Origin of the sequence: Streptomyces sp. CMB-StM0423 (genome assembly GCF_002847285.1) — a bacterium.
In the GTDB taxonomy this organism is placed as follows: domain Bacteria; phylum Actinomycetota; class Actinomycetes; order Streptomycetales; family Streptomycetaceae; genus Streptomyces.
Genome location: NZ_CP025407.1, coordinates 3,234,859 through 3,291,383, shown reverse-complemented (window position 1 = coordinate 3,291,383; position 56,525 = coordinate 3,234,859). Strand labels below are relative to the sequence as shown.

The window sequence follows — 56,525 nt, the reverse complement described above, 5'->3', positions numbered from 1 at the left end:
CCTCGTGGTACCAGCCGTTGCGCAGGAAGGCGTACGGCACGCCGGAGTCGAGGACGAGCTGTTCGGTCGCCTTGTGCTCGTCCGCCAGCAGGAAGTCCGCCTTCGGCCCGCCCAGGATGCCGGTGTACGCGAGCAGCCCCACCCGCGCCGCCGCGGCGGCGTCGACCACGGCCCGGTGCTGCGGCACCCGCCGCCCGACCGCGTTGCCCGAGACGAACAGCACCCGCTCGCCCGCGCGGAAGGCGTCCGCCAGCGTGGCCGGCTCGTCGTAGTCGGCGACCCGCACCTCCACCCCGCGCGCGGCGAGGTCCGCGGCCTTCTCCCTGCTGCGTACGACGGCGGCCACCCGCTCCGCGGGCACCTGCTCCAGCAGTGCGGCGATGACGTGGCGGCCGAGGTGCCCGGTGGCTCCGGTGACGGTGATCTTCATGTCAGCCACCGTAGGCGGCATACTTACGAAGATAAAGTACCCACTTTCACGTAAGGTACTGCTGTGGAGGTAAGCATGCAGGCAGAGGGAGAGGCAGCGCCCCGGCTGCGGGATTTTCCGGACATGATCACGGCCGACTGCCCCGCCCGGAACATCATGGAGCACGTCGTCAGCCGCTGGGGCGTGCTGGTGCTGCTCGCGCTGCTGGAGGGCACGATGCGGTTCAGCGCGCTGCGGCGGCGGATCGGCGGGGTGAGCGAGAAGATGCTCGCCCAGACCCTGCAGACGCTGGAGCGCGACGGCCTCGTGCTGCGCGAGGCGAAGCCCGTCATCCCGCCGCACGTGGAGTACTCGCTGACCCCGCTCGGCGAGCAGGCGGCCCTGCGGGTACGGCCGCTGGCGATCTGGGCGAACGACAGCGTGCCCGCGGTGACCGCGGCGCGGGAGGGGTACGACGAAGCCCGGGCCTGATCTGCTCAGGCCCGGGCCCGGGTCGTATCTGCGCGGGACCGGCGGTCGTTGGACCGTCAGCCCGCGGCCGGCAGCCGGCTCAGCCGAGCACCGTCCACGTGTCGCCGCCCGCGAGCAGCCCGGCGAGGTCGCCCTTGCCCTTCTGCTGCACCGCCTCGTCGAGCTGCTCCGCCATCTCCGTGTCGTACACCTGCCGGTTCACGTCCCGGAGGATGCCGATCGGCGTGTGGTGCAGCGTGTTCGGGTCGGCCAGCCGGGAGAGCGCGAACGCCGTCGTCGGGGTGGCGGCGTGGGCGTCGTGGACGAGGATGTCCGCCTCGTTCTCCGGCGTCACCTCCACGATCTCCAGGTCGCCCGTGGCCGGGTTCCGCACGACGCCCTTGTGGTCGTCGGCGCCGAAGCGGATCGGCTGCCCGTGCTGCAGCCGGATCACCGCCTCCTGCGCCTGCTGGCGGTCCTTCAGCACCTCGAAGGCGTTGTCGTTGAAGATGTTGCAGTTCTGGTAGATCTCGATCAGCGCCGTGCCCGGGTGGGCGGCCGCCGCGCGCAGCGTCTCGGTGAGGTGCTTGCGGTCCGAGTCGACCGTGCGGGCGACGAACGACGCCTCCGCGCCGAGCGCCAGCGAGACCGGGTTGAACGGCGCGTCCAGCGAGCCCATCGGGGTGGACTTGGTGACCTTGCCGACCTCGGAGGTCGGCGAGTACTGCCCCTTGGTCAGCCCGTAGATCCGGTTGTTGAAGAGCAGGATCTTGAGGTTGACGTTGCGGCGGAGCGCGTGGATCAGGTGGTTGCCGCCGATGGACAGCGCGTCGCCGTCGCCGGTGACGACCCAGACGGACAGGTCGCGCCGGGTGCTGGACAGGCCGGTGGCGATGGCCGGGGCGCGGCCGTGGATGGAGTGCATCCCGTACGTGTTCATGTAGTACGGGAAGCGGGACGAGCAGCCGATGCCGGAGACGAAGACGATGTTCTCCTTGGCCAGCCCCAGCTCCGGCATGAACCCCTGGACGGCGGCGAGCACGGCGTAGTCGCCGCAGCCGGGGCACCAGCGCACTTCCTGGTCCGTCTTGAAGTCCTTCATGGACTGCTTGGCTTCGGCCTTGGGGATCAGCGAAAGGGTGTCGATCGCCGGTCCCTCGGCGGTCGTCTCAGCCATTGTCGATGGCCTCCTTGAGAGCGGTGGCGAGCTGCTCGGCCTTGAACGGCATGCCGTTGACCTGGTTGTAGGAGAAGGCGTCCACGAGGTACTTGGCGCGGACCAGGGTCGCGAGCTGGCCGAGGTTCATCTCGGGGACGACGACCTTGTCGTACGCGGCCAGCACCTCGCCGAGGTTGCCCGGGAACGGGTTGAGGTAGCGCAGATGGGCCTGCGCGATGTGGTCGCCGGCGCGGCGCACGCGGCGTACGGCCGCGGTGATGGGCCCGTACGTCGAGCCCCAGCCCAGCACCAGCGTGCGCGCTCGTTCTCCCGAGGGTCCTTCCGGGTCGTCGACCTCGATGTCGGGCACCTCGATGCCGTCGACCTTCGCCTGGCGGGTGCGCACCATCAGGTCGTGGTTGGACGGCGAGTACGAGATGTTGCCCGAGCCGTCCTCCTTCTCGATGCCGCCGATGCGGTGCTCCAGGCCCGGCGTGCCGGGGATCGCCCACGGGCGGGCGAGGGTCTGCGGGTCGCGCTTGTACGGCCAGAAGACCTCGGTGCCGTCGGCCATGGTGTGGTTCGTCTTGCTGGCGAACTGCACCCGCAGGTCCGGCAGGTCGTCGACCTCCGGGATCCGCCAGGGCTCGGAGCCGTTGGCGAGGTAGCCGTCGGAGAGCAGCATCACCGGCGTGCGGTACGTCAGCGCGATACGGGCCGCGTCCAGGGCCGCCGTGAAGCAGTCCGACGGCGTGGCCGGCGCGACGATCGGCACCGGCGCCTCGCCGTTGCGCCCGTACATCGCCTGGAGCAGGTCCGCCTGCTCGGTCTTGGTGGGCAGCCCGGTCGAGGGGCCGCCGCGCTGGATGTCCAGGATCAGCAGCGGCAGCTCAAGCGACACGGCCAGGCCCACGGTCTCGGCCTTCAGCGCGACGCCGGGGCCCGAGGTGGTCGTCACGCCCAGCGCGCCGCCGAAGGCCGCGCCGAGCGCGGCGCCGATGCCGGCGATCTCGTCCTCGGCCTGGAAGGTGCGCACGCCGAAGTTCTTGTGCCGGCTCAGCTCGTGCAGGATGTCGGAGGCCGGCGTGATCGGGTACGAGCCGAGGAAGAGCGGCAGGTCCGCCTGCTGCCCCGCCGCGATCAGCCCGTACGCGAGCGCCAGGTTCCCCGAGATGGAGCGGTACGTGCCGGCCGGGAACGCGGACTGGGCCGGGGCGACCTCGTACGAGACGGCGAAGTCCTCGGTCGTCTCGCCGAAGTTCCACCCCGCCCGGAAGGCGGCGATGTTGGCCTCGGCGATGTCCGGCTTCTTGGCGAACTTGGCCCGCAGGAACCCGATCGTGCCCTCGGTGGGCCGGTGGTACATCCAGCTCAGCAGGCCGAGGGCGAACATGTTCTTGGAGCGGCCCGCGTCCTTGCGGGACAGCCCGAACTCCTTCAGCGCCTCGACCGTGAGCGTGGTCAGCGGCACCTCGTGCACGCTGTACCCGTCGAGGGAGCCGTCCTCCAGGGGGCTCGCCTCGTAGCCCACCTTGGCCATCGCGCGCTTGTTGAACTCGTCGGTGTTGACGATCACCTCGGCGCCGCGCGGGACGTCCCCGATGTTCGCCTTCAGGGCGGCGGGGTTCATCGCCACCAGCACGTTGGGCGCGTCACCCGGGGTGAGGATGTCGTGGTCGGCGAAGTGCACCTGGAAGCTGGAAACCCCCGGCAGCGTGCCTGCGGGGGCGCGGATCTCGGCGGGGAAGTTCGGGAGCGTCGACAGGTCGTTGCCGAACGACGCGGTCTCCGAGGTGAAGCGGTCGCCGGTCAGTTGCATCCCGTCTCCGGAGTCACCCGCGAACCGGATGATCACCCGGTCCAGGCGCTTGACCTCTTTGCTGTTGACCTCGCTGGTCACCTTCGTGGACCTCCCTCGCGGCGGCCGCTCGGGAACGGGATTCCGACCGCCTGACCCAGTGAACATCGTACGCGGGTTAGGCATGCCTTCCTGAGCCCGTCCGTAAACTGGACGGTGGCGAGACGTCAGGTTATATCCCTTTTTGTCACAATCTAATGCCCCTCTTGACCCCATCCGCCGGTGTGACAATCCCTTGTCACCGGAGCGGGGCCCGGGGCGCGGCGCCGGGGCGGGGCGCGGTCAGGAGTTGAGATACGTGAGGACCGCGAGCACCCGGCGGTGATCTCCCTCACTCGGCGCCAGGCCGAGCTTCATGAAGATGTTGCTGACGTGCTTCTCCACCGCGCCGTCGCTCACCACGAGCTGCCCGGCGATCGCCGAGTTCGTCCGGCCCTCGGCCATCAGGCCCAGCACCTCGCGCTCCCGCGGGGTCAGCCCGGCCAGCACGTCCTGCTTGCGGCTGCGGCCGAGCAACTGGGCGACGACCTCGGGGTCGAGCGCCGTGCCGCCCTCGGCGACGCGCACGACGGCGTCGACGAACTCGCGCACCTCCGCGACCCGGTCCTTCAGCAGGTACCCGACGCCGCGGCTGGAGCCGGCGATCAGCTCGGTGGCGTACTGCTCCTCGACGTACTGCGAGAGCACCAGCACGCCGACGTCCGGATGCTCGCGCCGCAGTTGGACGGCCGCGCGGACCCCCTCGTCGGTGTGGGTCGGGGGCATCCGCACGTCGGCGACGACGACGTCCGGCGCGCTGCCTTCGGCGGCCAGGTCCCCGACCGTCTTGACCAGCGCCACGCCGTCGCCGACACCGGCGACGACCTCGTGGCCCCGGTCGGTGAGCAGCCGGGTGAGCCCCTCCCGGAGCAGCACCGAATCCTCGGCGATGACCACCCGCACGCTGTCCTCCACCGTTGCCTGCCCCCCATACGAAGATGTGTAGACCTCCAGCATCCCAGGATTCCGCGGCGGGGGAGGTGCCGGAGGGGGATAACGGCAGGTAAAGGGCGGAAAACGGCGGTGGTGCGGGGTGCGCGGGAGGCCCCGGCGGCGGGCCGGGCGCGGGCGCGCGGGGGTGCGTGGGACCGCGCGGGACTTCCGGGGCCGGGGGTGCGGGGCGGCAGCAGGCGTACGGGGACGGGGCCGGCCCGCGGGCCCGCCCCGTCCCCGTACGACCGCTCAGGCCGCGTGCCCGTAGAACCGCTCACGCCCGCCAGGGCAGCTCCGCCGTGACCACCGTCGGGCCGCCGGGCGGCGAGTCGACGACCAGCAGCCCGTCCACCGAGCCCAGCCGCTCCGTCAGCCCCGAGAGCCCCGAGCCCGCGTCCAGCCGCGCGCCGCCGTTGCCGTCGTCCGTCACCTGGATCATCAGCCGGCCTTCCGCGCGCCACAGGTCGACCATGGCCCGGCTGGCGCCGCTGTGCTTGCTGATGTTCTGCAGCAGCTCGGAGGTCGTGTAGTACGCGATGCCCTCGATCGACTGCGCCGGCCGCTCCAGCAGGTCCACCGTCACCGAGACGGGCACCGTGCAACGGGCGGCGACCGCCGACAGCGCCGGGCCGAGGCCCCGGTCGGTGAGGATCGCCGGGTGGATGCCGCGGGCCAGGTCCCGCAGCTCCTGGAGCGCGAGCTTCACCTCGCCGTGCGCCTCGTCGACCATCTCGGCGGCGGCCTCGGGGTCCTCCAGCAGCTTCTCCTTCGCCAGGCCGAGGTCCATCGCCAGGGCCACCAGCCGGGCCTGTGCGCCGTCGTGCAGGTCGCGCTCGATGCGTCGCAGGTCCGCCGCCGCCGTGTCCACCACGACCCCGCGGTCCGTCTCCAGCTCATGCACGCGGGTCGCCAGCTTCGACGGGCCCAGCAGCCCGACGACCATCGCCCGGTCCACGTACGACAGGCTGCGCACCACCCACGGCGAGGCCAGCAGGAACACCGCGCCGACGCCGACCGCGAAGAGCTGCTCCAGCGGCGAGTCCAGGTACCAGCCGTCGCCGTCGGCGTTCCCGTACACCTGGAGCCCGTCCTGGCCCCAGTGCGCCGGGAAGACCCACTGCCACAGCGGGTACGTGACCATGGACCAGCTCCAGAACATCACGGCCACCGAGATGCTGAAGGAGCACACCGCCCAGCACATGTGCAGCAGCCCGTAGAGCATCGTCCGCCACGACTCGCCGCTGCGGAACAGCGACCCGACCCAGCCCATGAACCCGGTGGCCCGCCGGCGCAGCGGCTCCGGGTCCTCGACGTCCAGGCCCAGCAGCATCCGGGCGCGGGTCCGCTCGAAGTAGCCCATGCCGCGGCAGCCGGCCAGCATCGCGGCGAGCACCGGGATGCCCAGGAACGTGATCAGCAGGCCGAGGCCGAGGGTCAGCATCGTGATCGTGTAGACGAAGAACACGATCGACACCGGCAGGCTGAGCAGGTGGTAGAGGAACTCGCGCCAGGTGCGTGCCTCGAAGGGGGCGCGCAGGGCGAGGGGAAGCCGCGGGCGGCGGGCCTCGGGTGCGTACGCGGTGCTGTCCATCGTCGGAAGTCCTTCTGCCGGAGCGCTGGTGACGGGTCTGTCGAGCTTGTGCCTCCAGCCTCCCCGGCGGGGGCGGCGCGGGCCATGGAGCAGGTCGGTCTGTCGGTACGGGGGAAAACCCCACCCCCGGCGGGGGGCTACGCGCGCGCCTGCGCCTCGGACTCGCGGTTGCGCCAGGGGAGTTCGGCGGTGACGACCGTGGGACCGCCCTGCGGCGACTCCACGGCCAGCAGCCCGTCCACCGAGCCCAGCCGATCCGTCAGCCCGGACAGCCCCGTGCCGCCGTCCAGCCGGGCGCCGCCCTTCCCGTCGTCGGTGACCTGCACCATGATGCGCCCCTCCGCCCGCCACACGTCGGCGCTCGCGGTCTTCGCGCCGCTGTGCTTGCTGATGTTCTGGAGCAGCTCGGAGACCGTGTAGTACGCGATGCCCTCGATGGCCTGCGCGGGGCGGTCCTTGAGGTCGACGGTCACCGAGACGGGCACCGTGCAGCGGGCGGCGACGGCCGACAGCGCCGGGCCGAGGCCCCGGTCGGTGAGGATCGCCGGGTGGATGCCGCGGGCCAGATCCCGCAGCTCCTCCAGGGCGAGCTTCACCTCGCCGTGCGCCTCGCCGACCATCTCGGCGGCGGCCTCGGGGTCCTCCAGCAGCTTCTCTTTCGCCAGGCCAAGACCCATGGCCAGGGCCACCAGCCGGGCCTGTGCGCCGTCGTGCAGGTCGCGCTCGATGCGCCGCAGGTCCGCGGCGGCCGTGTCGACCACGACGCCGCGGTTCTCCTCCAGCTCCCTGATGCGCCGCTCCAGCGGGTCGGAAGGACCGAGCAGCCCGCGCACCATCGCCCGGTCGACCTCGGTCAGACCGCGCGACAGCCAGGGCAGCAGCGGCCACAGCACGAACAGGGAGACGCACATGAGGGCGAAGGTGAAGATCCCCCACGGCAGCCGCATCATGCTGTACAGCGTCGTCCGCCAGCCCACCGGGTCCTTCAGCGTCGCCCACAGCCACGGCAGGAAGCCGCCGTACGTGCTGCGCCGGATCGGCGTCGGCTCCTCGACGTACACGCCGAGCAGCGCCCGCGCCCGCGCGCGCTCCCAGGAGCCGAGCATGCGGGCGCCGGCGAGGCCGGCGGCCAGCATCGGCAGCCCGATGACGGTGATCGACAGCGCGGCGCCGGGCAGCAGCCAGAAGGAGACGTAGACGAAGCCGAAGAGCGCCATCGGGAGGTTCACGAGCAGGTGCACGACCTCCAGCCAGGTCGTGCCGCTGAGCGGCGGGCGCGGTGGGGGCAGCGGCTTGTCGCCGCTCGGCTTGGCCGGCGGCTCCGCACCCGGGCGGCTGTGACTCATCCTCCCAGGGTGCCGCGCCGGGGCGCGGGGGCGCCATGGGGGGTGTACCGCGGAACGTACGGGGGTTAACCCCACCCTTTACGGAGGAGTCTCCGCTTCGCCCTCTACATCGGCCTGTGGCGGGCGCGGGCGCGGTCCGTACCGTCGGCGGCTCGCAGGAACTGGCGCACACGATGGCCACAGCGCCCGGGGCAGGGCCTACACTCCTTGCCCGTAAAGGTCGATGTCCTGACCGAATGCGCACGGTCAGCCAGCCACAGCAGTCAGGAGCGGAGCGGACGTGCCGGACATGCTCGCCGCCGACGCCCTCGCCGCCGGGTACTTCGACGGCTACGGGGTGGTCGGCCTCGTCGCCGTGCTGGGCCTGCTCTTCGTCGGCGTCGCCTTCGGCGGCGCCCGGCTGCTGCGGCCCGCGGTGCCGACGCCGGAGAAGCTGCTGACGTACGAGTGCGGGGTGGACCCGGTCGGGGAGGGCTGGGCGCACACGCAGGTCCGCTACTACGTGTACGCCTTCCTGTACGTGATCTTCGCGGTCGACGTCATCTTCCTCTTCCCCTGGGCGACGGTCTTCGCGGCGCCGGGGTACGGGGCGGTGACGCTCGTGGAGATGTTCATCTTCCTCGGCTTCCTCGCCGTGGGCCTGCTGTACGCCTGGAAGAAGGGCGTCCTGGAATGGACGTGAACCCCGCCGCCACCCCACCCCCTGCCGCTGCCCCCGCCGCGCCCGCCCCCGTGCAGAGTGTGGGCGTGCTCCAGCGGCTGGCGCCCCAGCCGATGAAGGTCGTGCTCAACTGGGGCCGCCGCTACAGCCTGTGGGTCTTCAACTTCGGCCTCGCCTGCTGCGCGATCGAGTTCATCGCCGCGTCGATGGCCCGGCACGACTTCATCCGCCTCGGCGTCATCCCGTTCGCCCCCGGCCCGCGGCAGGCGGACCTGATGGTGGTGTCCGGCACGGTGACGGACAAGATGGCGCCGTCGGTGAAGCGGCTGTACGAGCAGATGCCGGAGCCGAAGTACGTGATCTCCTTCGGCGCGTGCTCCAACTGCGGCGGGCCGTACTGGGACTCGTACGCGGTGACGAAGGGCGTGGACCAGATCATCCCGGTGGACGTGTACGTGCCCGGCTGCCCGCCGCGGCCGGAGGCGCTGCTGCAGGGGATCCTGAAGCTCCAGGAGAAGATCGCGCGGGAGTCGCTGGCGGAGCGGTACGGGAAATCGTCGTCCGGGGCGCCGGTGGGGGCGCTGACGAGCGGGCTGGTGAAGCCGCCGGAGGACGCCGGATGACGGAGCAGGGGGAGGGCTGGCTCCCACGGCCGGCTACGGAACTGTTCGGCCCGGAGGCGGTGGCGAAGGAGGCGTACGGCCTCCTGACGGTGGACGTACCGGCGGCCGCCTGGACCGTGGCGCTGCGGACGGCGCGCGACGAGCTGGGCTGCACGTTCTTCGACTGGCTCACCGCCGTCGACGAACCGGCCGAGGGCTTCCGCGTCGCCGCCCACGTCGTCGCGGTCGGCACCCCGCCGCGCCGGCTGCTGCTCCGCACGACGGTGCCGCACGAGGCCCCGGCGCTGGCGACGGCGACGGGCGTGTACGCGGGGGCGGCGTGGCACGAGCGGGAGACGCACGAGATGTTCGGCGTCGACTTCCCCGGCCACCCGCACCTGGTGCGGCTGCTGCTGCCGGAGGAGTTCGAGGGCCACCCGCTGCGGAAGGACTTCGTCCTGGCGGCGCGGGTGGCGAAGGCGTGGCCGGGCGCGAAGGAGCCGGGCGAGTCCCACGCGGGCGGCCCGAAGCGGCGCCAGATGCAGCCCCCGGGCGTCCCGGACCCCAACGACTGGGGCCCCCAGAAAGGCACCCTGCCCCCACCCCCCACCCGCCCCACCCGCCGCGCCCGCGCAACGTCCGCCGAAGCCGGTAGCGACCGCCCGGCCCGCGACGCCCGGCGGACGCGCTCGGTGAGCGGAGGTTCTGCCTCGCAGCGGGCGGCCGAGGAGGCTCCGGGCGAAACGCACGACGGCGAGGACGCTGTCGGTAGCCCGCCTGCCGAAGACACGACGGGCGACGCCGCGGGCGACGAGTCCGGGGAGACCTCGGCGGCCGCGGGCGCGGCGCCCGGCGAAGCCGGTGGCGCCCGCCCGCCACGCGGCGCGCGGCGCACACGCTCGGCGGGCGGGGGCTCGGCGTCGCAGCGGGCGGCTGACGAGGATTCCGCGTCCCGGCCGGGTGGGACGGACGACGGCGAGGACGCCGGGGGACCGGCGCCTGCCGACGGCACGACGACCGGTCCCGCGGGGGCGGCACCCGGCGAAGCCGGTGCCGGGCACCCGCCGCGCGGTGCGCGGCGCGCGCGTTCCGCGAGTGAGGGGTCGGCCTCGCAGCGGCCCGCCGGCGGCGGGCCCGCCGCAGCGGGCCGGGAGCCGCGCTCCCGTACCCGTACGCCCGATGCCCCCTGGCAACGCCCCCAACCCGACGACGAGTCCACCCCGCCCCCCAAGCCCGCCGCAGGCGAAGGCACTCCATCCGCCGGGCCCACCGCAGGTGCACCGGCCCCGGGCACGCCGCCCGCCTCCGGCGGGTCCGGCTCACCCGAGTCCGCCGCCGGCGGCACCCCCTCCGCCGGGCTGACCGCAGGCGACCCCGACCCGTCGCCCGACCCCGCCGCCGGCCGGCCCGAGGCGCCCGAGTCCGCCGCAGCCGAAGACACCCCGCCCGCCAGGCCCGCCGCAGGCGAAGCCTCCTCCGCCCCCGAGGGCGGCGAAGGTGGTGACCGCCCGTGAACGACGTGGTCGCGACCCTGCTCACACTCCTCGGCGTGCTCCTCGTCTTTCTGCTCTTTCCGCTCGTCGTCGGGCAGACCGAGCACAAAGTCATGGCCCACATGCAAGGCCGCGTAGGCCCCATGTACGCCGGCGGTTTCCACGGCTGGGCGCAACTCGTCGCCGACGGGCTCAAGTTCGTACAGAAAGAAGACGTCGTCCCCGCCGGTGCCGACCGCCGCGTCTTCCAGCTCGCCCCCGCCGTCGCCCTCCTGCCCTACCTCGTCGTCCTCGTCGCCATCCCCTTCCACCCCGACGGCGGCGTGGGCGAGGCACTGGACGCCGGCATCTTCTTCGTGCTGGCCGTCATGGGCGTCGGTGTCCTCGGGTCCCTCATGGGCGGCTGGGCGTCCGCCAACAAGTACTCCCTCCTCGGCGGCCTGCGCACCGCCGCGCAGCTTCTCGCCTACGAGCTGCCCATGCTGCTCGCCGCCGCCTCCGTCGCCATGGCCGCCGGGACGGTCTCGCTCGTCGGGATCGTCGACGGGTTCGAGTGGTGGTGGCTGCCGTGGCAGCTCGTCGGCGGCTTCGTGTTCTTCACCGCCGGGCTCGCCGAGCTGCAACGCCCGCCGTTCGACGCCCCCGTCGCCGACTCGGAGATCATCTTCGGCGCGTACACCGAGTACTCCGGGCTGCGCTTCGCACTGTTCCTGCTCGCCGAGTACGCCGGCATCGTCGTCCTCAGCGCGCTGACCGCCGTGCTCTTCCTCGGCGGCTGGCACGGCCCGTACGCCGACGGGCTCGGCTGGCTCTGGACACTGCTGAAGACCGGGATCCTCGCCTTCGCCGTGATCTGGCTGCGCGTCACGTACCCGAGGCTGCGCGAGGACCAGATCCAGCGCTTCGCCTGGACGACCCTCATCCCGCTCGCCCTCGCGCAGATCGCGCTGACCGGCATCGTGAAGGTGGTGATCTGACGGTGAAGGGGCTCGCCAAGGGGCTCGCGGTCACGCTGCGTACGATGACGCGGCGCTCGCACACCGCGCACTACCCGGACACCCTGCCCGCGCTGCCGCCGCGCAGCCGCGGCGTCATCGCGCTGTTCGAGGAGAACTGCACGGTCTGCATGCTCTGCGCCCGCGAGTGCCCGGACTGGTGCATCTACATCGACTCGCACAAGGAGACCGTGCCGCCCGCCGCCCCCGGCGGGCGCGAGCGCAGCCGCAACGTGCTCGACCGTTTCGCGATCGACTTCGCGCTGTGCATGTACTGCGGGATCTGCATCGAAGTCTGCCCGTTCGACGCGCTTTTCTGGTCGCCGGAGTTCGAGTACGCGGAGACCGACATCCACGAGCTGACCCACGAGCGCGACCGGCTGCGCGACTGGATGTGGACGGTGCCGATCCCGCCCGCGCCGGACCCGGCGGGGGAGGAGCCGAAGGAACTGGGCGCGGCGCGTAAGGCGGCGGACAAAGCGGGGGCAGCAGAGGCGGCAGCAGCCGCGGAGAAGACAGCGGCCCCGCGGGTACGGGACGCGGGGGAGCCCCCGGCCGGGGAGGGCGACGACGCATGACCCTCGCCGCCGAGACCCACGGCTTCCTGTCGCCCACCGGCGTCGAGCTCGTCTTCCTCCTCACCGGCCTGGTGACCCTCGGCGCCGCCGTGATCACCGTGACCACCCGGCAGTTGGTGCACGCCGCGCTGTGGCTGGTGGTCGCGCTCGGCGGGCTGGCGGTCGAGTACCTGCTGCTGACGGCCGAGTTCGTCGCCTGGGTGCAGGTGCTGATCTACGTCGGCTCCGTGGTCGTGCTGCTGCTCTTCGGGCTGATGCTGACCCGCGCGCCCATAGGCCGCTCGCCGGACGCCGACTCGGGCAACCGGTGGGTGGCGCTGGGCGTGGCGGGGGCGGCGGCGGTGCTGCTGGTGACGCTGGTGGTGGACGCGTTCCGTACGCAGTGGATCGGCCTGGACGAGCCCGAGGGCACCACCGACCTGCTGGGGGCCAGTGTCTTCCGGCACTGGGTGCTGCCGTTCGAGGCGCTGTCGGTGCTGCTGCTGGCGGCGCTTGTGGGGGCGATCGTGCTGTCCCGCAAGGACGGCGGGTCCGCGGACGAGGACGCCGCCGAGAGCACCGAGGCAACCGAGGCAACCGAGGGCGCCGGGGCCGCCGACGACGGCGGGGAGGGCTGATGCATCTCGCGTATCCGGCGGTGCTGGCGGTGCTGCTGTTCTGCGTCGGCCTCTACGGCGTGCTGGCGCGGCGCAACGCCATCCTGGTGCTGATGTCCGTCGAGCTGATGCTCAACGCCGTCAACCTCAACCTCGTCGCCTTCGACGTCTGGCTGCGCGACACCCTGCGCGCCGGGCAGTCGTTCACGCTGTTCATCATCGCGGTGGCCGCGGCCGAGATCGGCATCGGGCTGGCCATCGTGCTGATGGTGTACCGCAACCGGGGCACCTCCGCCGTCGACCGCCTGCGCGATCTCGCCGACACGGACGCGGGCGGGGGTGGCACCGGCGACGCCACGAAGGACTCGGCGGGAGACACCGCACAAGGCGCCCCCGCCGGCGGCGAGTCCGGGGCCGCGTCGAAGAAGGCCGAGGCCACCGCGTGACCACCACCACCCTCGCCGCACTCGTCCCCCTGCTGCCCTTCCTCGGCGCCGTCGCCGGCCTGCTCCTCGGCCGCCGCTCCCCGGGCTTGGTGCAGCCGCTGGCCGTGCTGCCGACCGTGACCGCCGCCGTGCTCGCCGCCCTCGTCGCGGCGCGCCAGGGCGGCGACGAGCCGGTGACCGCCGCCACCGAGCTGACCCCGACCGGCTCCGTACCGATCGACCTGGCGCTGCACCTCGACGGCATGGCGGTGCTCGTCGCCGTGCTCGTCGGCGTCGTCGCCTCGTGCGTGCAGATCTACTCCACCGGCTATCTGCGCGACGACCCGCGCTACCCCTCGTACGCCGCCCTCGTCTCCCTCTTCACCGCCGCGATGTTCCTCGTCGTCTACTCCGGCGACCTGATGGTGCTGCTGGTCGGCTGGGAGATCATGGGCATCTGCTCGTACTTCCTCGTCGGCCACTACTGGGACACGGAGGTCGCGCGCGCCGCCTCGCTCAAGGCGTTCCTGGTCACCAAGCTGGGCGACGTCCCCTTCCTCATCGGCATCTTCGCGCTCGCGTCCGAGGCCGGTACGTTCCGGATCAGCGGCATCCTGAACGCCGCCGGCTCCGGTGACGGTCTCGCACACCCCACGCTCATCGCGCTGCTGCTGCTCGCCGGGGTCGCGGGCAAGTCCGCGCAGTTCCCGCTGCACACCTGGCTGCCCGACGCGATGGCGGGGCCCACGCCCGTCTCCGCGCTGATCCACGCGGCGACGATGGTCGCGGCCGGCGTGTACGTCGTCGCCCGGCTGCTGCCCGTCTTCGCCGCCTCGGCCGCCGCGCTGGTGGTGCTGGCGGTCATGGCCGCGGTCACGATGGTCGGCTCGGCGCTCGCCGCGCTCGCGCAGGACGACATCAAACGCGTGCTCGCGTACTCGACCGTCGGGCAACTCGGCTACATGACCGGCGCGCTGGCCGCGGGCTCCCGGGACGCCGCCGTCTTCCACCTCCTCTCGCACGGCGCCTTCAAGGCGCTGCTCTTCCTCGCCGCCGGCGTCGTCATCCACGCCGCCGGCACCAACTCGCTGGCAGCGATGGCCCGGATGGGCGGCCTGCGCCACCGCGTACCGGACGCCTACTGGACCATGACCGCCGCCCTCCTCGCCCTCGCCGCCATCCCGCCCTTCGCCGGCTTCTTCTCCAAGGAAGCCGTCCTCGGTGCCGCGGAGCACGCCGCGACGGGCGACGCGGAGGGCATCCCCGCCGCCGCTGCCTGGACCGTGCTGGTCGCCGGGCTCGCCGCCGCGCTGCTCACCGCCGCGTACGCCGCCCGGCTGTGGCTGCTCGCCTTCCACGGCCGCGGCGAAACCGCCCCCGACCACGGCCGCCAGCCGGTCGTGATGAACGCCGTGCTGTGGCTGCTGTTCCTGCCCACCCTCGCGTTCGGGCTGAGCGTCTGGACGCTGCCGGACTGGCTCGGCGACCACTCCCTCACGCCGACGCTCGCCACCGCCGTCCTCGGTACGGGGCTGGCGCTCGTCGGCATGATGGCGACGTACGCGGCGTGGAAGCAGACCGCCGGGCTCGCCGCCCGCATCCCCGCCGGCGCCGTCGCCGCCCACCCCGACGCCGAGCCGGCCCTCACCGAGGTGGAGGCGGAGGCCACGCACGAGGCGGTGTACGGCAGCCCGTCGGACGAGGGCAGCGCCGCGTCCGGCGCCGCCCCCGACGGCACCTCCACGGACCCCGGCCGCATACTGCTCGGCCCCGCCCTCTACCGGCACGCCGCCCGCGGCTTCCACGTCGACGCCCTGTACGCCGCGCTCTTCGTCCGCCCGGTACAGGCCGCGGCCCGGCTGGTCCGCTTCCTGGACCGGGAGGTCGTCGAGACGTACGTACGCGGCGCGGGCACCGCGCCCCGGCTGCTCGGCGCCGCGGTCCGCCGCGCGCAGACCGGCAACGTGCAGAGCTACCTCAGCGCGCTGCTCGGCGGCGCACTCGTCCTGGCCGTCGCGGTCGTCGTCGCCACCACGTCGGTCACGGGAGGCTGACGCCGCATGGACACCGGCACCCCCGGGCACCGGCCCGGCACCAGCCCGCCCGAGCACCGCGCCGGCACCCGTCCGGCCCCGTACCGCCCCGGCACTCGTCCCGCCGCGCGCCGCCCGGCAGCCCCGACGCCCGCCCGCGGTACGCCCGTTCGCGGCCCGGGCAGCCGCCCGGCCCGCCGTAGCCGCCCCACGCCCCGGCCGTCCTCCGAAGCCGCGGAGGTCACCCGCGTATGAGCCACACCGCGATGCAGCTAGTCCTCGCCGCCATCGTCGTCCTCCCCCTTCTCGGCGCCCTGGCCGCCCTGTTCCCCGCACCGCCCGGCCTGAAGGGCAAGAGCCCCGACCAGGCCGTGCTGCGCCACGGCGTCACCGTCACCGGCGCCGTGTTCGTCCTGTCCGTCGTCCTGGCCGCCGGCTTCGACTACGACGACGCCGGCACCATGCAGGCCGACTCCGACGTCAGTTGGATCCCCGCCCTCGGGATCCGGCTGCACCTCGGCGTCGACGGCGTCTCGCTCCCCCTCCTCGTCCTCACCGCGCTGCTCACCTTCCTCTGCGCGGTCTACGGCTACTTCGTCATGCCCGCCGGGCCGTCACCCCGGGCGTTCGTCGCGCTGCTGCTCGTCCTCGAAGGCGGCATGCTCGCCACCTTCGCCGTCCTCAACCTGCTGCTCTTCTTCCTGGCGTTCGAGATGGTGCTCATCCCGATGTACTTCCTCATCGCCCGCTGGGGCGGCGCCGGACGGACCGCCGCCGCCTGGAAGTTCATCCTCTACACGCTGCTCGGCTCGGTCGTGATGCTCCTCGGCCTCCTCCTCGTCGGGTTCCAGGGCGGCACTTTCGACATGGTGGCACTCGCCACTGACAACGGCGCCGAGCTCACCCACACCACGCAGCTCATCGCGGTCCTGGCCATCGGCGCCGGCCTGGCTGTGAAGACCCCGATGTGGCCGCTGCACAGTTGGCTCCCCGACGCCCACACCGCCGCCCCCACCGTCGGCTCCGTGCTCCTCGCCGGCGTGCTGCTGAAGATGGGCACGTACGGGTTCGTGCGCGTCCTGCTGCCCATCGCCCCCGACGGCATGGAGACGTACGCGCCCTACCTCGCCGCCTTCGGCGTCACCGGCATCCTCTACGGCTCCCTCGCCTGCCTCGCCCTCGCCAGGACCGGGGCCCGCGGCGACCTCAAGCGGCTCATCGCGTACTCCTCCGTGGGCCACATGGGCTTCGTGCTCCTCGGCATCTCCACGCTGACCCCCACCGGCGTCAACGGCGCGCTCTTCGCGAACATCGCCCACGGCCTCATCACCGGCCTCCTCTTCTTCCTCGTCGGCGCCCTCAAGGAACGCACCGGCACCACCGACCTCGACGCCCTCGCCGGCCGTACCGGCGCCGCCCTCTACGGCAGCGCCCCGCGGCTGGGCGCGCTGCTCGTCTTCGGCGCCGTCGCGTCGCTGGGGCTGCCGGGGCTCGCGGGGTTCTGGGGCGAGATGCTGGCGATGTTCGCCGCGTACGACCCGGCCGCCGGGCTCCCGCGGCCGGCGTACCTGGTCTTCATGGCCGTCGCGGGCTTCGGCACCCTGCTCACCGCCGCGTACCTCCTGGTCGTCGTCCGCCGCGTCTGCATGGGCGACAGGACGCCGGGGGAGCGGCCGGCCTTCGGGGACGTACGCCGGTACGAGATCGCCGCCTGGAGCCCGCTCGTCACGCTCACCGTCCTCGCCGGCCTCTGGCCCGCCGCCCTCCTCGGCCTGACCGACCCGGCCGTGCAGAAGCTCCTCGCGGGAGGAAGCTGATGACGTACGCACACGCCGCCGCAGGCCCGTCCGGCGCACTCCCGGCAGGCGGGACCGCGGACACGGTCCTCGCCGGGTCCGTCGTGCAGTCCGTCGACTGGCTCGCCGTCGCGCCGCCCACGATCGTCGCCGTGGCCGCCGTCGCGCTGCTGGTCGCCGACCTCTTCGTACCCGAGCGTGCCAAGCACCTCCTCGGCTGGGGCGCGGTCGCCGCGCTCGCGGTCTCCCTGCTCGCGCTCCTGCCGCTCCTCGACGGCGACCGCAGCACCTTCTGTCTCACCGACGATCCGAACGTCTGCAGCTACACCGCCGACCGCTTCGCGCTCGTCGTGCAGCTCCTGGTGCTCGCGGGCGCGCTGCTCGCCGCGCTGCTGTCCGTGCACGACGTGCGGGCGACGAAGCTGCCCGCGGGGGAGTTCTGGTTCCTGCTGCTGGCCTCGGCCGCGGGCGCGGCGCTGCTGCCCGCCGCGCGCGACCTCGCCACGCTCGTGATCGCCCTGGAGGTCGCCTCGCTGCCGGCGTTCGCGCTGGTCGGCCTGCGCCGCGGGGACCGGCTGTCGTCCGAGGCGGCGCTGAAGTTCTTCCTCTCCTCCGTCACCGCGACCGCCGTCATGCTCCTCGGCATCAGCTTCGTCTACGCCGCCGGGGGCAGCCTGCACCTGGCGCGGCTGGCCGACGGGCTCGCGACGGCGCCGGAGCGACTGGAGACGCTGGCGGCGGCGGGGGTGGTGCTGACGCTGGTCGGGTTCGCCTTCAAGACGGCGGCGGTGCCGTTCCACTTCTGGGTGCCCGACACGTACGTGGGCGCGCCGATCCCGGTCGCCGCGTATCTGTCCGTCGTCGGCAAGGCGGTGGGCTTCAGCGGGCTGATCCTCGTCACCGTGCTGGCCTTTCCGGCGTACGACGAGGTGTGGGGCCCGGCGATCGCGGTCCTGGCGGCGCTGACGATGACCGCGGGCAACGTCGCCGCCCTGCGCCAGCGCGTCGACGCCCCGCACAGCGCGGTCCGGCTGCTGGCCTGGTCGTCGGTGGCGCAGGCGGGCTATCTGCTGGTCCCGATCGCCGCCGCGGCCTATGCCGACGAGCCGGAGCGCGCGGTGGGCGCCACGCTCTCGTACGCCCTGATGTACGGGGTGGTGAACCTCGGCGCCTTCGCGGTGGTCGCCGCGGTGGCCGCGAAGGGCGGCCGGGGCGGCCGGATCACCGACTACCGGGGCCTGGCGGCGACGCGACTGCCGGTCGCGCTGGCGCTGGCATTCTTCCTGATCAACCTCGCCGGTCTGCCGCCGGGGATCATCGGCCTCTTCGCGAAGGTGACCGTCCTGGGCGCCGCGGTGGACGCGGGGCTGGGGTGGCTGGCGGTGGTCATGGCGGCGAACGTGGTCGTGGGGTTGTACTACTACCTCCAGTGGACGGCGCTGCTGTTCCGCCCGGCGCCCGCGGCTCCGGACGGCGGTACCGCCCCGGTCCGTACCACCCTGACCGCCCCGCTGCGCGGCGCCATCGGTCTGACGGCGGCGCTCGGCGTCGCGCTCTCGGGCGCACCGCAGCTCGTACTCCGCTTTGCGGGCGAAGCCCTGCTGTAACGCCGCCTCACCCGTGCGGCGCCCGGGGGAATCTGCGCTGACCAGGGAACTTACCCGGTGACCCGGGCGTTCAGTGCGTGGGAGGGGTCCACTGGAAGGAGACGGCCGACACTTGCGGCGGCAGGCTTTGGAGGGCACACCGTGCACCGGTCGAACAACGGGCTGAAGACAGCCGCGCTCCTGGGCGGCATGTCAGCGCTGATCTTGCTCATCGGCAGCATCTTCGGCCGTACGGGCTTGATCATCGCGCTCGTCGTGGCCATCGGCACCAACGCGTACGCGTACTGGAACAGCGACAAGCTGGCCCTGCGCGCGATGCGCGCCCGCCCGGTCAGCGAGATCGAGGCGCCGAACCTGTACCGCATCGTGCGCGAGCTCTCCAACGAGGCCCGCCAGCCGATGCCCCGGCTCTACATCTCGCCCACCCAGGCCCCGAACGCCTTCGCCACCGGCCGCGACCCGCGCAACGCGGCGGTCTGCGTCACCGAGGGCATCCTGCAGATCCTCGACGAGCGCGAGCTGCGGGGGGTCCTGGGGCACGAGCTGATGCACGTCTACAACCGGGACATCCTCATCTCGTCGATCGCGGGCGCGCTCGCGTCGGTGGTGATGTTCCTCGTGAACTTCGCCTGGCTGATCCCGAGCGGCGACCGCAACGGCAACGGCCCCGGCCCGTTCGGCATGCTCCTGGTGCTCTTCCTGGGTCCGGTGGCGGCGAGCATCATCAGGCTCGCCGTCAGCCGCTCCCGCGAGTACGAGGCCGACCAGACGGGCTCCCAGCTCACCGGCGACCCGCTGGCCCTGGCGAGCGCCCTGCGGAAGCTCGAAGCGGGCACGAAGCAGCTCCCGCTGCCGCCGGAGCCGCGGATCGAGACGGCGAGCCACATGATGATCGCGAACCCGTTCCGGCGGGGGTCGGGCAACATGTCGCGGCTGTTCTCGACGCACCCGCCGATGGCGGAACGTATCGCCAGGCTGGAGCGCATGGCGGGCAGGGACCTGGGCCACTGACGGGCGGCTGGGATACGGTAGGACCCATGTCAGGTGCTTCTGGAGCCGGCTGCGCCGGTGTGACGAGGACGTCCCGCTAGCGGCGGGACGTACGTCACTTTTACGCCGCATATAGACGCGTATTCGCGTCTATATGCGGGCCCCCGTGGACAAACTCGTACAGTTCCGTCGCTTCGTGATCGATCGACCGGAGCGGCCTCTTTGTGCTGCCCGGAACTCGTCTTCCGAGCAACGGAGCTTCCAGGTGTTCTCAGGCATTCTTTCCGCGCGCGCGGACTCCGCGTCCCCGGCGCGCGCATGGCTGGTGCTGTGCTGCATGGCCACGCTGCAGCTCCTCATCGCGGTCGACGTGACCGTGGTCACCATCGCCCTGCCGTCGATCGGCGCGGACTTCGCGGCCGACGACCGCCAACTGACCTGGGTGGTCGTCGGATACACGATCACCGGCGGCGGGCTGCTCATGCTCGGCGGCCGGCTGGGCGACGTCCTGGGCCGTCGCCGCGTCCTGCTGTCCGGCACCGCGCTCTTCGGCCTCGCGTCGCTGCTGGCGGGGCTGGCGCCGTCGTTCGCCTGGCTCGTGGCGGCCCGGCTGCTCCAGGGCGCGGGCGAGGCGGTCGCGCTGCCGGCGGCGATGGCGGTGGTGGTGCTGATGTTCCCGGAGGGCCCGCGGCGGTCGCGGGCGCTGAGTGTGTGGGGAGCGGTGGCGAGTTGCGGGCTGGTGCTGGGGTTCGTGCTCTCCGGGGTGATCACGGAGTTGTTCGGATGGCGGTGGATCTTCCTGGTGTCCGTACCGTTCATCGTCGTCGTCCTGGTGGCGACGCTCCTCCTCGTACCGGCAGATCCGCCGCCCGCCCGCACCCCGATGGACCTGCCCGGCTCGCTGCTGCTGACCGCGGCACCGCTGCTGTTCGCGGTCGGAGTGGTGGAGGCGGGGGAGGGCGACGGGAGGGGGTCGTGGCTGCCGCCGGTGTCCCTGGCGGGCGCGGCGCTCGCGGCGGCGGGGTTCGCCGCGGTGGAACGCCGCTCGGCGAACCCGCTGGTGCCGCTGGGGTTCTTCCGCAACGGCCCGCGGGTGAGGGCGAACCTGGCGACGGCGCTGCTGAGCGCGGGACTGTCGACGTCGTTCCTGATGTTCACGTACTACTTGCAGGAGCACCGGGGCCTCAGCCCGCTGGAGGCGGGCCTGACGATGCTGCCGCTGGCGTTCACGCTGATCTGGGCGTCGGTGCTCGTGCCCCGGCTGCTGGGCCGCTGGGGGGCGCGGATGTGCGCGCTGACGGGGATCGGGCTGACGGGGCTGGCGTTGCTGCTGCTCGCGGTCGTGACCCACGTCGAGGGGGGCCCGCTGGCGATGATCCCGGCGATGCTGCTGATCGCGGCGGGCCTGGGCTTCGGGATCATCGGCCTGCAGTACGCGGCGGTGAGCGGGGTGACGGAGTCCGACGCGGGCATCGCCTCGGGCGTCCAGCGGGCGGCGGACCAGTTGGGGGGCGCCACGGGGGTCACGCTGTATGTGGGGGTGGGGTTCGCACCGGGGGTGGGGGCCGGGAACCCGTTTGTGATGAGCAGTGTGCTGGCGATGGGAGGGCTGGCGGCGGCGGGGGCTGTGGCCTGGCGGATGGGGGCGGGGCGGTAGCCCGGGCCGTGCCGGGGCCGGGCCTACGGATCGAACGGGTGGGGGACGGGCTCAGCCCCGGGGCTAGCGGACCCGCCAACTCCGCCTAGTTCCCCAAACCTCTGCCCGGGAACCCGGGAACCCGGGAACCCGGGAACCCGGGAACCCGGGAACCCGGGAACCCGGGAACCCGGGAACCCGGGAACCCGGGAACCCGGGAACCCGGGAACCCATTTCCCCTCACACCCGCCCAAGGGTATGCGCCTGGCCTGACAACGCGGGGGGCAGTGGGGCGTTGAGCTGGTACGTCGTGTCTGTGCGGGGCGGGTGCGGGGGTACGGTGCCGGGCGGGCGGTGGTGCGTTGGGGTGCCGGTGTACGGGGGGTGTCGGCGAAGGGAGAAGGGGCGTCGCAGGGACTCCCCCCGGGCCACCCCGCTTTTGAGTGCGTGCCGATGGGCAAAAGTCGGCCCGTGGGGGTGATTTGCCCTGATTTGTAGAGGGTGTTACCGCGAGTTTGTCTCGGCGGGGTTCATCGGGTGGTGGTCGTCACCTGTGGGTGCGTCTCGGTGGGCAGAAGTCGGGTCGCCTGGGCGGTTTGGGTGGGTATTCGGGGAGGGTTACCGCGAGTCTGTCCCGGTGGCATTCGTCCGGGCGTTCTCGGTGGAGGTGGTCCCGCACGAGGCAGCCATTCGGGCGGCGCGGCCCTGGACACGGCGACCGCGCCCTGCCCGACCCGGCCCCCCGCGGCCCTGCCCGACCCGGACCCCGCCGCGGCCCTGGCGGCAGCGGCCCGCGGCGCCTTCACGGCGGGCCTGCACACGGCGGCGGTGGTGATCGCGGTACTGGCGGTGGCGACGGCGGCGGTGGTGGCGACGCTCCTGCGGCGGGTCCCGCCGATCACGGGGAAGGAGACGGGGCGGGAGGAGGAGATGGTGCTCATGGACCACGAGCCGACACCACAGTGATGAGAATGCCGAAACCCGGAGCCTGGATTGAGGAGGCTCCGGGCTTCGGCGTGCGGGAGGGAAGACGGCAACACTCAGTCGCCACCGAGGGGACCAAGCCGCACTCAACGCGCATTCAACCCGGAACAAGTCACCGTCGCCCACACGCACTTCCCAACCCCACTCCGCTCCTCCACCCCCCACCGCTCCGCCAGTTCCGCCACCAGCGCCAGCCCGTACCCACCGGACTCATCCGGCACCCGCGGCACCGGCAGTTGGTCACTGGCATCGTGCACCTCGATCCGCACCCCGTCCTCCACCACCAGAAACCGCGTACGAATCTCCCGCCCCGGCGACACCCGCGCATGCACGACGGCGTTAGCCACCAACTCCGACAACACCGCCACCGCCGCAAACTCCAACTCACCCAAACCCCATGCCGCCAACGCCTTCCGCAACTGCGCCCGAGCCAGCCCCACACACCTCCGATGCCGCCTCCACTGCCACACCACCACCTCTCCCTGACCGGACTCGGGCCCGCGGAGTGCGCGCGGTGCGCCGTCTGCCGAGAGTTCGCCCTCGGCCGTATCGGCAGACGCATGTTCCCTTTGGCGGTCGGACGGCAGTAAGCCGAATGTCCGTGTGACACGCTTGCCCATGTCGACGCTCCTTGTCAGCGTTCGCCACGCCCCGGGCCGTCACCACGGTCGCGGGGGTCTGTGCTATCGGTCTGCTGGGAACGTAGGTCGGGTACTAGCGTGAGCAGGCACGCACAATGCGTGCATCGACGCCGAAACTCCGGGGAGCCTGGATGGACGGTCGCGGAATCGGGCGGCGCATTGCCTACTGGCGCGAGCGTCGCCGCCTGACGCAGGCCGATTTCGGCGCCCTGATGGGGCAGTCCCGGCGCTGGGTGCAGGACCTGGAGTCCGGTGCCCGCCAAGCCGACCCACGGCTGTCCGTACTGGAATCCGCCGCCCACGTTCTTCAGGTACGAATGGACGTGCTGCTCGCCGATGAGCCGAACGCCGAGTGCATCGACGCGGTGGAACTGGCGACGATCCGGGTCACGTTGCAGCGCTACGACGTTCTGACCGGCAGCCCCGATCCGGGTCTGCGGCCACCGCTGGCGCCGGGCGAGCTACGCCGACGGGTCGCCCACGGCTGGGCGGCTTTCCAGGTGGGGCACTTCGCTTCGCTCGGACGAGTGGTACCCGAACTCCTCATCGAGGCGAATCGTGCCGCGGCGCAACTGGAAGGGGACGATCAGCGCGCCGCCTTCCGGGCGCTGTCCATGACCCTGCAACTTATCGAAGCTGCCGGAATCAAGTACGGGGATACCGAACTCGCGATGACTGCTGCCCACCGGGCGGTGACCGCCGCGGAACGTTCAGAGAACGCGCTCATTGTGGGGTCGGCCGCCAGACGAATGTCCGAAGCGATGACCCACCATGGTCAGGCACCAGCCGCAGCCGCATTCGCCGTTGCTGCGGCGGATCGGCTTGAGCGTACGGTGCCCCAGCGCGATGACGACGGCTTGTCCGTGCTCGGAATGCTCTATCTGAAGGCGGCCATGGCCGCAGCCGCAGCAATTGCGAACGACACACCGACGGCTGTCGCCGCCACCCCCGAACTCTTCGACCGGGCCGCCGAACACGCGGACTGTCTCGGCCGTGACGACAACCGGCTGTGGACTGCGTACGGACCCACAAACGTCGCATTGCATCGCGTAGCCGCGCACGTGCAGCTCTCCGAGGGCGCAGACGCCATCGCGGTCTCCGAGACCATCCCCGCCGCGGCCCGCGACGCCCTGCCGCGTGAACGTCGCGCGCACTTCCTCACCGATCTCGCGCTTGCCTACGGGCAGGCCGGTCGTCGTGAGAAGGCGGTCGACACGCTGCTGGCGGCGGAGCGCGAGGCAGCAGAGGAGGTGACCTGCCGGCCACGTACCAAGCAACTCGTGGAGAACCTCCGCCTGCTCGGCGTCGGGAACGCAGAGGGCCGCTTGATCTCGCTCGCGAAACGCTGTGGACTGCCCGGGTGACTCAGACGCTGTACCTCATCGCTTGCGCCGCACCCCCCGCCCGCCGGCTCCCTACCGGCATCCGCGCCGCGCAGGAGGCGGGTTGGGACGTGTGCTGCATCCTTACGCAGTCCGCACACCGCTGGAACGCGGACGTCATCGAGGACCTGCGCGATCTGACCGGCCACCCGGTGCGCCATGCGTACAAGCACCCGGACGAACCCGACGCGCTGCCCGCACCAGACGCCATCCTCGTCGCCCCGGCGACCTTCAACACCCTCAACAAGTGGGCACTCGGCATCTCCGACACCCTCGCCCTCGGCCTGATCACCGAAGCCATCGGCCTGGAACTCCCGCTGGTAGCACTCCCGTATCTCAACCGCGCCCAGGCCGCCCACCCGGCCCTGGACCGAAGCGTGGCCTTCCTACGGGACAACGGCGTCAGCGTGCTGCTGGGAGAGGAAGGCTTCATCCCACACGAACCGAAACACGGAAACCTGGACGCCTACCCCTGGCAGACAGCCATCAACGCCCTGCCGTAGAGGAAGCAGCCGCCACCCCTCATGCCGGATGGGGCGTTCCGGCTTCGCGGTGTGTAGCGGGGGTCACCACAAGCGGGCGGCCCGACGCATCCGGTTTCCTTCGCCCCGCACACACCCTCCCCGGCCTGGCCCTTCGCTGGCCGGGGAGCCCACGGCGTACGCGCGGGGAGCCCTCCCCGGCTCAGCGCGGGGCGTAGCCGAAGCGTTCGTCCGTGGAGACGATCTCGCGGCCCAGGGGCATCAGGGAGATCGGGATCAGCTTCAGGTTGGCCCAGCCGAAGGGGATGCCGATGATCGACAGGAAGAGCGGGATGCTCGTGAGCAGGTGGCCCAGCGCCAGCCACCAGCCGGCGAAGATCACCCAGATCACGTTGCCGACGACCGAGGGCGTGCCCGCGTCAGGTCGTTCCACCGTCGTGCGGCCGAATGGCCACAGTACGTAGCCGGCGATACGCAGGGACGCGACGCCGAAGGGGATCGTGATGATCAGGATGAAGCACACTACGGCCGCGACCGTGTAGGCGATCGCCATCCAGATCCCGCAGAAGATCAGCCACAGGACGTTCAAAAGGAGGTTCAAGGGCTTCATGATCGGCACCTCTCCCGGACACTCGCTTTGATGCGGTCCCTCCGTACCAATTATCGGCCCGTCCGCCGCCAGGAGGGAAACGCAGCGCGTACGGGACCGCCCCGCGCCCGGTGAGGCGCGGGGCGGTTCCCCAGGAGCGCGAGCCCGGTCAGACCCCCACCGGGGTACGGTCCTCCTTCGACGCCGCAAGCGGCGCGCCCGCCGCCCCCGGGCCCCGGTGCTTGTGGATCAGCAGCGCCAGCAGAGCCCCCAGCCCCACCCCCGCCGCGCCGACCCACAGCGCCGGGGTCAGGCCGTCGACGAAGCTCTGGCCCGTCTCGTAGCCGCCCTGGGCGGAGAAGACCGCCGCCAGCAGGGCGATGCCCAGCGCGCCGCCCAGTTCGCGCAGCGCGTTGTTCGCGCCCGACGCGATGCCCTGCTCCTCCGGGGCGACGCTGGACAGGACGACGTTCGCGGAGGGTGCGAAGTACATCGCCATGCCCACGCCGCTCACCGTCAGCGCCGGCAGTATCGACCCGTACGAGAAGCCCACCTCGACCGCCACCGCCCACAGCACCAGCCCCACCGCCTGCAGCGCCAGACCGGCCGCGATGATCGGCCGGCCGCCGATGCGGTCGGAGAGCGCGCCGGCGATCGGGGTGACGATCAGCGGCATCGCGGTCCACGGCAGCATGCGCAGGCCGGCCTCCAGCGGCGAGTAGCCGCCGACGCCCTGGAGGAACTGGCTGAGCAGGAAGATCGAGCCGAACATCCCGACGAACATCAGCACGCTCGCCGCGTTGACGGCGCTGAAGCTGCGGTTGCGGAAGAGGCGCATGGGCAGCATGGGGTTCGCGGCGCGCAGCTCGTACGCGACGAAGGCGGTCAGCAGCACCGGTGCCGCGATCAGCCCGGCGAGGACGGGGGTGGCGGTCCAGCCGTCGGCGTTGCCGCGGACCAGGGCGTAGATGAGGCCGAAGAGCGCGGTGCTGGCGAGCACGGTGCCGGGGATGTCGAGGCGGTCGTTCGGGCCGTGGCTCTCGGTCAGCTTCAGCCGCACCAGCGGGATGAGGGCGATGCCGACGGGCACGTTCAGCCAGAAGATCCAGTGCCACGAGATGTGCTCGGTCAGCGCCCCGCCGACCAGCGGCCCGGACGCGACGGCCAGGCCCTGCACCGCGCCCCAGACGCCGAGCGCCATGCCGCGGCGCGCCGCGGGTACGGCGGCGGAGAGCAGGGTCAGCGACAGCGGCATCAGCAGCGCGGCGCCGACGCCCTGCACGGCGCGGGCGGTGACCAGGCCGTCGATGCCGGTGGAGAGCGCGGCGGCGGCCGAGGAGGCGGTGAAGATGCCGATGCCGACGGCGAACATCCGGCGGCGGCCGAAGCGGTCGCCGAGCGAGGCGCCGAGCATGAGGAGGACGGCGAAGGTGAGCGTGTACGCGCTGACCGTCCATTCGAGGTCCTCCATGCCGCCGCCGAGGTCGTCGCGGATGGCGGGGAGCGCGGTCGTGACGACGAGGTTGTCGAGCGCGCCCATGAAGCTGGCGAGGCTGGTGAGGAGCAGGGCCCAGAAGGTGGGGCCGAGGCGGCGGCGGTCGCCGGTGCGGACTGGGGCGGACATGGGGTTCCCTCCGGATTAGTTATTAGTCAATAACTTTCGCGGGCATGCGTGTGCGGCGGACGGGCCGGGTGTGGTGGGGCTGGGTGCGCTAGGTGCGCGGCAGGGCGTCCGGCCAGAAGCCGTCCCACACCCGTTCCCGCGGCGCGTAGCCGAGGGCGACGAAGGTGTTGATCAGCATCCCGTACGCGAGGAATCTGGCTGCCGTGTCGGCGTCCCCGCCGAACGTCAGCAGGGCGAAGTCGTAGAGCTGGTCGGACCAGGCGGCCCGGATCGGCTCGCCGAACTCGTGGTCGCCCGCCGACTCCGCCGTGGCCACCGCGACGTACATCTGCATCTGCATCATCAGGCGGTCGCGGTCCTCGATCAGCCGCTGGTACGCCACGGCCATCGCCTTCTCCTCGGTGCCCGCCGGCGCCTCCTCGGCGGCGGCGCGGAGGACGGCCGCGGTCTCCTCGATGCAGCGCAGGGAGGCGGCGAGGAAGATGGCGCGCTTGTTGGGGAAGAGGCGGAAGAGGTACGGCTGCGAGACGCCGACCCGCTTGGCGATCGACTCGGTGGACGTGCCGTGGTAGCCGCCCCGGCCGAACTCCGTGATCGCCGCGCGGATGACGCTCTCGCGTCGCTCCTCTGCGCTCATCCTTGCCATGGGAAGTAAGTTATTGGTTACTCACTAACTTGTCAACCTCAGGGCTCACGCACTCCCGTACGGGCCCCGCCCCGGGTCCGCTACGCCAGCCTGACCACGGCCCGCGACATCCCCAGCACCTTCTGCCCGGCGCTCGTCGCCGTCAGATCCACCCGGACCGTACGCGCCTCGTCGTCCAGCTTCTGCGCGACCTTGCCCGACACCTCGATCACCGCGCCCACGCCGTCGTCCGGCACCACCACGGGCTTGGTGAACCGCACGCCGTAGTCCACCACCGCGCCCGGGTCGCCCACCCAGTCCGTGACCACCCGGATCGCCTCGGCCATCGTGAACATGCCGTGCGCGATCACGTCCGGCAGCCCGACCTCCTTGGCGAACCGCTCGTTCCAGTGGATCGGGTTGAAGTCCCCGGACGCGCCCGCGTAGCGCACCAGCGTCTCGCGGGTCACCGGGAACGACTGCGCCGGCAGCTCCGTACCGGCCTCGACGGCGTCGTACGCCACCTTCGCCACCATCGGCCCTCAGCCCTCCTCGGCGGCGCGGGCCACCAGCTTGATGATCGTCGTCACCACGTGCTCGCCCGCCTCGTCGCGGACCTCGCCGCGCACGTCCATGATGTCGTTCCCGGCCATCGACCTGATCGACTCGATCGTCGACGTCACGGAGAGCCGGTCCCCGGCCCGTACCGGACGGCTGTACGCGAACTTCTGGTCACCGTGCACCACGCGGCTGTAGTCCAGCCCCAACTGCGGGTCCTCGATCACCTGTCCCGCCGCCCGGAACGCGATCGCGAACACGAACGTCGGCGGCGCGATCACGTCGGGGTGGCCCAGGGCCTTCGCCGCGTCCGGGTCGGTGTACACGGGGTTCGCGTCGCCGACCGCCTCCGCGAACTCGCGGATCTTCTCCCGGCCCACCTCGTAGGGGGCGGTGGGCGGATAACTCCGGCCCACGAAGGACTGATCGAGCGGCATGAACCCTCCTGTCGCGCGGGCGGGGGTGGGGAGACGGGCGCCGGGTGTGGAGTGAAGCGCGGCGAACCCCTCGTCCCGGGTGGGACGAGGGGTTCGATGGCCTGCGTTCAGCGAGTCTCGCGGTGCGCCGTGTGGGCGTTGCAGCGAGGACAGTGCTTCTTCATCTCAAGACGGTCCGGGTCGTTGCGCCGGTTCTTCTTGGTGATGTAGTTCCGCTCCTTGCACTCCACGCAGGCCAGCGTGATCTTCGGGCGGACGTCTGTGGCAGCCACGTGAGTGCTCCTTGACGAACGGACAACTTCTTCAACGCAGAAAGAGTAGCCGATCGAAGGTCCGAGCCTGCAATCGGCTACTTGAGGTGAGTAGCGGTGACCGGACTTGAACCGGTGACACAGCGATTATGAGCCGCTTGCTCTACCGACTGAGCTACACCGCTGCGATGCTCTGCGCCTCCCAGGATAGCGAGGTGCGAACCGCATCAGAGCCCCAAAACGGAATCGAACCGTTGACCTTCTCCTTACCATGGAGACGCTCTGCCGACTGAGCTATTGGGGCGAGCGATGAAGACACTACACGCTGAGCGGCCGAAGGTGAAATCAGTAACCCTCCCTTGATCGCGCCCGCTCGAACGCGCCGATCACCGCCTGTGGGCGGACCCGCGCCGCGGGTGGGCGGGACCTGCGGCGCCTGTGGGCGGGAGCTGGGCCGCGGGTGGGCGGGACCTGCGGCGCACGTGCGTGGGGCCGGTCGGTTGCCACGCCGATACGACTTTTCCCTCCTCCACGGCGTGCGCGTCCGCCCCGCCTAGGCTCGTTTGCGCCGATTGCTTCAGTCTGATGGCTTCTGATCATGGCTGTGCGATTTTGCTCACACCGTGGATGTTTACCCTGACCTGCCCGCAGGAGTCACATGCCCACCAGTCATCCCCCGCAGCAGCCCCGGCACGGGTCCGCACAGGGGAGTGAGGGAACACCTGTGCTGTGCGGCGCGCGGCTCGCGGACGGCCGGACGGTGGACGTACGTCTCGGGGGCGGCCGGATCCTGGCGGTGGGGGCGGCGGGGAGCCTGGCGGGTCCGGCGGGCGGGTGCGGGGCGCGGGTGGATCTCGGGGGGTACGTGCTGCTGCCGGCGCCGGTGGAGGCGCATGCGCACTTGGACGTGGCGTTGACGGGGGTGGGGGGCGTGGGCGGTATCGGTGTGGATGCCGGTGCTGGTGCCGGTGCGGGTGCCCGGGGGGTCGGCGGGGGTACGGGGGCTGGCGGTGCCGGTGTGCAGCGGCGGGCCGTCGAGGCCGCGCTCCTCCAACTCGGGCACGGCGCCACCGCCTTGCGCACACATGTACGGATCGGCGGCGGCGCCGGGCTCGACGGCCTCCGCGCCGTGCTCGCCGCCAGGGCCGCGCTGCGGGGGCTCGCCGACGTCGCCGTGGTCGCCGCGGCCCCGGTGCTGACCGGTGTCGCGGGGGCCGGGGGGCGGGCGCTGCTCCACGACGCCGTCGCCATGGGCGCGACGGCGGTCGGCGGCTGCCCGGACCTGGACCCGGACCCGGCGGGCTATGCGGAGGTGGCGCTGCGGGTGGCCGCGGAGCACGGGTGCGCGGTCGATCTGCACTGCGACGGTACGGATCCCGCACGGCTCGACCGGGTGGCGGCGGTGGCGGGGGAGCTGCGGTGCGGGGTGGCTGTCGGGCCGTGCGGCGGGCTGGCGCGGGTGCCGTACGAGACGGCGGCGGGGGTGGCCGAGCGGCTGGCGGGTGCGGGGGTGGCGGTGGTGTGTCTGCCGCAGGGGGACTGCGGTGCGGTGCGGGGGGTGGGCGGCGGCGGTCCGGCTCGCGGCGCGCGGCCGTTTGCGTACGCCCCCGTGCGGCTGCTGCGCGCCGCCGGCGTGCGCGTCGCGGCGGGGACCGGTGCCGTACGCGACGCGGCGAACCCCGTGGGGCGCGGGGATCCGCTGCAGTCCGCGTACCTCCTCGCCTCGGCGGGCGAGGCCGATCCGGCGGCGGCGTACGCGACGGTGGCCGGGCAGGCGCGCGCGGTGCTGGGGCTGCCGGAGGTGCGGGTGGAGGCGGGCTTTCCGGCGGAGCTGCTGGCGGTACGGGGCGACTCGGTCGCGGGTGCCCTGTCGCTGGGGTACAGCCGGATCGTGATCCATCGCGGGCGGGTGGTGGCCCGTACGAGCGCGGTACGGGAGTACTGCGACTCCGGAGCCGCGGACCTGGACCTGCCCCGCCAGGGCCTGCGACGTACGGCGGGCTGAGGGGCCGGCTCTTCAGGTGAGGGGCGGGCGGCCGCGGGGACGGCTGTGGGGAGGGGACGGGCGGCCGCGGGCTGGCCGTCGCTGTCAGAGGAGGCGCATACCCTTGGGCGGGAGTGCGGGTGACGGCTGACGGGTGACGGTTGACGGGGGGTCACCGGTCCGCCGACTGCCGCACGGCGCGCGTTTCGGGCGGTCAGGCGTTACGGTCGGAGCCATGCGCATCGTCATCGCTGGAGGACACGGCCAGATCGCCCTGCGGCTTGAGCGGTTGCTCGCCGCCCGGGGCGACGAAGTCGCGGGGATCATCCGCCGCCCGGAGCACGCCGACGACCTGCGGGCCGCCGGTGCCGAACCCCTCCTCTGCGACCTGGAGTCCGCGGGTGCCGACGAGGTCGCCCGGCTCCTCGAAGGCGCCGACGCCGCGGTGTTCGCCGCCGGTGCGGGACCCGGCAGCGGTGAGGCGCGCAAGGACACCGTCGACCGCGGTGCCGCCGTGCTCTTCGCCGACGCCGCAGTGGCGGCCGGGGTGCGGCGCTTCGTCGTCGTCTCGTCCATGGGCGCCGGCAGCGAGCCTCCCGCAGGCGGGGACGCGGTGTTCTCCGCGTACCTGCGGGCGAAGACCGCCGCCGACGAGTACGTGCAGGCCCGGGACGGCCTGGACTGGACGATCCTGCGCCCCGGCATGCTGCGCAACGACGCCGGTACCGGCCTGGTCAACCTCGCCGCGAAGACGGGCCGTTCGGCGATCCCGCGCGACGACGTGGCGGCGGTGCTGGTCGCGCTGCTGGACGAGCCCCGGACGGTGGGCCTGACACTGGAACTCGTCGAGGGCGACACCTCCGTGCTGGACGCGGTCGCGGCGGTGGCGGCCAAGGAGTAGGCCCAGCCGACGGAGTCGGCGATTCCGGCGGGCCGCGTCCTGCGGGCCGTACGGGACCGCCGCGTAGGCGCCGCCGGATCGCCGCGCCCGCGCGGCCCGTTGAGCCTGCGCCGCCCTGGTGCGCACCGCCTCGCGTACGCGCAGCCGGTCCTTACGGGAACGTTGCCGTGCGTCCTCCGCGCGTACGGGATCGCCCCCGTCGCCTCACCCACGCACCCGCCCCCCGTCACCCCCCGCCCATACCGCCAGGCGCCCTTGTGCTCCCCCCAGGGCTGTAGTGCGCTGTGGCCATGGGGAACAGGAGCACCGCCACACTCGTCGCCGTCCTCGCCGCCGGAACCCTCCTCGCCGGGCCCGGCGGCCTGCCCGGCCCGTCGGCCACCGCCCAAGCCGCCGAAGCCGCCCCACCACCCAGCACCCCCGCCGCCCTCGGGGTCGACCTCGACACCGTCACCATCCCCGAGCTGCAACGCCGCATGCACCGCGGCTCCCTCACCTCCGCCGCCCTCACCCGCGCCTACCTCCGCCGCATCGACGCCGTCGACCCCAAGCTCGACTCCGTTCTCCGCACCGACCCCACCGCCCTCCGCCAGGCCGCCGCCAGCGACGCGCGGCACCGCCGCGGCCAGACCCGCGGGCCCCTCGACGGCATCCCCGTCCTGCTCAAGGACAACATCGACACCCGCGACCTGCCCACGACCGCCGGCTCCCTCGCCCTCGCAGGACCGCCGCCCGCCGATGACGCCGCGCTCGTGACCCGCCTCCGGGACGCCGGCGCCGTGATCCTCGGCAAGGCGAACCTCTCCGAGTGGGCCAACTTCCGCGCCGCGAAGCCGACCTCCGGCTGGTCGGCCGTCGGCGGGCAGACCCGCAACCCGTACGTCCTCGACCGCAACCCCTGCGGCTCCTCCTCCGGCTCCGCCGCCGCCCTGGCCGCCTCCCTCTCCCAGGTCGCCATCGGCACCGAGACCGACGGCTCCATCGTCTGCCCGGCCGGGATGACCGGCGTGGTCGGGCACAAGCCGAGCCTCGGCGTCGTCAGCCGGGACGGCGTGGTCCCCATCTCCGCCGAGCAGGACACCGCGGGGCCCATGGCCCGCAACGTCACCGACACCGCGCTCACCCTCGCGGCCCTCGCCGAGGACGAGTCGGTACGGGCCTCCCTCCCGTCGTACGCGGCCCTCACCCGCCCCGGCGCCCTGCGCGGCAAGCGCATCGGCCTGTGGCGGCTGCCCGCGCTCGGCCCCGGGGTGGACGCGCTGATGACCAGGACCGCCGGGGAGCTGCGGCGCGCGGGCGCGGAGGTCGTGGAGGTGACGCCGCCGTATCAGGACCGGCTCGGGGAGCTGGAGTTCCCGGCGCTGCTGACCGAGTTCCACCGGGACATCGGCGCCTATCTCGCCACCCGCGAGGGCCCGCCGGACCTCGCCGGGCTGATCGAGTTCAACCGTACGCACCCGGAGGAGCAGACCTGCTTCGCCGGCCAGGAGCTGTTCGAGGAGGCGCTCGCCGCGCCGCCGCCCACCGACCCGGCGTACCGGGCGATGCGCGCCGAGCTGAACGACCTCTCGAAGCGCTCCATCGACGAGACCATGGCCGCCGGCCGCCTCGACGCCATCGCCGCGCCCACCAACCCGCCCGCCTGGACCACGGACTGCGCGCGCGGCGACGACGACGTGATCCCGTCGTCCACGCCGGCCGCGGTGTCGGGGTATCCGTCGCTGTCGGTGCCGGCCGGGTTCGTCGGCGAACTGCCCGTCGGGCTGCTGCTGATGGCCGGCGACCGGCAGGACGGCGAGCTGCTGACGCTGGGTGCGGCGGTGGAGGGGCGGCTGGACGCGTGGCGGGCGCCGCGGTATCTGCCGTCGGTGGCGGCCGAGGATTGAGGAGCTGTGGCGTGAGCAGCCGGCGTGCTGCCGGCTATACCTCGGCGCCCAGATGTTTCCTGAACGCCTCGGCCCCCCGCGGCGTCACCTTCACCGCGCGCCCGGACCCGACCCGCCGCACCCACCCCTGATCCAGCGCGGTGGCGCACAGAGCCGCGCCCAGCGCTCCGGCGAGATGGGGCCGGCGCTCCGTCCAGTCCAGGCACGCCCGTACGAGCGCCCGCCGGGAGCCCGGCGGCCGCTCGTAGCCGAGGGTGTCTGCCAGCCAGGACCGGCCGTCCGCGGTGACCGCGACCCCCGAGTCGGTGGCGACCAGGCCCCGGGCGATCATGGCGTCGGCCAGGGCCACGCCCAGTTGCCCCGCCAGATGGTCGTAGCAGGTGCGGGCCCGTCCCTCGGCGCTGAGCCGCACCGACTCGCGCAGGCTCCGCGGGTGCGGGGTGTCCGGGGCGTACGGGGCGACGGCTTCGATCAGGGCGGCCGCCTCCGGGCCGGCCAGCCGGACGTAGCGGTGCCGGCCCTGGCGTTCCTCGGCCAGCAGCCCGCCCGCGATGAGCCGCGAGAGCTGCGCACTGGCGGTCGAGGGCCGCACCCCCGCGTGCCGGGCGAGTTCGCCCGCCGTCCAGGCGCGGCCGTCGAGCAGCGCCTGGCAGAAGGCGGCCCGGGTGCGGTCGGCGAGGAGTCCTGCGGTCTCGGCGAGTGGAGGCATGAGGCCATGATGGCGCAGGGATGGTTCGGGGATCGCCGAACCGTTCCGGACCTAGCGTCGGGGCCATGACGCATACGACGCATGAGTTCGACCGCTACGCCGACATTGCGGCGGCGCTCGCCGATCCGGCGCTCGTCCCCGAGCTGCCGGCCGCGGCCGGCGGTCGGGCGGGAGCCGGCATGGCGTGGTTGCGCGGCACCGTGGCGCGCTTCAGCTCCGGTGAGGCGCACCGGCGGCGGCGGGCCCTGGTGGAGGCCGAGCTGGCCCGACTGGAGCCCGCCGCGCTGCGGCGGGCGGTTCCGGCAGGGCCCGAGGGGGAGGTCCGGGTACGGGTGGTGCGTACCCTCGCCGAGGCGCTGGGGATGCCGGAGCCCGGGGCGGTCGCGGAGGCGGTGACCGTAGTGGCCGGGGCCTACTTCGGAGGCGGCGACGCGGACGCGGACGAGGCGGTGGAGTGGCTGGTGGCGCAGATGGCGCTGCCGCCGGCGGACGAAGCCGCTCTGGAGGCCGCCGCCAACCGCATCGGGCTGCTGGTGCAGGCATGCGCCGCGACGGCTGCGCTGGTGGAGGCCGCGGCCGGCGGCGACGTTCCGCTGGCCCGGCTGCTCCGGGAGGTGCCGCCGGTCGCGGCCATGCGCCGGGTCGCCGCCCGCGCCACCCGGGTCGCCGGCCGGGAGATCGCCGAGGGCGACGTGGTGCTCCTGGACCTGGCGACCGCCAACCGTGCGCACCCCGTGCCCCTCGCCTTCGGTGCGCCGCCGCGGGTCTGCCCCGGCCGGGCGCACGCCCTTGCCCTGGCCGACGGCCTGCTCCAGCGGCCGCGGACCGCCTTCGCCCGTCTCCACGATCGGGCAGCCCCGCTGCTGCTGCCCAATGCGTGGGACCACGCCTCCGCGGCCGTGCTGGCGGCGCGGGGCTTCGAGGCGATCGGCACCACGAGTCTCGGCGTGGCCGCGGCGGCGGGGCTGCCGGACGGGGCGGCGGCGACTGTCGCGGAGACCCTGGCGCTGGCCCGCCGGCTCGGACGGGGCTCCTTCCTGTTCACCGTCGACGTCGAGGGGGGTTTCAGCGACGACCCGGAGGAAGTGGCCGAGCTGGCCCGCAGCCTGTACGACGCGGGCGCCGCCGGGATCAACCTCGAAGACGGGCGTCCGGACGGCACCCTCGCCCCCGTGGAACTGCATGCCGCGAAGATCGCCGCGGTCAGGGGCGCCGTGCCCGCGCTGTTCGTGAACGCCCGCACCGACACCCACTGGCTCGGCTGCCGGACGGACGAGACCGGGACGCGTCTCGCTGTGTACGAACAGGCCGGTGCGGACGGGGTGTTCGTGCCTGGGCTGTCGGAACCGGACGGGATCGCCGCCCTGACGGCGACCCTCAACGTCCCGCTGAACATCCTGTACGCACCGACCGGACCCACCCTCGCCGAACTGGCCGCGCTGGGCGTGCGCAGGGTCAGCCTCGGCTCCCTGCTCTACCGCGATGCCCTGGCGGCGGCCGTGGCCACCGCGAGTGCCGTCCGCGACGGCCTGCCGGTGGCGCACGCGACCCTCTCCTACGCGGAGGTGCAGGCCCTGGGGGCGCGCGCCGGGACGCCGCCGAGTTCCCCGTGATGCGTACGGGGCGGGACGGCAGCACGCGCCGGTCCGCCCCCGCTCACTGCTCCCGCAGCACCTCCGCCAGCGCAGGCAGCACCTGCGAGGACCAGCCGCCGCCCATGATCCGGTGGGCCCGGCGCTGGAGGGGGTCGTCGGGGTCGAAGCCGGCGTGGACGAGGAAGAGGCGGGTCCCGCGGCCCTCGGGGGCGAGGGTCCAGGTGATCGTCCAGTCGGCGGTCCCGGTCCCGGTCCCGCTCCCGGTCCCCGCCCCGTCCTCGGCCCCGCCCCCGGCGCCCGGCTCCGCGTCCGTCCAGCGGACGCGGAGCATCCGCTCCGGTTCGTACGCGAGGACCTCCTCCGCCACCGTGCCCGAGAAGCCGGTGCCGGGGCGGGGGAGGGCCCGCATCGTGGTGCGGTGGCCGACTTCGAGGCGGAAGTCGCCGGGCATGAGCCAGCGGGCGCGCAGCCCGGGCTCGGTGAGGGCCCGCCACACCTTGCGGGGCGGGTGGGGGAGGAAGGCGTCGAGCCGGATCTCGGTGGGGTCCGCGGGCTCGGGGAAGCCGGGCACGCTCACGTCCCGGCCCCGGAGTCGTCCGCACGCTCCGTACGGTCCCCGCCCTCCGCCTCCGGCAGGTCGTCCAGCAGTTCCGCCAGGCCCGCCAGCTTCGCCCGCCAGAACCGCTCGTACGGCCCCAGCCAGTCCCGTACCTCCGTCAGCGGCTCCGCCTCCAGCCGGTAGATCCGCCGCCGTCCGGCCCGCTCCTCGCTGACCAGCCCGGCCTCCCGCAGCACCTTCAGATGCTCCGAGAGGCTGGGCCGCCGCATGTCGAAGTGCGCCGCCAACTGCTGGACGGGCTGGGGGCCCTCGTCGCGCAGCAGCCGCAGCACCTCGCGCCGTACGGGACTGGACAGCGCGCCGAAGACGCGGTCCTCGCCGCGGGTCTCCTGTGTCGCAGGCAAGTCCGCCGTCTCCTCTCTCCCCGGGCGTCAGCCCTCCGCGGAGAGCAGGAACCGGTTGCCGTCGGGGTCCTCCAGGGTCGCCTGGCGGCCCCACGGCTGGTCGTCCGGGCCCTCGACCTTAGCGCCCGCGGCGCGCAGAGCAGCGCAGTCGCCGTCGAGGTCGGCGCTGACGAGCGCCGTGCCGCGGACGCTGCCGGGGGTGAAGCCCTGCCCCGCGGCGGCGAGCACGAAGTGGGTCTGCGCACCCTCGGGCGCGACGGCGAGCCAGCGGACGGGGCCCATCTGCCGGTCGGCGACGACGTCGAAGCCGAGGGCGTCGGTGTAGAAGGTCTTGGCCCGGTCCTGGTCGGTGACGGGCAGGGTCACGAACTGCGCATGGGTGATGTTCATGCGGCAGATGATACGTAGGAAATTTCCTACGTATCAACCCGGGCCGGATGCGGCGGGTGGCGGCGGGCCCGGCGGCCGGGGGTTCTCGTCGCCGTCGTACGCCGCGAGCGCCGTCTGCCGCAGCTCGAACAGCCCGGCCAGATCCGCGGCGCCGATCCCGTCCTGCGCCAGCAGCACGGTGGCCCGCGCCTCCACCGCGGCCCACGCCTGCCGCGACCACTTGTTCGCCAGCCGGCGCCGCTCGCTCCGCAGGAACGCCGCCCCCGCCGCGAACCCCGCCGAGACCAGCGTGCCCAGCGCCGCCGGCACCCGCGCGTCCGCGGACGCCAGCGCGGCGGCGCCGGAGACGGCGGCGAGGAGGGCGGCGGGGAAGCCGAGGGCGATGTCGGTCCTGGCCCAGAACTCGGCCCTGCGGTGGGCGAGTTTCCGCTGCCGTGTCGCGTCCTGGCGTAACCGCTCCACTTCGGTACGCAGCCGGTGTACCGGCTCGTCCGGGGTGGCCGGTGGGGTGCCGTCGGTGGTCGTGGCCATAGTCGATTGCAGCACGGCTGCCGGCGCGGCGGAGGTGCACCGGGGCGACAGTCCTCGGCGCGTACGGTCGTCGGCTTCCGCCAACGGCGCTGGCGCGGGGCGGAGTTGCGGGCGCGCAGGGCCGGGCGGGCGCCGGGGCCGGGACGCGCACCCGGCCCGCCCTCACCCGTACCGGCGCGTCCCCGCCGGCCACGCCCCTGCCGCCACCGCGAGCGCCGCCCCCGCCGTCGCGGCCTCCGCCGTGCCGAGCGGCAGCAGCACCCCGCCGAGCAGGGTGCCGAGCCCGATGCCGGTGTAGATCGCCGAGGCGTTGAGCCCTACCACGAGCGCCGTCTCCTGCGGCGTGGCGCGCGCGAGGGCCTGGAGGCGCTTCTTCAGATACTCCTGCGGCAGGTCGAACCAGACGGCCAGCCTGCGGATGGGCACCGGCCCCGCGTCCCGCAGCCAGGCCAGGGTCAGACAACTGTGCAGCCCCCACTCGACGCCTTCGCCCATGTGCATAAAGGGGATGCCACACATCCCGGTCATCTGCTGCGGCTGCGGCCACCGGCTACGGGACGTACCCCTCGACGACGCGCCTCGCCTCGTCGTACAGATGCGGTCCCTCGCTCCGCACCGCCGCCCGCGCCGCGCCGGGCTGCAAGTCCCGTAGCTGCCCGGCCGACAGGGCGTACACCACCCGCCCGAGCCCCGACCGCGCCAGCGCCCCCGCGCACATCCCGCACGGCTCGCAGCTCGTGTACATCGTCGCCCCCGCCGCGGTCCCCGCGTCCAGTTCCCGAGCCGCCCACCGGGCGAGCTTCAGCTCGGGGTGCGCGGTGATGTCGCCGTCGGTGACGGTGGTGTTCCGGTCCTCCGCCAGTACGTCCCCGCCGGGCCCCACGAGCAGCGAGCCGAACGGCCCGTTCCCCTCGCCCCGCGCCTCCTCCGCCAGCTCGAACGCCCGCCGCAGAAACCGCTCCTCGTCACGCTCCACCGTCACCACTCCCTCCACATCACCGACGAAGGGGATTCAACCCGACGGAAGGACCGCGAGGCAGCCGCCACACCCCGGGGCGTACGGGACTCACGCTCCGTCGGTGCGCGGCATGCTGCTCGCCGGGGGCCAGGGTGCTTCGCGCACCGGGATCGGAGCGGCCTTCGGATGGCGCCCGTACCGGTTGTCCCCCAGGCCGCTCTTCCGCAGCATGAAGCCGAGGTACACGAGCCAGCCCGCCGGGCCGAGGAACCCCATGAGAATCCACCAGCCCGACTTGCCCGAGTCGTGCAGCCGCCGGACGCTCACCGCGAGCGAGGGCAGGAAGGTCGCCAGGAAGTAGCTGGTGGCCGCCAACGAGACGGCGAGCGACCCGGACAATTCCGCCGCTGTCAGGAGGGCGACGGCCGGAAGCAGGGTGAGCAGGAAGAACGACCAGTACTCCCGGCGGCCCGCCCGCCCGGTGAAGTCCGCGTACTTTCTGAACGGTAAGAAGCAGAGACTCACAGGATCCTCCCAGGTGAACGCAGAGTGGAGGCGAGGGAATCTAGCGGTGACCGCATGTCTGGACCAGACCTTGGAATCGGTCATTCCGGTCGTGGAGTCCGGCAGGCCCGTGATTCATGTCACGGTTGTACGAACGGCCGTCACGGTTCCCTCACAACTGCCCGCCGCGTCCGTCGTGACCTGCGTATTTCATCGGCTTTCAGATTCCCGCGGGGTGTTGAAACGGCGCTGAAAGGCCGTTGAGCGCGGTGCCACGCAAGCTCCGGGGCATGACGACGACCACCGACACATCCGCCATCGCCGCCACCGGGCTGCGCAAGTCGTACGGCGACAAGACCGTCCTCGACGGCATCGACCTGCACGTGCCGGAGGGCACCGTCTTCGCCCTCCTCGGCCCGAACGGCGCCGGCAAGACCACCGCCGTGAAGATCCTGTCCACCCTCATCACCGCCGACGCCGGCGCCATCCGCGTCGCGGGCCACGACCCGGCCACCCACCCCGACGCCGTACGCGCCGCGATCGGGGTCACCGGCCAGTTCTCCGCCGTCGACAACCTCATCACCGGCGAGGAGAACATGCGCCTCATGGCGGACCTGCAGCACCTGCCGCGCGCCGAGGGCCGCCGGATCACCGCCGAACTGCTGGAGCGCTTCGACCTCACCGACGCCGCCGCCCGGCCCGCGGCCACCTACTCCGGCGGCATGCGCCGCCGCCTCGACATCGCCATGACCCTGGTCGGCAGCCCGCGGATCATCTTCCTCGACGAGCCGACCACAGGACTCGACCCGCGCTCCCGGCACAACATGTGGCAGATCATCCGCGAGCTGCTGACCGACGGCGTCACCGTCTTCCTCACCACCCAGTACCTCGAAGAGGCCGACGAACTCGCCGACACCATCGCCGTGCTGCACGGCGGCGGGATCGCCGCGCAGGGCACCGCCGCCGAGCTGAAGCGGCTCGTCCCCGGCGGCCACGTGCGGCTGCGCTTCGAGGACCCCGGGGCGTACGAGCGGGCCGCGGGCGCGCTGCGCGAGACCGTACGCGACGACCAGGCGCTGACGCTGCAGATACCCAGCGACGGCACCCAGCGGGAGCTGCGCGCGATCCTCGACTGGCTGGAGGCCGCCGACGTGCACGCCGACACCCTCACCGTCCACACCCCCGACCTCGACGACGTCTTCTTCGCCCTGACCGCCACGCCCGAGAAGGAAGCCGCCCGATGAGCACCCTCGCCCTGGCCGTACGCGACTCCTCCACCATGCTGCGCCGCAACCTGCTGCACGCCCGGCGCTACCCCTCCATGACCCTCAACCTGCTGCTCACCCCGGTCATGCTGCTCCTGCTCTTCGTCTACGTCTTCGGCGACACCATGAGCGCGGGCCTCGCCGGCGGCGCCCCCGACCGCGACGTGTACATCGCCTACGTCGTGCCGGGACTGCTGCTCATGACCATCGGCAGCACCACGATCGGCACCGCCGTCTCCGTCGCCACCGACATGACCGAGGGCATCGTCGCCCGCTTCCGTACGATGGCGATACACCGCGGCTCCGTGCTCATCGGGCACGTCCTCGGCAGCGTGCTGCAGTGCCTGGTCAGCGTCGTCTTCGTCGGCGCCATCGCCGTGGCCATCGGCTTCCGCTCCACCGACGCGACCGTGCTGGAGTGGCTCGCCGCCTTCGGGCTGCTGGCGCTCTTCGCGATGGCGCTGACCTGGGTCGCCGTCGGCATGGGGCTCGTCAGCCCGAACGCCGAGGGCGCCAGCAACAACGCCACGCCGCTGATCCTGCTGCCGCTGCTGTCCAGCGCGTTCGTGCCGCTCGACGCGATGCCCGGGTGGTTCCGGCCGATCGCCGAGTACCAGCCCTTCACGCCGGCCATCGAGACCCTGCGGGGGCTGCTGCTCGGCACGGAGATCGGGCACGACGGGTGGCTGGCCGTCGCCTGGTGCCTGGGTCTGATCGTCCTCGGCTACCTGTGGTCCAAGGCGTCGTTCAACCGCGACCCGAAGTAACCGGGATGAGCCCGCGGGCCACCTCGCGCAGCTCGCTCCGCCCCAGGGCGGCGTACTCCGACACCGCGTCGGCGTACGCCGCCCCGTCGGCGTCCTGCGCGGCGCGGCGGGCGCGGTCGACGGAGAGGGTGGGGTGGAACGCCTGCGGTACGTACAGCCGGTCGGCGAGCGCCAGGAGCCGTACGGCGTCCGGCCCGCCCGCGGCGAGGCGGACGAGGCCGAGGCACAGCACGCCGGTGCCGTCGACGGAGGCTTCCGCGGGGATCTCCCCGTCGGGCCGGGAGCCGTGTCCCGGGCCGTCGGAGAGGAGGGTACGTATCCTGCGCTCCACCTCCGCGACGAGCCCGGCGACGGGCTCCAGGCGGCCGGCGTACGCGTGGGCGGCGACGGCCGCGGCGGCGATGTGCAGGCCCCAGGAGTCGTCGAGGGGATCGGGCGGCGCGGGCTCCGACACGGGCGCCGCCGTCGACCCGGGCGCCGCGGCCGGCGGGTACCGCGTCTCCGCCGGCCGCCCGGACCGCAGCTTCGCCACCGCCGTACGCCACCGCTTCAGCCCCAGCTCCGTCAGCCCCCGCGACAGCGCGATCTCGCCCCACCCCGCCATCTCCGCCGCCAGCAACTCCGGCTGCTCCGCCGCCGACCGCGCCTCCTCCACCAGCCGCAGCCACTCCTCCGCCTCGTCCGGCTTCCCGCGCTGGAGGCACGCCAGCACCAGCCCGCGCCGCAGGCCCGTCGTCGGCGACTGGTCGCTCAGGTGCGCCATCGCGTCCAGCGCCGCCAGCAGATGCCCGTACGCCTCCTCGCCCAGGCCGCCCTCCAGGCACAGCTCGCTGCAGCGGGAGTGGCCGAGGAGGCTGAGCGACGGGTTGGGCACGGCGTCGACCGCGGCGAGCATCCGGCGCGCGGCGGCCAGCGCGCGCTCCGGCTCGTGCGCGTGCTCCAGCAGGTAGCTGACGACGCACTCGGCGATACCGGCGAGCAACGGGGCGTCGCTCGCGCGGAGTTCGTCCAGCGCCTCGAAGCGGGGCGGGCGCACGTCCGGTACGGCGCACAGCACCACGGCGAGCGCCCGCAGCAGGGTGTCAGGATCGGCGGGCGGGAGGCGGCGCAGGGCGGCGAGGTGGCGCGGCTGGAGCGGCCCGTAGCCCATGAAGGGGGCGGCGGTGCACAGGGCGCACAGGGTGCGGGTGACCTCGGTGTGGCGGGGGTCCGGGCGGTAGTGCGACAGCGGGCGGGCGGTGTCGGCGGCCAGGGCGAAGGACCGGTGGAAGCTCGCCGAGTCGGTGATCCAGATACCGGCGAGGACGGCGCCGGCCGCGGCGGTGGCGGCGTGGTCGCCGCGGGCGAGGGCGTAGCGCAGGGCGAGTACGAGGTTGTCCTGCTCGGCGCGCAGGTGGGCCCAGTGGCGCAGCGGCTCCGGGCCGAAGAGCGCGTCGTGGTGGGCGACCCCGAACTCCCGTGCCCAGTCCAGGAAACGGGCCGTCACCGCCTCGTCCTCGCCGGCCGCCGCGCGCCGGGCGGCGCTGAACTCGCGCACCGTCTCCAGCATGTGGAAGCGGATCCCGGCGGCCGTGTCCGCGGCCTTCAGCAGCGACTGGTCCACCAACTGCTCCAGCAGCTCCAGCGCGTCCCCGCTGGTCAGCAACTGCTCCGCGGCCTCCGCGGTGAAGCCGCCGGGGAAGACCGACAGCGCCCGCAGCGCGGCGCGGGCGTCCTCCTCCAGCAGGTTCCAGCTCCAGTCCACGACGGCGTGCAGCGTGCGGTGCCGCTCGGGCGCGTCCCGCGATCCGCCGCGCAGCAGCGCGAACCGGTCGCCCAGCCGCCGCGCGATCTCCGGTACGGACAGCACCCGCACCCGCGCCGCCGCCAGCTCCACGGCCAGCGGCAGCCCGTCGAGGTGCCGGCACAGCTCCGCGACGGCGGCGGGCGGCAGTTCGGCGTCGGGGCGGGCGGCGCGGGCACGCTGGGAGAAGAGGTCGGCGGAGATCGCGGGGGTGAGCTGGGGGAGGTGGTAGACGGCCTCGGAGCTGAGCCCGAGGGGCGCGCGGCTGGTGACGAGCACGCGCAGGTCGGCGGCGCTGGTCAGCAGGTCCCGTACCAGATCGGCGGCGCCGTGCACGACCTGCTCGCAGTTGTCGAGCACGAGCAGCGCGGGCTGCCCGCCGAGGGCGGCGACGAGGGTGGCGTGGACGTCGGCGCCGGGGGTGCTGCTGCCCCCGCCCACGGCGGAGGCCACCTCGCCGGCCACGTCCTCGTCGGCGCGGACGCCGGCCAGCGAGACGAATTGCACGAGCTGCTGCTCCGCGCGCCGGCTGACGGTGTACGCGAGCCGCGTCTTGCCGAGGCCGCCGGGCCCGACGATCGAGGTGAGCCGGGAGGAGTGCAGCAGGGCGCCGACCGCGTCGAGGTCGCCGTCCCGGCCGAGCAGCGGGTTGGGGTCGTGCGGCACGCCGTGCCGGACGACGGGGGCCTCGGCCCGTAGCAGCTCCTGGTGGACGGCCCTGAGCGCGGCGCCCGGATCGGTGCCGAGGTCGTCGCGGAGCCGGCGCCGGTACGTGTCGTAGCGGGCGAGCGCCGCCGCGGGCCCGGCCGACGCGGCCTCGGCGCGGAGCAGCTCCGCGAGCACCTCCTCGTCGCGGGGCGCGTCGCCGTGGAGCCGGGCCAGCGGCGCGGCGGCCTCCGCGCGCCGGCCGGTCCGCGCGAGGGCGAGGGCCCTGGCCCGTACGAGGTCGCCGTACAGCGGCGCCCGCTCGGCCTGCAACTCCGCCACCGGATCGCCCGGCACCGCCTCCGCCGCCGGCGGCGCGTCCCAGTACCCGAGCCCCTCGGCGGCGGCGGCGAGCGCCGCGGCGTGGTCCCCGGCCCGTACGGCGCGCGCCGCGTCCTCGGCGCACCGCTCGACGGCCGCGGTGTCGACCTGCTCCGCCGCCAGCGCCAGCCGGTACCCGGCCGGCGTGCTGACGACGACGTCCGCCCCGACCTGGGCGCGGGCGCGGGATACCAGGATGCGCAGCGCGTTCGCCGGATCCGCCGGCAGCTCCTCGCCCCACAGCCCGTCCACCAGCCGCCCCACGCTGCACCCGCCCCGCAGCTCCCCGGCGAGCAGGGCGAGCAGGCCGCGTACGCGCGGCGCGGTGATCTCCCGCCCGCGGAAGGCGACGCGCGACAGAAAGGTCAGCTCGACGCGGCCGGTCACGGCCGGCGACCGGCTGCGCTGAACCCGGAGGGGGGCGGCTCGGTGGTGTCGGTCACGGCGGCGGCTCCCTCCACGAGAACGGGTGTGCGGGCAGCCTATAGCGAGGGCTTACGGGCCACCGCACCGAAACCGTCGAAGGCGGCGGGGGCACCGACGCCGGCGTCGGGACGCCACAGCGACACGGACACCGGCCCGGACTCCGGCATCTCCAGCCCGTCGAAGAACCGCGCGAGCCGGTCGGGAGTGCGGTTGATCCGGGGATTCTCCCCGATCATCTCCCGCATCGCGGCGGGCCCGAGCATCTCGGTGTCGCCGCCCGGCACGAGGAGACTCCCGGCGGGCAGCGCGGCCATGAGCCGCCCGACGAAACGCCCGGCGGCGCCTGGCCCGGCCCGGGGCCGGGGCCTGGATCAGCGCGGTACGAGCCGGATGGTGGCGGCCTGCGCCTGGGGCGTCACGACGGTGCCGAAGATGTCGGCGGGATAGCGCCCGTACTTCGCCCGGTACGCGGCATCCACCCGCGGCGTGGTCTCACCCGCGTCCCCCACGTCCACGAAGGCGACCTCCTTGTCGACACCCCCCGCCCGGATCCGCCCCTCAAGCCGCGCCCGGGTCCCCCGGAACCACGGCCCCTGCGCCCCCTTCACGGACCGCACGTAGACGTCGTCCCCGTCCCGTACGACCCACATGGTCACGGGATCCCGCAGACTGCCGTCGCCCCGCAACGACTGCAGATTCAACTCCTCGGCGGTCCCGATCCGCTCAAGCTCGTCATCCGTCCAACCGGCCATAAAGGCTCCTCCGCTCCGTACCTTGAGCAAGACCCATACAGCCCAGAACCTAAACAAACCGACCACCCCCCGCACGCCCACGGGAGCCAATCGAGCACTACCCCACAACGGCTGGCCGCAACGCGGCACTTAGCGCGGAGACCGGGAACGCGAAAGGGCCCGCCCAGCAGGCATGCTGGTCACGGGCCCTTCTCCATGTGTGGCGGCGCCAGGATTCGAACCTGGGAAGGCTGAGCCGGCAGATTTACAGTCTGCTCCCTTTGGCCACTCGGGCACACCGCCTGGGGATGTCGCCTGGTCCGGCCGCTGGGGCCGCCTGGCAACGTCGTAAACCATACCCGATGGCCGGGGGTGGTTCGCCACTCGGTTGTGGGGCTCGTGGGTCGGGTGGGGTGGCTAGGCTGGGCTACGGCCCCGGGGACCGGGGTGCGGTACCAGGGAACCAGTGCACGAGGAGCGCACCGAAGATGGCCGACTCCAGTTTCGACATCGTCTCGAAGGTCGATCGGCAGGAGGTCGACAACGCTCTCAACCAGGCGGCCAAGGAGATCTCGCAGCGCTACGACTTCAAGGGCGTCGGCGCCGCCATCGCCTGGTCCGGGGAGCGGATCGAGATCCGGGCCAACGCCGAGGAGCGGGCCAAGGCCGTGCTGGACATCTTCCAGTCCAAGCTGGTCAAGCGGGGGATCTCGCTGAAGGCACTGGAGTCGGGGGAGCCGCAGGCGTCCGGGAAGGAGTACAAGCTGTACTCCACCGTCAAGGAGGGCATCTCCCAGGACGACGCGAAGAAGCTCGCGAAGATCGTCCGCGACGAGGGGCCCAAGGGGGTCAAGGCCCAGGTGCAGGGGGACGAGCTGCGGGTGACCTCCAAGAGCCGGGACTCGCTCCAAGACGTCATCAACCTCATCAAGGGCAAGGACCTCGACTTCGCCGTCCAGTTCGTCAACTACCGTTAGTTGGCTGCTGAGTTGCGAAGATCCTGCTTCGCACACCGGCCCGGACAACTTGTTCGGCGGGGGCGGCCGCGATGCGCGACCGCCCCCGCCTATGCACCGGGTCAGCAATCTCGGCAGCGTCACCTACTGCCGAACCGGGCACCGTGACTCCCCGCCGGTGCCTCGGGCAGGCGGACCCGGGGCAGCCTCACTCGCAGCCGAGCCCGATTACCGTCACCGGCACGGCGGCCACCCCGGATTTACAGGTGAAGCTGCCGGCCGGAATGGTGATCACGAAGGGGCCGTCGACCAGGCCGATCCTCGGCGCGCCGGCCGACGCGGTGCAGTCGAAGCCGGTGACGAGATAGCCCGCCGTCAAGCCTCCGCCGCAGGTGTACGTCGGTACCTGTTGCTGTGTCGGCTGTGCGGCGGCCGCCGTGCCGGTGGCCGTGGCCGCCAGCCCCAGTGCGGCTACCGCACCGACCGCCATGGCCCGCGCGGAACGCCGGCCCATGCGCATCCTGTTCATCACTATGTGCTCCTGACTGTGTGAGATCACCGTTGCCCACCGAATGCGCGAGAGAGGGTTTCCTGCCGGGATGCCGGCTCAGCGCTCGGCGTTCAGTAGGATCAGCCTGAACCGATCCGGATGACCTCGGCAGGGCGCGCGGCGGGCTCGAAGAGGCGTTTTCGGAAGCGCGGGTTGCGATTCCCGGGCCTGGTGTTCAAACAGCGACATTTCCGTCGCCTTTCGGGGGCGGTGCTCACGAAGTGAATCGTTCGGGCACCCTTGTCGCGCCGGTGGTACTTCCGGGACTTACGCGCTCCATCTTTCGGGTGAGTCCGCACACTTGTTGTTGCGCCTGAGTTCCTCGTGTGGAGTATTGAAATCGGGCATCTGGTAGGTCATTCACCATCGCCAGGGAACGTCAATGGGCGTTGTTACGTGCCGTATCTGCGTTCCCGCCGAGGATATGGATCTGCCATTTGATCTCAGGCGCCGGGCTGGTTCTACGTGACCCATCGGTCGATCTCTCGACCCCGGTGCGGCGCCATGCGTATTGCCCACCCGGATCGGGGAGTTCCGGATGCGCAACGAAGAAGCGAAATCGGATCCTGAGCCAAGGAGTGATCGTGCCGATCTCACCCGATGAGGGATCGACCGGCGGCGGGAGCGCCGTCACCAACAGGGCACCCGGCCTCGCTGACCCCCCGGGCGTGACTTTCGGCGCCGGAGGCGTGGTCATGGCAGCCGGTACCGCGACCGCAGTCCCTGCGGTCCCCTCCCTCCGGGAGTGGTGTTGCGAACCCCCACGTCACTACGCCGGACGGCACCTGCGACCCAGTGCGATTCCTCTGCATTCCCCTCCCTGCAAGTTCTGGCCTCTGCACAGAGAACGGCCCGGTGAGGGGTGGCGGCAGTCTCCGGTTCGCCGCCGCAGTGGCCGCGAGCTCCGCCGCCGGGCCCGTGACCGTCACCGTCGCCACGGCCAGTGTCGACGGTGACGGTCGCCGGCCCGGCGGCAACGCGGTCGCGTCGGGCGCTCATCTCAGACATTGAAACCCTCGGCAGGTTAGCCGGCGAAGGCAGGAGTTCGGTTACGTATTCTTCATGACCGGGTGTACCGGAAGGACAGTCCAGTGCCGCATTCGAAGATCGTCATTCTTGCCGATTGCCCGTTCGTGATTCCGCTCCTGCCCGCCGCGGCCAGGGTGGATCACGAGAGCAAGGTCAAGATCATGCAGGGGAACGGCTATGAGCACTTCGAATTCCTCGGCGAGTACATCGAGGTGAGCGGAATCCTCACGCCGGTCTATCGATGGCGCAATCGCACCTTCATCGCGGAATGATTCTGCGCCGCCAGACGCACGCCTCAGACAAGGAACGCCGATGAATCGATCCAGGAGCGCCCAGGACGTTGTTGTCACCGGCATGGGATTCTGCTTGCCAGGCGACCCCACACCCACCTTCACTGCCGACGATCTCTGGCAGGTCGCGTCACGCGGCGGCACCTTCCTGAGGGCCGCGCCCATGTACTACGGGTCCGTGGAACTCACCCCCGAGATGTTCACCGAACGCCTCCCCGACGTTCCCGAGTTCTTCTCCAGGCACTACACCGCGGCCCACCGCTTCGGCCTGGTCTCCTTCGTCGAGGCATGCGCGGACGCCGGGTTGGAGCTCCGCTCCCCAGCGCTCGCCGAGGCGGCCATCCTGGCGGGGCGCGGCGGTATCGATGCCAACATCGACAGCTACATGTCGGTGCTGGGCGCCGATCCGGCGGGGACCAGTCCGCAGGAGGCGATGGAACTCTTCGTGGCGGCCGAGCAGGCCATGACGCCTTCCGACGTGTCCCTCGTCCAGGCGGCGCTGACCTGTTCCACCGGCCCGTGCTTCACGATCTCTTGCGGCTGCGCTTCCTCTGCCGTACAACTCGGCCAGGCGCGGCGGCTCATCGCCCAGAACGAGGTGGAGGTCGCCGCCGTGACGGGTGTCGATGTCTTCAGCATCGACCTGATCGAAAAGGTCCAGCGGCTGCTGCGCGGTGCCCAGCGCACGTACGACGCTCTGCGCACCGACGGGATGCCGGAGCTCGTCCCGTCCTTCGAGGACCTGATGCGCCCCTACGACCGTCGCGCCCGCAGCATCAACCACGGTGCCGGCTCCGCCACGCTCATCGTGGAGAGCCGTGGCCACGCCGAGGAGCGCGGCGCGCATGTCTACGGCCAGATCCTCGCCACGGCGATGACCCGCGACGGGCTGGCGAATCCGCTGGCCTGCGACGAAACGGGTGCCGAGCTGGTCAGGGCCGTCCGTGCCTGCCTCGGGGAGACCTGGAGCCTGTCGCAGATCGGCTACGTGCACGGCGGCAGCGACGGCAACACCGTGGTGACCGCTTTCGAGTCCGCGGCGGTCAGGGAGCTGTACGGCGACTCCTCCGACCTGCTGATGACGTCGCAGGAAGGCATCTTCGGCCACAACGGCTCCGCGGCCGGCTGTCTGGGCGCCGCGCTGACGCTGTTGATGATGGAGCACGGCGAGGTGTGCCCGACGGCCAACTGCGAGCAGCCCACCGACGGGCTCCCCTTCGATCCCGTGCCGGGCACGAGGACCCGCCCACTCGACTTCGACCACGCGTTCAGCTTCAACTACCAGGTCGGCGGCGTGAAACACGCCATGCTCCTGGGCAGCGCGGACGCGGTGTAGGGAGAGAGGCCAGTCATGGACGACAACCCACACGCGCCGGCCCGCGCGAACGACGGGACCGCCGGGCAGGCAGGCGGGGGATTCCCCGACGCCGCGCGGAGGGGGCGTGGTGCGGCGATCGCCGTGCTCGGCGCGGGGTGCCGGCTGCCCGGCGACGCCGATTCTCCTGCGGCTCTCTGGCAGCTTCTGGCGGACGGACGTGACGCCGTCGGTGAGCTGTCTTCGGACCGGGCGGAGCTGAGTGCAGGTGCGGACTCCCAGTTCCGCCCCTGGGGCGGCTTCCTGCGCAACGTCTCAGGCTTCGACGCCGACTTCTTCGGCGTCTCGGGCCGCGAGGCAGAAGTTCTCGACCCGCAGCACCGGTTGCTGCTTGAGGTGGCGTGGGAGGCTTTCGAGCACGCCGGATTCCGCCCCGAGTCGCTCAACGGGATGCCCGTGGGCGTCTTCACCGGCATGAGCTACCACGACTACATGGACGGACTCACGGGCCACCCGCGCGAACTGGAAGGCTCCGTCCTGACCAACGGCCATTGTGTCGCCCCGGGCCGGATCTCCTACCTCCTCGGCCTGCGAGGGCCGTCGCTGTCCCTGGACACGGCCTGTTCCTCCTCCCTCGTGGCGCTCCACCTGGCTGCCCAGTCCCTCAACGCGGGCGAGTGCGAACTCGCTCTGGCCGGGGGCGTGTCGCTTATCCTCCAGCCCCGGACCACGCAGTCGTTCGCGCGGATGGGCATGCTGTCGGCCGCTGGGCACTGCCACGCCTTCGACGCCGCCGCCGACGGCTTCGTGCGGGGGGAGGGCTGCGGTGTGGTCGTGCTCAAACGACTCGCCGACGCGGTGCGCGCGGGCGACAGGGTGCTGGCCGTGCTACGCGGCTCGGCGGTCAACCAGGACGGCGCCTCGGAAGGACTGGCAGCGCCTTCCTCCGACGCTCAGCGGGCTTTGTACATCCGTGCACTGTCGGCGGCGGGCGTCGACCCGTGCGACGTCGGCATGGTCGAGACACACGGCACCGGCACGCCCGTCGGCGACCCGGCGGAGTTCGCCAGTCTGGCCGCGGTGTACGGCGAGCGCCGAACCGATGGCGGCCGGTGCGCGCTGACGTCCGTGAAGACCAACCTCGGCCACCTGGAGCCGGCCGCCGGTATCGCCGGGCTGATCAAGGTCATCGGCAGTCTCGGCCGGGGCCTGATCCCCCCCAACCTCCACTTCACCGACTGGAATCCGGCGTGCCGGCCCGAGGGCACGCGGCTGTTCGTGCCCACCAGGCTCGTCGAATGGCCGGTCCGCTCCGGATCGCGGCTGGCTTCCGTCTCTTCCTTCGGATTCGCCGGGACCAACGCCCACGCGGTCCTTGAGCAACCTCCCACCAGCAGGTCACGCGGCGGCCGGGGCAGGCAGAAGCCGGCGGTGCCCCCGCCCTCGCCCGCGCCCGAGGTCTTCCTGGTCCCGGCCAGTTCGACCGCGGTGCTGCCGGACGCTGCGCTCCGCCTGGCCGAGTGGCTGGAGGGGGGCGGTGCGAGCGTGCCGCTGCGGGACGTCGCCCATACCCTTGCGATGCGGCGCAGCCCCGGCCGCGGCCGGCTGGGCGTAGTGGCCGATTCACACGGCCGGCTCGCGGAGTCGCTGCGGATGTACGCCGCCGGACAGGCGGGGCCACATGTGGTGACGGGCTCGGTCGGTTCGGGTATCTCCCGTCGGCCCGTGTGGGTCTTCTCCGGGCAGGGCTCCCAATGGCCGGGAATGGGCAGCGGGTTGCTGGGCACCGTGCCGGCCTTCGCCTCGGCGCTGGCGGAGGTGGACGAACTCATCACCGCAGAGGCCGGATTCTCGGTGCTGGACGTGGTGCGCCGGGGCCGGCCGGTCAGTGGCTGCGGACGGGTGCAGCCGGTGCTCTTCGCACTGCAGATCGCGCTTGCCGCCGCTTGGCGCGGCCACGGCGTGGAGCCGGCCGGGGTCATCGGGCACTCGATGGGCGAGGTGGCTGCCGCCGTGGTCGCCGGAGCATTGTCGCTGCCGGACGGGGTACGGGTGATCTGCCGTCGCTCCGCACTGCTGGAGCGCATCGCCGGTAAGGGCGCCATGGCGAGCGTGGAACTGGACGCGGAGACGGTCGAGGCGGAGATCGCCGCGGTCGGCGCGGACCCGGACACCCCCGCCGGGCAGGTCTCGGTGGCGGTGCTCGGTGCCCCCGGGGCCACCGTGGTGGCGGGGGACACGGCCCGCGTGCACCGGATGGTGGAGGACTGGCAGGCGCGCGGCGTCCCGGCGTCCACCGTCGCGGTGGACGTGGCCTCGCACTCGCCGCAGGTGGACCCACTGCTCGATGATCTCCGTGCCGCGCTCGTCGATCTGACACCCACGTCACCGCATCTGCCCTTCTACTCGACGGTGCTCGACGACCCCAACGGCCGGCCGGCCTTCGACGCCGGCTACTGGTGCGAGAACCTGCGCCGCCCGGTGCGGTTCGCCGCCGCCGTGGCCGCCGCTGCCGCCGACCGCCACCCGCTCTACGTGGAGATCTCGCCCCACCCCGTCGTGAGCCGGGCCCTCACCCGCAGCCTCGCCGCGCCCAACGATCAGGCGACCGAGCCGGTGGTGCTGCCCACGCTGCTCCGAGACGAAGACGAACTTGCCACGCTGCGAGTTCAGTTGGCAGCGCTGCACTGCGCCGGGGGCACCGTGGACTGGTCCGTGCTCTACGCGGATGCGCAGCTCGCGGAAGTGCCCACCATCGCGTTCGACCGCACGCGCCATTTCACCCGTCCGGAGATCCCCCGGCCTCGCTCGGAGGCAAGCCCGGCCGGCGCCGATGCCGACCCGCTACCCGGCAGGCGTACGGAGATTCCCGGAACGCCGCACCGCCTGTGCTGGCACGGGGACACCGGCATCTCCCGCCTCCCCTGGCTGGCGGATCACCAGGTGTACGGCTCGGTGGCCCTGCCGGGCGCGGTCCACTGCGCCATCGCGCTGAGCTGCGCCTGCGATGCGTTCAACGCCGGACCGGACGAGGTGGAGGTCGCCGACCTGCGCTTCCTGGAACTCCTGCGCCTTACCGAGCGAACCCCCGTCAGCACCACCGTGACACTGACGGACGCCGACCACGCGCAGTGTGAGATCTACGCACGCGGCGAGAAGGACACCTGGGTACTGCAGGCCACAGCAGTGCTGCGCCGCCGCGCTCCGGTGCCGCGTTCCTCGCTCTCGTCGGTCGGCTCCCTCGCCTCCGGGCATCCCCGGCGCCTCGACCCGCGCACCCTCTACGAGAGCCTGCGGGCCCGTGGACTCACGCACGGGCCGGCCTTCGCAGGGGTGACGGGGTTGCGCGGAGCCGAGGACGGCGAGAGCTACTGGGCACAGGTCGAGGTCCCCCAGGAGGCCAGGCGGTCCGTGCCCACGTCTCTGCGTGTTCATCCCGTGCTCATCGACCTGTGCGCCCAACTCGTTGCCGCACGGCTGATCGAGGAGGCCGATTCGGGGACGTTGCTCCCGGTGGGGATGCGGGACCTGCGTGTCCTGGGCGATCCCGCCACCACGGTGTACTGCCACTCACACATCGCCGAGACGAGCGACGACGCCCTCACCGGCAACGTGCAGTTGCTGGACCAGGCGGGCAGCCCCGTGCTGTCCATCGACGGCCTGAAGTTCACACGGCGCGCCGCCACGAACTCCAAAGCGGTGGACAGTTGGTTCAGCGGCATCAGATGGTCCGAGTCCCCGCGCCGCACCCCGTCGCGGGACGTGTCGGCGCCGACCACGCTGATCATCAGCGAAAGCGGGCAGGACGCCGAGAGCTCCCGTGCGCTGGCCCGCGCCATCGAGTCGGCAGGCGGGAAGGCAGAGGTGTGGAAGCCGCCTCCCGCTCACGAAGGACTTCAGAGGCTGACGGCCTCACTCGTCGCGCGGCTGGGGGCATCCGAGGAGCCGCCCCGAGTGGTAGCGGTGCTGTGCCGGCAGGACGGGGACGGGGACGGAGAGGCGGGGCACGACCCTGCGGCGGTGGGCCTGCGGCAGGTCAGGCTCCTGCTTGCCGCCGCACAGGCGATCACGGGTGTGGCGGCCGGGTCGGTGCGCCTCTACGCCGTGACGAGGGGCGCCCGCCCGGTGCGCCCCGGCGATACGGCCGATCCCGCCCAGGGAGCGCTGCGCGGCGTGGTGCGTGTGCTGGCGCTGGAGCACCCCGAGTTGCAGGCCACTCTGGTCGACGCGGACGCCCGCTCCGGCCCGGACACCGGCAAGGGCGGCGACCGCGCCGCACTGCGGGAGCTGGCCCATGAGCTGATGTCCTATCAGGTGCCCGACACCGAGGACCTTGAGGACGAGGTGGCGCTGCGCGGCGGGGCGCGGCACGTCGCCAGACTGGAGCGGACGCCGCTGGCGAAGGGCGAGCGAGTCCTGGCCGCGCGCATGGTGCGCAGCGGCGAAGACGGATTCCGGCTGCGTGTGCGCCGCCCCGGCGATCTGACGAGCCTGCGGCTGGCCGAGTCACCTCGGATCGTGCCCGGCGCCGGCGAGGTCGAGGTGCGTGTGACCGCCACCGGGCTGAACTTCCGCGACGTCCTGATCGCCCTCGGCATGCTCCCCGACGCCGGCGCCGGTGCCGGAGCGACCGGTGCCTTCGACGGGATCGGTTTCGAGTGCGCGGGTGTCGTTACGGCCGTCGGTCCCGGCGTCGAGCGTTTCTGCGTGGGGGACGACGTACTCGCCGTGAGTCTGGAGGGCGGCGCCTTCGCCTCCTTCGTCACCCTGCCGGCCAGAGCCGTCGCCTCGATCCCCCCGGGTCTCGGCGCCGTCGCCGCCGCCGGACTGCCGATCCCGTTTCTCACCGCGTGGTACGCGCTGCGCCATGTCGCGCGGCTTGCCCCGGGGGAACGCGTGCTGATCCACTCGGCAACCGGTGGTACGGGACTTGCGGCCATCGCCGTCGCCCGGCATCTGGGGGCGGAGGTGCTGGCCACCGCGGGCAGTGCAGAGAAACGCGGCCATCTGCTGGCTATGGGAATCACCGAGGTGATGGATTCCCGGACGCTGGACTTCCGGGACCAGACCCGCGAGACAACCGGCGGCGAGGGCGTCGACGTGGTGCTGAACTCCCTCTCGGGAGCGGCCATCAGAGCCGGGCTGGAAACACTCCGTCCCTTCGGACGCTTCATCGAGCTGGGCGTGCGCGACATCCTCTCCGACGGGCTGCTCGGGCTCTCGCCGCTGCGGCACAACATCACGTTCCGTACCGTCGACCTGATCGAACTTCAGCGATCACAGCCGGAGGTGTTCGACACGGTGCTGCGGGAGGTGCTCGGCCAGTTCACGGCGGGCGAGCTCGCGCCGTTGCACTCCACGACGTTTCCGATCACTGCCGCCTCTCAGGCGTTCCGGCTCATGGCGGGAGCACGCCACCTGGGCAAGGTGGTGCTGACGACGCCCGCGAAGGGCGAGACCGTCGCCGTGCTGCCTGCCGGGCCAGTGACCGCGCGACGAGACGGGGCGTACATCATCACCGGTGGCCTGCGCGGCGTGGGACTGGCCACCGCGCAGTGGCTGGCCCGGCAGGGCGCCGGTCATCTGGTGCTGAACGGGCGTACCACGCCCACCCCCGAGGCCACGGCAACGCTGCGCGACCTCGACGCCCAGGGCACCAAGATCACGGTCGTGCTGGGCGACATCGCCGAGCAGCAGACGGCGGAGCGCCTGGTGGCCGCGGCCGGGAAACAGCCGTGGCCGCTGCGGGGCGTCGTGCACGGTGCCATGGTGCTGGCGGACGCCGCCGTCACGACACTGGACGAGGAGAGGCTCCATAAGGCATGGAAACCGAAGGCCGACGGCGCATGGCACCTCCATCGGGCGACCGCCTCGCACCGGCTCGACTGGTTCGTGGTCCACTCCTCCATGGCGTCACTGCTGGGGAATCCCGGCCAGGCCGGGTACGCGGCGGCGAACGCTTGGCTGGATGCCTTCGCGGCCTGGCGAACGGCTCTCGGGCTGCCCACGCTGGCGGTCAACTGGGGTCCATGGGGTGAAATCGGGGCAGCTACTGATTTCGCCCGACGCGGATACCGGACCATCCCTACGGAGATGGGATTCCAGGCGCTGCAGGAACTGCTGGTACATGGAAGTGTCCAGGCCGGGGTCATTCCAGGAGACGCTGGGACGTGGATTCCCCGAGCCGGCTGGGGCAGGGATTTCTTCAGCCTGGTCAGGCCGGACGGCGACGCCGGGGCGAGCGGGAGTGAGGAAAGCCCGGGGGAACTGGTGGAGCGGCTGCGCTCCATGCCGGCAGGCACCGCCCAGCGGCGGGCGCTGGAGACGTTTCTGGCCGAGCACATCCGCGCGGTGCTCCGGATCGGCGCTACGAGGATCGATCCGCAGACCCCGCTGCGCAGCCTGGGCTTCGACTCGCTGCTGGCCACCGAGGTGCGGGCGCGCATCGAACCGGTCCTTGGCGTGCGCCTGGCCGGCGACTTCGTGTGGCGGCACCGTACCCTCGCGGCACTCGCCGAAGGGCTGTCCGAACGTCTGGGACTGGTTCCCTCCTGAGTGCGCTGCATTCCTGACGGGCCCCGGGACGTAAGCAAACCGTTCCCGGAGCCCGTCGCCCGCGAGTGCACCATCCGGCAGTTCGTCGATTGATGCGGCGTCACCCGCCCCCGCCGTCTACCGCCGCTGCGGCAAGGCTCTGCCGCATCAGCCCCCGCCGCAGTGCCGGCCTCGAACGTCGCCGGCCGCTACCTTGCAGCCGGTGTCTGAGGCACGGGGCCGGCGTCCGCAACGTGCCAGCGGCCCAGGTCGGTCTCCATGGCACGGGCCTCCCCTCCTCGCTGCCTGCCCAACGTGGTTGCGCTGTCGGCCATCCGGTCCTCGAACGCCCGCCGCGCTTCGCTGTCCCGGTTGCCTTGCAGGCGTCCGCGGAAATCACTCAGATACTCCATGCCGAGGTGGGAGCGCAGTCCGCCGAGTAATTCCAGTGCGCGCAAGGCGTGGTGACACCCCTCCGTCACCTGACCGGCCTCGGCCTGTGCAGTGGCAAGTAGCAGCAGATCGATGGCGCGACGGCGTACGTCTCTCAGGGGCAGGCCGTCGAGCGCCGTCTGAGCCCAACGGGCCGACTCGGCCGGACGGCCCAGATCGCGGTAGCAATGGGCCAGCCCGTCGGCCAG

The 56,525-nt window shown here is 72.6% G+C and carries 51 protein-coding genes, 3 tRNA genes and 1 pseudogene (2 of these 55 only partly in view); 26 read left to right on the top strand and 29 right to left on the bottom strand.

All coding sequences use genetic code 11. The features are described from left to right. Positions 1–430, bottom strand: the 5' portion of a protein-coding gene (locus CXR04_RS14080; protein ID WP_101422410.1) for an NAD(P)H-binding protein. 461 nt of this gene lie to the left of the window's left edge; only the first 430 of its 891 coding nucleotides appear in the window; it begins with the start codon at positions 428–430; its stop codon lies beyond the left edge, outside the window. Between the two features lie 123 nt (positions 431–553). Here CXR04_RS14080 and CXR04_RS14075 point away from each other — a divergent pair, with 123 nt between their 5' ends. Beyond that, the gene (locus tag CXR04_RS14075; protein ID WP_442802457.1) at positions 554–901 is read left to right on the top strand and encodes a winged helix-turn-helix transcriptional regulator; all 348 of its coding nucleotides are present in this window, start codon (positions 554–556) and stop codon (positions 899–901) included. A gap of 79 nt (positions 902–980) precedes the next feature. On the opposite strand, the gene CXR04_RS14070 is transcribed toward CXR04_RS14075, so the two are convergent. From CXR04_RS14070 to CXR04_RS14050, 5 genes are all read right to left on the bottom strand, one after another. Next, positions 981–2,057, bottom strand: a complete 1,077-nt coding sequence (locus CXR04_RS14070; RefSeq protein ID WP_101422407.1) for a 2-oxoacid:ferredoxin oxidoreductase subunit beta — start codon at positions 2,055–2,057, stop codon at positions 981–983. Continuing rightward, positions 2,050–3,939, bottom strand: coding sequence for a 2-oxoacid:acceptor oxidoreductase subunit alpha (locus CXR04_RS14065; protein WP_101422405.1), 1,890 nt, complete (start codon positions 3,937–3,939; stop codon positions 2,050–2,052). Before CXR04_RS14065 ends, CXR04_RS14070 begins: the two co-directional genes overlap by 8 nt. A 240-nt stretch (positions 3,940–4,179) precedes the next feature. Further along, positions 4,180–4,839 (bottom strand): response regulator transcription factor, encoded by a 660-nt coding sequence (locus tag CXR04_RS14060; protein WP_047020276.1) that lies wholly within the window; start codon positions 4,837–4,839, stop codon positions 4,180–4,182. 304 nt (positions 4,840–5,143) lie between these two features. Then, a complete protein-coding gene (locus CXR04_RS14055; RefSeq protein ID WP_101422403.1) occupies positions 5,144–6,460 on the bottom strand; it encodes a sensor histidine kinase in 1,317 nt (438 codons plus the stop codon). 137 nt (positions 6,461–6,597) lie between these two features. After that, positions 6,598–7,806 (bottom strand): sensor histidine kinase, encoded by a 1,209-nt coding sequence (locus CXR04_RS14050; protein WP_101422401.1) that lies wholly within the window; start codon positions 7,804–7,806, stop codon positions 6,598–6,600. A gap of 289 nt (positions 7,807–8,095) precedes the next feature. Between CXR04_RS14050 and CXR04_RS14045 the strand changes: the two genes are divergently transcribed. From CXR04_RS14045 to CXR04_RS35870, 13 genes are all read left to right on the top strand, one after another. Continuing rightward, positions 8,096–8,488 carry an NADH-quinone oxidoreductase subunit A gene (locus CXR04_RS14045; RefSeq protein ID WP_206337833.1) on the top strand — a complete coding sequence of 131 codons (393 nt, stop codon included), beginning with the start codon at positions 8,096–8,098 and terminating at the stop codon, positions 8,486–8,488. Then, on the top strand, positions 8,479–9,090 hold the full coding sequence (locus CXR04_RS14040) for an NADH-quinone oxidoreductase subunit B (protein ID WP_101422397.1): 612 nt from the start codon (positions 8,479–8,481) through the stop codon (positions 9,088–9,090). Before CXR04_RS14045 ends, CXR04_RS14040 begins: the two co-directional genes overlap by 10 nt. Beyond that, positions 9,087–10,583: an NADH-quinone oxidoreductase subunit C gene (locus CXR04_RS14035; RefSeq protein ID WP_101422395.1), complete on the top strand. Its 1,497-nt coding sequence runs from the start codon at positions 9,087–9,089 to the stop codon at positions 10,581–10,583. The genes CXR04_RS14040 and CXR04_RS14035 overlap by 4 nt, the downstream gene beginning before the upstream one ends. Next, positions 10,580–11,539 carry a complex I subunit 1/NuoH family protein gene (locus CXR04_RS14030; RefSeq protein WP_101422393.1) on the top strand — a complete coding sequence of 320 codons (960 nt, stop codon included), beginning with the start codon at positions 10,580–10,582 and terminating at the stop codon, positions 11,537–11,539. Before CXR04_RS14035 ends, CXR04_RS14030 begins: the two co-directional genes overlap by 4 nt. A 44-nt stretch (positions 11,540–11,583) precedes the next feature. After that, positions 11,584–12,135: a 4Fe-4S binding protein gene (locus CXR04_RS14025; protein WP_101426362.1), complete on the top strand. Its 552-nt coding sequence runs from the start codon at positions 11,584–11,586 to the stop codon at positions 12,133–12,135. Continuing rightward, entirely contained in the window at positions 12,132–12,752 is a 621-nt protein-coding gene (locus tag CXR04_RS14020; RefSeq protein ID WP_101422391.1) for an NADH-quinone oxidoreductase subunit J family protein, read from the top strand. The genes CXR04_RS14025 and CXR04_RS14020 overlap by 4 nt, the downstream gene beginning before the upstream one ends. After that, a complete protein-coding gene (nuoK, locus tag CXR04_RS14015; protein WP_101422389.1) occupies positions 12,752–13,177 on the top strand; it encodes an NADH-quinone oxidoreductase subunit NuoK in 426 nt (141 codons plus the stop codon). The genes CXR04_RS14020 and nuoK overlap by 1 nt, the downstream gene beginning before the upstream one ends. Then, entirely contained in the window at positions 13,174–15,210 is a 2,037-nt protein-coding gene (locus tag CXR04_RS14010) for an NADH-quinone oxidoreductase subunit 5 family protein (protein WP_101422387.1), read from the top strand. Before nuoK ends, CXR04_RS14010 begins: the two co-directional genes overlap by 4 nt. A gap of 230 nt (positions 15,211–15,440) precedes the next feature. Then, positions 15,441–17,006 (top strand): complex I subunit 4 family protein, encoded by a 1,566-nt coding sequence (locus CXR04_RS14005; protein WP_234380218.1) that lies wholly within the window; start codon positions 15,441–15,443, stop codon positions 17,004–17,006. Further along, entirely contained in the window at positions 17,006–18,592 is a 1,587-nt protein-coding gene (locus tag CXR04_RS14000; protein WP_101422385.1) for an NADH-quinone oxidoreductase subunit N, read from the top strand. Before CXR04_RS14005 ends, CXR04_RS14000 begins: the two co-directional genes overlap by 1 nt. Positions 18,593–18,733: 141 nt before the next feature. Beyond that, positions 18,734–19,603: a zinc metalloprotease HtpX gene (gene htpX, locus CXR04_RS13995; RefSeq protein ID WP_101422383.1), complete on the top strand. Its 870-nt coding sequence runs from the start codon at positions 18,734–18,736 to the stop codon at positions 19,601–19,603. A gap of 316 nt (positions 19,604–19,919) precedes the next feature. Further along, the gene (locus CXR04_RS13990) at positions 19,920–21,239 is read left to right on the top strand and encodes an MFS transporter (RefSeq protein ID WP_101426360.1); all 1,320 of its coding nucleotides are present in this window, start codon (positions 19,920–19,922) and stop codon (positions 21,237–21,239) included. 807 nt (positions 21,240–22,046) lie between these two features. Next, a complete protein-coding gene (locus CXR04_RS35870; RefSeq protein ID WP_159072317.1) occupies positions 22,047–22,184 on the top strand; it encodes a hypothetical protein in 138 nt (45 codons plus the stop codon). Positions 22,185–22,288: 104 nt separating this feature from the next. Here CXR04_RS35870 and CXR04_RS13980 read toward each other — a convergent pair whose 3' ends face one another. After that, positions 22,289–22,822, bottom strand: coding sequence for an ATP-binding protein (locus CXR04_RS13980; RefSeq protein WP_107497107.1), 534 nt, complete (start codon positions 22,820–22,822; stop codon positions 22,289–22,291). A gap of 152 nt (positions 22,823–22,974) precedes the next feature. On the opposite strand from CXR04_RS13980, the gene CXR04_RS13975 reads away from it, so the two are divergent. Together CXR04_RS13975 and CXR04_RS13970 are read left to right on the top strand one after the other, a co-directional pair. Beyond that, entirely contained in the window at positions 22,975–24,207 is a 1,233-nt protein-coding gene (locus CXR04_RS13975) for a helix-turn-helix domain-containing protein (protein ID WP_101422381.1), read from the top strand. Next, positions 24,204–24,728: a flavoprotein gene (locus CXR04_RS13970; RefSeq protein ID WP_101422379.1), complete on the top strand. Its 525-nt coding sequence runs from the start codon at positions 24,204–24,206 to the stop codon at positions 24,726–24,728. Before CXR04_RS13975 ends, CXR04_RS13970 begins: the two co-directional genes overlap by 4 nt. A gap of 181 nt (positions 24,729–24,909) precedes the next feature. On the opposite strand, the gene CXR04_RS13965 is transcribed toward CXR04_RS13970, so the two are convergent. The 8 genes from CXR04_RS13965 to CXR04_RS13930 all read right to left on the bottom strand — a co-directional run bounded on the left by CXR04_RS13965 (position 24,910) and on the right by CXR04_RS13930 (position 29,095). Beyond that, positions 24,910–25,317 (bottom strand): YccF domain-containing protein, encoded by a 408-nt coding sequence (locus CXR04_RS13965; protein WP_101426358.1) that lies wholly within the window; start codon positions 25,315–25,317, stop codon positions 24,910–24,912. A gap of 148 nt (positions 25,318–25,465) precedes the next feature. Continuing rightward, positions 25,466–26,920 carry a DHA2 family efflux MFS transporter permease subunit gene (locus CXR04_RS13960; protein WP_101422377.1) on the bottom strand — a complete coding sequence of 485 codons (1,455 nt, stop codon included), beginning with the start codon at positions 26,918–26,920 and terminating at the stop codon, positions 25,466–25,468. Positions 26,921–27,008: 88 nt separating this feature from the next. Then, the gene (locus CXR04_RS13955) at positions 27,009–27,557 is read right to left on the bottom strand and encodes a TetR/AcrR family transcriptional regulator (protein ID WP_101422375.1); all 549 of its coding nucleotides are present in this window, start codon (positions 27,555–27,557) and stop codon (positions 27,009–27,011) included. An 89-nt stretch (positions 27,558–27,646) separates the two neighbouring features. Continuing rightward, positions 27,647–28,081, bottom strand: coding sequence for a MaoC family dehydratase (locus CXR04_RS13950; protein ID WP_047017514.1), 435 nt, complete (start codon positions 28,079–28,081; stop codon positions 27,647–27,649). 6 nt (positions 28,082–28,087) lie between these two features. Next, the gene (locus CXR04_RS13945) at positions 28,088–28,540 is read right to left on the bottom strand and encodes a MaoC family dehydratase N-terminal domain-containing protein (protein ID WP_101422373.1); all 453 of its coding nucleotides are present in this window, start codon (positions 28,538–28,540) and stop codon (positions 28,088–28,090) included. A gap of 107 nt (positions 28,541–28,647) precedes the next feature. Continuing rightward, on the bottom strand, positions 28,648–28,812 hold the full coding sequence (gene rpmG, locus CXR04_RS13940) for a 50S ribosomal protein L33 (protein WP_004571794.1): 165 nt from the start codon (positions 28,810–28,812) through the stop codon (positions 28,648–28,650). A gap of 91 nt (positions 28,813–28,903) precedes the next feature. Beyond that, positions 28,904–28,976: transfer RNA gene (locus CXR04_RS13935), tRNA-Met, on the bottom strand. Positions 28,977–29,022: 46 nt separating this feature from the next. Then, positions 29,023–29,095, bottom strand: a tRNA-Thr gene (locus tag CXR04_RS13930). 354 nt (positions 29,096–29,449) lie between these two features. Here CXR04_RS13930 and CXR04_RS13925 point away from each other — a divergent pair. The 3 genes from CXR04_RS13925 (at position 29,450) to CXR04_RS13915 (ending at position 33,562) form a co-directional block, all read left to right on the top strand. Further along, positions 29,450–30,796 (top strand): hydrolase, encoded by a 1,347-nt coding sequence (locus tag CXR04_RS13925; protein ID WP_101422372.1) that lies wholly within the window; start codon positions 29,450–29,452, stop codon positions 30,794–30,796. 214 nt (positions 30,797–31,010) lie between these two features. Beyond that, on the top strand, positions 31,011–31,676 hold the full coding sequence (locus CXR04_RS13920; protein ID WP_101422370.1) for an SDR family oxidoreductase: 666 nt from the start codon (positions 31,011–31,013) through the stop codon (positions 31,674–31,676). A gap of 290 nt (positions 31,677–31,966) precedes the next feature. Further along, positions 31,967–33,562 (top strand): amidase family protein, encoded by a 1,596-nt coding sequence (locus CXR04_RS13915; protein ID WP_101422368.1) that lies wholly within the window; start codon positions 31,967–31,969, stop codon positions 33,560–33,562. A gap of 34 nt (positions 33,563–33,596) precedes the next feature. Here CXR04_RS13915 and CXR04_RS13910 read toward each other — a convergent pair whose 3' ends face one another. Continuing rightward, positions 33,597–34,271: an ArsR/SmtB family transcription factor gene (locus CXR04_RS13910; protein ID WP_101422366.1), complete on the bottom strand. Its 675-nt coding sequence runs from the start codon at positions 34,269–34,271 to the stop codon at positions 33,597–33,599. Between the two features lie 65 nt (positions 34,272–34,336). Here CXR04_RS13910 and CXR04_RS13905 point away from each other — a divergent pair, with 65 nt between their 5' ends. Then, positions 34,337–35,884 (top strand): isocitrate lyase/PEP mutase family protein, encoded by a 1,548-nt coding sequence (locus CXR04_RS13905; protein WP_101422364.1) that lies wholly within the window; start codon positions 34,337–34,339, stop codon positions 35,882–35,884. A gap of 43 nt (positions 35,885–35,927) precedes the next feature. Here the strand turns inward: CXR04_RS13905 and CXR04_RS13900 are convergent, their stop codons facing one another. The 7 genes from CXR04_RS13900 to CXR04_RS13870 form a co-directional block, all read right to left on the bottom strand. Continuing rightward, positions 35,928–36,443: an SRPBCC family protein gene (locus CXR04_RS13900; RefSeq protein WP_101422363.1), complete on the bottom strand. Its 516-nt coding sequence runs from the start codon at positions 36,441–36,443 to the stop codon at positions 35,928–35,930. After that, positions 36,440–36,829, bottom strand: a complete 390-nt coding sequence (locus CXR04_RS13895; protein ID WP_101422361.1) for an ArsR/SmtB family transcription factor — start codon at positions 36,827–36,829, stop codon at positions 36,440–36,442. Before CXR04_RS13895 ends, CXR04_RS13900 begins: the two co-directional genes overlap by 4 nt. 27 nt (positions 36,830–36,856) lie before the next feature. Continuing rightward, positions 36,857–37,219, bottom strand: coding sequence for a VOC family protein (locus tag CXR04_RS13890; RefSeq protein ID WP_101422359.1), 363 nt, complete (start codon positions 37,217–37,219; stop codon positions 36,857–36,859). 33 nt (positions 37,220–37,252) lie between these two features. Beyond that, positions 37,253–37,750, bottom strand: a complete 498-nt coding sequence (locus CXR04_RS13885; protein WP_101422357.1) for a hypothetical protein — start codon at positions 37,748–37,750, stop codon at positions 37,253–37,255. Between the two features lie 162 nt (positions 37,751–37,912). Then, positions 37,913–38,251: a hypothetical protein gene (locus tag CXR04_RS36900; RefSeq protein WP_101422355.1), complete on the bottom strand. Its 339-nt coding sequence runs from the start codon at positions 38,249–38,251 to the stop codon at positions 37,913–37,915. A gap of 49 nt (positions 38,252–38,300) precedes the next feature. Further along, positions 38,301–38,726: a nucleoside deaminase gene (locus tag CXR04_RS13875; protein ID WP_101426357.1), complete on the bottom strand. Its 426-nt coding sequence runs from the start codon at positions 38,724–38,726 to the stop codon at positions 38,301–38,303. Positions 38,727–38,816: 90 nt separating this feature from the next. Further along, positions 38,817–39,233 (bottom strand): DUF805 domain-containing protein, encoded by a 417-nt coding sequence (locus CXR04_RS13870; RefSeq protein WP_159072316.1) that lies wholly within the window; start codon positions 39,231–39,233, stop codon positions 38,817–38,819. Between the two features lie 269 nt (positions 39,234–39,502). Between CXR04_RS13870 and CXR04_RS13865 the strand changes: the two genes are divergently transcribed. Both CXR04_RS13865 and CXR04_RS13860 read left to right on the top strand, forming a co-directional pair. After that, positions 39,503–40,456, top strand: a complete 954-nt coding sequence (locus CXR04_RS13865) for an ATP-binding cassette domain-containing protein (protein ID WP_101422351.1) — start codon at positions 39,503–39,505, stop codon at positions 40,454–40,456. After that, entirely contained in the window at positions 40,453–41,244 is a 792-nt protein-coding gene (locus CXR04_RS13860) for an ABC transporter permease (protein ID WP_101422349.1), read from the top strand. Before CXR04_RS13865 ends, CXR04_RS13860 begins: the two co-directional genes overlap by 4 nt. Here CXR04_RS13860 and CXR04_RS13855 read toward each other — a convergent pair. The 4 genes and pseudogenes from CXR04_RS13855 to CXR04_RS13840 all read right to left on the bottom strand — a co-directional run bounded on the left by CXR04_RS13855 (position 41,225) and on the right by CXR04_RS13840 (position 45,513). Further along, entirely contained in the window at positions 41,225–44,440 is a 3,216-nt protein-coding gene (locus tag CXR04_RS13855; RefSeq protein WP_101422347.1) for an ATP-binding protein, read from the bottom strand. The genes CXR04_RS13860 and CXR04_RS13855 overlap by 20 nt on opposite strands. 95 nt (positions 44,441–44,535) lie before the next feature. Then, positions 44,536–44,799 (bottom strand): annotated as a pseudogene (locus tag CXR04_RS13850) (SAM-dependent methyltransferase); the annotation flags it as partial. A gap of 51 nt (positions 44,800–44,850) precedes the next feature. Then, complete coding sequence (locus CXR04_RS13845) at positions 44,851–45,231, bottom strand: DUF2255 family protein (RefSeq protein WP_101422343.1); 381 nt, start codon at positions 45,229–45,231, stop codon at positions 44,851–44,853. 200 nt (positions 45,232–45,431) lie between these two features. Then, positions 45,432–45,513: transfer RNA gene (locus tag CXR04_RS13840), tRNA-Tyr, on the bottom strand. 185 nt (positions 45,514–45,698) lie between these two features. Between CXR04_RS13840 and CXR04_RS13835 the strand changes: the two genes are divergently transcribed. Then, positions 45,699–46,187: a YajQ family cyclic di-GMP-binding protein gene (locus CXR04_RS13835; protein ID WP_101422341.1), complete on the top strand. Its 489-nt coding sequence runs from the start codon at positions 45,699–45,701 to the stop codon at positions 46,185–46,187. A gap of 187 nt (positions 46,188–46,374) precedes the next feature. Here CXR04_RS13835 and CXR04_RS13830 read toward each other — a convergent pair whose 3' ends face one another. Then, complete coding sequence (locus CXR04_RS13830; protein WP_101422339.1) at positions 46,375–46,695, bottom strand: hypothetical protein; 321 nt, start codon at positions 46,693–46,695, stop codon at positions 46,375–46,377. A 1,112-nt stretch (positions 46,696–47,807) separates the two neighbouring features. Here CXR04_RS13830 and CXR04_RS13825 point away from each other — a divergent pair. From CXR04_RS13825 to CXR04_RS13815, 3 genes are read left to right on the top strand one after another with little or no spacing between them, the layout of a single operon-like run. Beyond that, a complete protein-coding gene (locus tag CXR04_RS13825) occupies positions 47,808–48,017 on the top strand; it encodes a DUF5988 family protein (protein ID WP_101422337.1) in 210 nt (69 codons plus the stop codon). A gap of 40 nt (positions 48,018–48,057) precedes the next feature. Next, the gene (locus tag CXR04_RS13820) at positions 48,058–49,371 is read left to right on the top strand and encodes a beta-ketoacyl synthase N-terminal-like domain-containing protein (protein ID WP_101422335.1); all 1,314 of its coding nucleotides are present in this window, start codon (positions 48,058–48,060) and stop codon (positions 49,369–49,371) included. Between the two features lie 15 nt (positions 49,372–49,386). Beyond that, positions 49,387–55,905 carry a type I polyketide synthase gene (locus tag CXR04_RS13815; RefSeq protein ID WP_101422333.1) on the top strand — a complete coding sequence of 2,173 codons (6,519 nt, stop codon included), beginning with the start codon at positions 49,387–49,389 and terminating at the stop codon, positions 55,903–55,905. A gap of 188 nt (positions 55,906–56,093) precedes the next feature. On the opposite strand, the gene CXR04_RS13810 is transcribed toward CXR04_RS13815, so the two are convergent. After that, positions 56,094–56,525, bottom strand: the final stretch of a protein-coding gene (locus tag CXR04_RS13810; RefSeq protein ID WP_234380217.1) for a helix-turn-helix domain-containing protein. The gene runs 1,050 nt beyond the window's last position; the window shows 432 of its 1,482 coding nt (coding positions 1,051–1,482); the start codon falls outside the window, past its right edge; its stop codon occupies positions 56,094–56,096.

Coding starts and splice junctions, on each gene's coding strand:
- CXR04_RS14020 (WP_101422391.1), top strand. CDS start 12,132: ATGACCCTCGCCGCCGAGACCCACGGCTTCCTGTCGCCCACCGGCGTC.
- CXR04_RS14045 (WP_206337833.1), top strand. CDS start 8,096: ATGCTCGCCGCCGACGCCCTCGCCGCCGGGTACTTCGACGGCTACGGG.
- CXR04_RS14050 (WP_101422401.1), bottom strand. CDS start 7,806: ATGAGTCACAGCCGCCCGGGTGCGGAGCCGCCGGCCAAGCCGAGCGGC.
- CXR04_RS13960 (WP_101422377.1), bottom strand. CDS start 26,920: ATGTCCGCCCCAGTCCGCACCGGCGACCGCCGCCGCCTCGGCCCCACC.
- CXR04_RS13945 (WP_101422373.1), bottom strand. CDS start 28,540: ATGCCGCTCGATCAGTCCTTCGTGGGCCGGAGTTATCCGCCCACCGCC.
- CXR04_RS13865 (WP_101422351.1), top strand. CDS start 39,503: ATGACGACGACCACCGACACATCCGCCATCGCCGCCACCGGGCTGCGC.
- CXR04_RS14025 (WP_101426362.1), top strand. CDS start 11,584: ATGACGCGGCGCTCGCACACCGCGCACTACCCGGACACCCTGCCCGCG.
- CXR04_RS13980 (WP_107497107.1), bottom strand. CDS start 22,822: ATGGGCAAGCGTGTCACACGGACATTCGGCTTACTGCCGTCCGACCGC.
- CXR04_RS13910 (WP_101422366.1), bottom strand. CDS start 34,271: ATGCCTCCACTCGCCGAGACCGCAGGACTCCTCGCCGACCGCACCCGG.
- CXR04_RS14070 (WP_101422407.1), bottom strand. CDS start 2,057: ATGGCTGAGACGACCGCCGAGGGACCGGCGATCGACACCCTTTCGCTG.
- CXR04_RS13820 (WP_101422335.1), top strand. CDS start 48,058: ATGAATCGATCCAGGAGCGCCCAGGACGTTGTTGTCACCGGCATGGGA.
- CXR04_RS13965 (WP_101426358.1), bottom strand. CDS start 25,317: ATGAAGCCCTTGAACCTCCTTTTGAACGTCCTGTGGCTGATCTTCTGC.
- CXR04_RS13845 (WP_101422343.1), bottom strand. CDS start 45,231: ATGGCCGGTTGGACGGATGACGAGCTTGAGCGGATCGGGACCGCCGAG.
- CXR04_RS13950 (WP_047017514.1), bottom strand. CDS start 28,081: ATGGTGGCGAAGGTGGCGTACGACGCCGTCGAGGCCGGTACGGAGCTG.
- CXR04_RS13835 (WP_101422341.1), top strand. CDS start 45,699: ATGGCCGACTCCAGTTTCGACATCGTCTCGAAGGTCGATCGGCAGGAG.
- CXR04_RS13885 (WP_101422357.1), bottom strand. CDS start 37,750: ATGGCCACGACCACCGACGGCACCCCACCGGCCACCCCGGACGAGCCG.
- CXR04_RS14005 (WP_234380218.1), top strand. CDS start 15,441: ATGAGCCACACCGCGATGCAGCTAGTCCTCGCCGCCATCGTCGTCCTC.
- CXR04_RS36900 (WP_101422355.1), bottom strand. CDS start 38,251: ATGCACATGGGCGAAGGCGTCGAGTGGGGGCTGCACAGTTGTCTGACC.
- CXR04_RS13905 (WP_101422364.1), top strand. CDS start 34,337: ATGACGCATACGACGCATGAGTTCGACCGCTACGCCGACATTGCGGCG.
- CXR04_RS13890 (WP_101422359.1), bottom strand. CDS start 37,219: ATGAACATCACCCATGCGCAGTTCGTGACCCTGCCCGTCACCGACCAG.
- CXR04_RS13915 (WP_101422368.1), top strand. CDS start 31,967: ATGGGGAACAGGAGCACCGCCACACTCGTCGCCGTCCTCGCCGCCGGA.
- CXR04_RS14075 (WP_442802457.1), top strand. CDS start 554: ATGATCACGGCCGACTGCCCCGCCCGGAACATCATGGAGCACGTCGTC.
- CXR04_RS13920 (WP_101422370.1), top strand. CDS start 31,011: ATGCGCATCGTCATCGCTGGAGGACACGGCCAGATCGCCCTGCGGCTT.
- CXR04_RS14035 (WP_101422395.1), top strand. CDS start 9,087: ATGACGGAGCAGGGGGAGGGCTGGCTCCCACGGCCGGCTACGGAACTG.
- CXR04_RS13955 (WP_101422375.1), bottom strand. CDS start 27,557: ATGAGCGCAGAGGAGCGACGCGAGAGCGTCATCCGCGCGGCGATCACG.
- CXR04_RS14055 (WP_101422403.1), bottom strand. CDS start 6,460: ATGGACAGCACCGCGTACGCACCCGAGGCCCGCCGCCCGCGGCTTCCC.
- nuoK (WP_101422389.1), top strand. CDS start 12,752: ATGCATCTCGCGTATCCGGCGGTGCTGGCGGTGCTGCTGTTCTGCGTC.
- CXR04_RS13815 (WP_101422333.1), top strand. CDS start 49,387: ATGGACGACAACCCACACGCGCCGGCCCGCGCGAACGACGGGACCGCC.
- CXR04_RS14040 (WP_101422397.1), top strand. CDS start 8,479: ATGGACGTGAACCCCGCCGCCACCCCACCCCCTGCCGCTGCCCCCGCC.
- CXR04_RS13990 (WP_101426360.1), top strand. CDS start 19,920: ATGGCCACGCTGCAGCTCCTCATCGCGGTCGACGTGACCGTGGTCACC.
- CXR04_RS13925 (WP_101422372.1), top strand. CDS start 29,450: ATGCCCACCAGTCATCCCCCGCAGCAGCCCCGGCACGGGTCCGCACAG.
- CXR04_RS13975 (WP_101422381.1), top strand. CDS start 22,975: ATGGACGGTCGCGGAATCGGGCGGCGCATTGCCTACTGGCGCGAGCGT.
- CXR04_RS14000 (WP_101422385.1), top strand. CDS start 17,006: ATGACGTACGCACACGCCGCCGCAGGCCCGTCCGGCGCACTCCCGGCA.
- CXR04_RS13830 (WP_101422339.1), bottom strand. CDS start 46,695: ATGAACAGGATGCGCATGGGCCGGCGTTCCGCGCGGGCCATGGCGGTC.
- CXR04_RS13860 (WP_101422349.1), top strand. CDS start 40,453: ATGAGCACCCTCGCCCTGGCCGTACGCGACTCCTCCACCATGCTGCGC.